The sequence below is a fragment of the Acetobacter fabarum genome (genome assembly GCF_011516925.1).
Classification (GTDB): Bacteria; Pseudomonadota; Alphaproteobacteria; order Acetobacterales; family Acetobacteraceae; genus Acetobacter; species Acetobacter fabarum.
Genome location: NZ_WOTG01000005.1, coordinates 56,632 through 111,821, shown reverse-complemented (window position 1 = coordinate 111,821; position 55,190 = coordinate 56,632). Strand labels below are relative to the sequence as shown.

The window sequence follows — 55,190 nt, the reverse complement described above, 5'->3', positions numbered from 1 at the left end:
GCAGAAGAGGCGCTTTTAGTCCTTTGGTGCCAACCGGCTTAGAAGATCATGCCATAAAGGCGGAAATCGGGCAGGACGCCCATCTGCTGCGCGCACACATGCCAGACCTACATCCACCTCGGCCGCAACATCGGCCCCGCGGGTTACAATCTGTTCCAGCCGGCAACTGGCCGCACGCAGGGATGTCAGCCGTGTTGTAACGGTCAGCACATCATCCAGCCGCAGGGGCATGCGGTAGGTCAGTCTGGCGTCACGCACCACAAACACAAGCCCGTAATCATGCAAAAGGCCCGAGGCAGGCATGCCGCAACTGCGAATGGCCTCGGTTCTCGCCCGCTCGGCAAACGCCAGATACCGGGCATGGTACACAATGCCCCCTGCATCCGTATCTTCATAATAAACGCGAAAATCTATGGAGTGGCTGCTCATGGAGCTTCCTCATCATCCGCCAGAAAATCCATCTGGGGTCCGGCAGTGTTTTCCGGTCGGGGCGGAGGCGTCAAGCCAAGATGCCGCCAGCCCCGCTCGCCCAGCACACGGCCCCGGCTTGTACGCAGGACCAGCCCTTCCTGAATAAGAAAAGGCTCGATCACATCTTCCAGCGTATCACGCGATTCGGCCAGAGCTGCAGCCAGTGTTTCCACCCCAACAGGGCCACCGTGATGGTACTCTGCTATGCGCCGCAGGTAACGCCGGTCCATGCCGTCCAACCCCAGACCGTCCACTTCCAGCCGGGTCAGGGCGGCATCGGCCACATCAACCTCAACCACCTGCCCCTCTGGCACGGAGAGAGAGGCAAAATCACGCACCCTGCGCAGCAGACGCCCTGCAATACGGGGTGTCCCCCGCGAGCGGCGGGCAATTTCCATAGCCCCACCGGCGGACAGGGCAAACCCCAGCTTGTCCGCCCCACGCGCCACAATGCGCGCCAGCTCCTCCGGCGTGTAAAACACCAGACGGAGCGGAATGCCAAAGCGGTCACGCAAAGGTGTCGCCAGCAACCCGGCACGGGTGGTGGCCGCGACCAATGTAAAGGGAGGCAGGTCAATCCGCACAGAGCGCGCTGCCGGGCCTTCGCCAATAATCAGGTCGAGCTGGAAATCCTCCATGGCAGGGTAGAGAATTTCCTCGATCGCGGGCTGAAGACGATGGATTTCGTCAATAAACAGCACATCCCGCGGTTGCAGGTTGGTCAGAATAGCCGCCAGATCACCCGCACGCTGGATAACGGGGCCGGATGTAGCACGGAACCCCACCCCCAGTTCGCGCGCCACAATCTGGGCCAGTGTGGTTTTGCCCAGACCCGGCGGGCCATGCAGCAGAACATGGTCCAGCGCCTCCCCCCGGTTGCGGGCGGCATGAATAAAAACGGACAGGTTTTCGCGGCTGGCCTGCTGCCCGGTAAAATCGGAAAGAGTTTGGGGCCGTAAGGCGGCCTCCCCCACATCCTCCCCCTGCCGGGTCGCGTCAATCTCGCGCTCGGGGGTAAATTCGGGGCTCATCGGGCAAGGTCTTTCAGGCTGTCACGCAGCACCGTGTCCAGCGTGGCTTCCGGCCCACTGGCGTCCATAATGCGGCGCACAACGGGGGCTGCCTCCATGCGCCGGAAGCCCAGACCTGCCAGTGCCATAAGAGCATCGGCCTCTATGCTGCCAACAGGGGTTGCCATGACCGGCACACTAAAACCGCCCTTGCTACCGGGCATTTTGCCTGCCTTGTCGCGCAGTTCGGTCAAGATCCGCTCGGCCAGCCGCGCACCCACACCCGGTGCGCGCATAAGAGTGGCCTTGTCTGCCGTGGTCAGGGCTGCCACCAGATCACTCGCCGAGAGAGCGGACAAAATACCCAGCGCCACCTTGGCCCCAACCCCCTGCACACCCGTAAGCAGGCGGAACCACTCACGCTCCGCACTTTCGGAAAAACCGTAAAGCAGGATCGCGTCCTCACGCACCACGGTTTCGATCAGAATCCGGGCCTTTTCAGGCGGGTTGGGCAGGGCTGCCAGAGTGCGGGTGGACGCGGCTACCAGATAGCCCACGCCATTCACATCCACCACGCAACTGCCCAGATCCACCTGAATGACAAGTCCGCATAAAAACGCAATCATGCCATGCGCACTCCAGCTGCAATGTGGCGGGCGCTGGCCCTGTGGTGGGCATGGCAGATGGCCACGGCCAGTGCATCGGACGCATCCGCCCGTATGACCTCCACCCCCGGCAGGAGCCTGCGCACCATCATTTCCACCTGTTTTTTATCTGCCGAGCCGGTGCCAACCACCGCTTTTTTAACCGCAAGCGCGCCGTATTCGGCCACGCTCAGCCCGGCAAGGGCGGGGGCCAGCAGGGCCACACCACGGGCATAACCCAGCTTGAGCGTAGCAGCCCCGTTGCGGTTGACGTAGGTTTCCTCCACCGCTGCTTCTGCGGGCTGGAGGCGCTCTATCAGCCAATGCAGATTATCGTGCAGGACTTTAAGCCTGTCTGGCACGCTCTCTGCACTATTGGTGGCGATTACGCCATTTTCCACATGCCGGAGCCTGTTGCCCTCAACATCAATCACGCCCCACCCTGTAAAGCGCAGGCCGGGATCAATGCCGAGCAGACGTACCACAATCAGGCCGACAGTTTTTCCGCCAGATCATCCGGCAGGTCAAAATTGGCATAAACGTTCTGGACGTCATCATTGTCTTCCAGAACATCAAGGAACTTGAACAGGCTCCGCGCCTTTTCCTCGTCCAGTGTCACGGTGTTTTCAGGCCGCCAGTCCAGCTTGCCGCTTTCGGCCTCACCAAACCGGGCTTCCAGCCCATCCTTGACCGCAAAGAAGGATTCGACCTCACACGTAATCTCATGCCCTGCATCGGTCGAAACCACGTTTTCGGCCCCGGCCTCAATAGCCGCTTCGAGCATGTCATCTTCCGAAGCAACGGATGCGGGGTAGGTAATCACGCCCAGCCTGCGGAACATGAAGGAGACGGAATTGGTTTCCCCCATGGAGCCGCCGCTTTTGGAAAACGCCGCGCGCACTTCCGATGCCGTGCGGTTGCGGTTGTCCGTCAGGGCTTCCACAATAACCGCCACACCTGCGGGGCCGTAGCCTTCGTAGCGCATTTCCACGTAGTCATCGCCACCAGCGCCACCCGATGCCTTTTTGATCGCACGCTCAATGGTGTCCTTGGGCATGTTCACATCACGCGCCGCAACAATCGCGGCGCGCAGGCGCGGGTTGGAGTTGGGGTCGGGCAGGCCGGAGCGTGTGGCTACGGTCAGCTCGCGGATAATCTTGCCAAACTGCTTGGCGCGCTTGGCATCCTGCGCACCCTTACGGTGCATAATGTTCTTGAACTGGGAATGACCAGCCATATTCCTTAACCTTACCTGTCCTGCCCCGGGTGGGCCGTGTTCAGCCGAGCTGCCCGTGGCAATGCTTGTATTTTTTGCCCGATCCGCATGGGCATGGCGCGTTGCGGGGGGTTTCTCCCCAGCTGGACGGATCATCCGGCATAATGGCGCTGCCCCCGATGGGCACGGCCATTTCCGGCGCGGCACCCGGCGTAAGCCCGGTACCCGGTTCCGAGGCATACCCTGCAACTTCGGGGTCAGCATGAATGGCCGCCGTGTCTGCAAAGGGGTCTTCCATCGGTGGAGGCGAGACCTCCACATGCGCCATCAGCGATGCTACGCGCTGGCGCATTTCCTCAAGCATGAAGGTAAAGAGCTGGAAGGCTTCATGCTTGTATTCGTTCAGCGGATCTTTCTGCCCGTATGCGCGCAGGCCAATGCCCTGACGGAGCTGGTCCAGCGCGTGCAGGTGCTCTTTCCAGACCGCGTCATACGTTGTCAGCAGAATCTGCTTTTCAATAAACCGCATCAGGTCAGGGCCAATATTGGCTGCCCGCGCGGCCTGGGACTGGGTAACCGCCTGGCTGATCCGGTCGGCCACGCCTTCGGCATCCATTCCGTCTTCACGCGCCCAGTCGGCAATTGGCAGGTCAAGGCCAAACGTCTTGTGGACCTGCTGGGTCAGCCCCTCAACATCCCATTGCTCGGCAAAGGATTTTTCGGGGATGTGGCGTGCAACCAGCATGTCGGTCACATCGTCCTGCGCATCGGCCACAATTGCGGATACGTCATCCTGCGCCATGAATTCGCGGCGCTGGGCATACACTTCCTTGCGCTGGTCGTTCATCACGTCATCATATTTGAGCGTGTTCTTGCGCATGTCGAAGTTGCGGGCTTCGACCTTTTTCTGCGCCCGTTCCAGCGCCTTGCTCAGCCATGGGTGAACAATGGCCTCGCCTTCCTGCATGCCCATCTTCTGGAACATGCTGCCCATACGGTCGGAGCCAAAAATCCGCATCAGGTCATCCTGAAGCGAAATAAAGAACTTGGAGTTCCCCGGGTCCCCCTGCCGGCCCGCACGGCCACGCAGCTGGTTGTCGATCCGGCGGCTTTCATGCCGTTCCGTGCCGATGACGTACAGCCCACCGGCCTCACGCACCGTTGCGTGGTCACGGATTACGCGGTCGCGGATTTCCTGCTCCGCAGCGGCGCGTTCGGGCGTGTCTTCCATATCGCCAAGCTGCTGGGCGATCAGCATTTCCACATTGCCGCCGAGTTTGATGTCCGTCCCGCGGCCAGCCATGTTGGTGGCAATGGTAATGGACCCCGGCGCGCCAGCCTGCGCCACAATCTTGGCCTCCATCTCATGGAAGCGGGCATTGAGCACGTGGTGGGGAATGTTCTCGCTCTTGAGCAGGGCAGACAGGGCCTCGCTCTTCTCAATCGAGGTGGTGCCGACCAGAATGGGCTGCTGGCGCTGGTGCACCTCGTTGATCAGCTTGACAACGGCGGCAAATTTTTCCGCCTCTGTCAGGTAAACCTCGTCGTCCTCATCCTTGCGGGCTACGGGGCGGTTGGTGGGAATGGCCACCACATCCAGATTATAGATTTCGGCAAATTCATCGGCTTCGGTCATGGCCGTGCCGGTCATGCCCGAAAGACGGGGATAAAGACGGAAGAAGTTCTGGAAGGTAATGGAGGCCAGCGTCTGGTTTTCCTGCTGGACTTCCACGTGTTCCTTGGCTTCGAGTGCTTGGTGCAGACCATCGGAATACCGGCGGCCTTCCATCATGCGGCCGGTAAACTCGTCAATAATCACAACCTTGCCGTCACGCACGATGTAATCCACATCCCGCGCAAACAGGGTATGTGCGCGCAGGGACTGCATGACATGGTGCACAACGGCCACGTGATGCAGGTCGTACAGCCCGCCCTCATCCAGCACGCCTTCTTCACGCAGCAGCAGTTCCACCGCATCCGATCCGGCATCGGTCAGGATGACCGTGCGGAACTTTTCGTCTTTTTCGTATGCGGTTTCGTCCTGCACCAGCCGGGCGACAACGCTATCCACCGAGCGATACAGGTCGGAACTGTCTTCCGCCGGGCCGGAGATAATGAGCGGGGTCCGCGCCTCGTCAATCAGGATCGAGTCCACCTCGTCCACAATGGCGTGGTGGAAGGGCCGCTGAACCATTTCGTTCAGCTGGTACTTCATGTTGTCGCGCAGGTAGTCGAACCCGAACTCGTTGTTCGTGCCGTAGGTAATATCTGCCGCGTAGGCCTGGCGGCGCTGCTCATCAGGCATGTTGGGCACGATAACGCCCGTGGTCAGCCCCAGAAATGTATAGAGCTGCCCCATTTCCGCCGCATCGCGCGAGGCAAGATAATCATTGACCGTGACCACATGCACACCCTTGCCGGAAAGGGCGCTCAGATACACAGCCAGCGTTGCCACCAGCGTTTTGCCTTCCCCCGTGCGCATTTCCGCAATGCGGCCGGAGTGCAGGACCATGCCGCCGATCAGCTGCACGTCAAAATGGCGCATGCCCAGCACGCGGCGCGAGGCCTCACGCGTGACGGCAAAGGCCTCAGGCAGCAGATCATCCAGCGTGGCACCTTTGGCCAGCCGGTCCCTGAACTCTATGGTTTTGGCTGCCAGGGCAGCATCATCCAGAGCCTGAATCTGAGGCTCCAGTGCGTTAATTTCCGACACACGGCGCTGGAATGCCTTGAGCGTCCGGTCATTGGCTGTGCCGAACAGGGCGCGGACGAAGCGTGAAAGCATGAACACCTTTCCAGAACAGTGCGGCCTTGCCCCCCACCCTCAATCATCCCGCAAAAATGATGCGGGACAGGGCGAAAGACACAGGCGTTTTGCGTGGCTTGCCCTGCAAAATAGGACCGGGCAGGGGTTCGGTCAACCAAGCTTACCGTCCAGCCCCCATATCCGAACGAAACAGGGGTTGCCGGGGCGGGTAGCCTCCTTCATACATATCGAACTGTTTTTTACCGACTTTAAGGTTTTGTCCTATGCGGTTTATTCCCTACGCGTTCGGGTTGGCAGCTACTGCCCTGCTCGGTTCCTCCATGCTGTGCGCTCCCTCCTTTGCGGCAGCACCAGCTCCGGCGGCCTCCACGGCACCTGCACAGCCCACAGACCCGAACACGGTTGTGGCCACCGTTAATGGTGAAAAAATCACCGTTGCCGATGTGCAGAACGCCATGGGCACCATGCCACCGCAGATGCGCCAGCTCCCCACCACCCTGATCTACCCCATGCTGGTCAACCAGCTGGCAGACCAGAAGGCCATCCTGATTGCAGCGCAGAAGGAAGGGCTGAACAAAAAGCCCGACACCCAGAAGCTGATGCAGACGGCAGCGGACAACGCACTCCAGAACGCATGGCTGTCCCAGCAGGTGATGCCTCACCTGTCTGATGAGTCCATCAAGCAGTATTATAACGAAAACTACGTGGGCAAGCCTGCCGAGCAGGAAGTTCACGCACGCCACATTCTGGTCAAGACCGAAGCCGAAGCCAACGACGTTATCAAGAAGCTGCAAGGTGGCGCGGACTTTGGTAAGCTGGCTGCCGAAGTCTCGACCGACAAGGGTAGTGCCGCCCAGAACGGTGGTGACCTTGGCTGGTTTAAAAAGGGCGACATGATCCCCGCCTTCTCCGATGCAGCCTTTGCCATGAAAAAGGGCGAAATCAGCACCAAACCCGTGCAGAGCCAGTATGGCTTCCACGTTATTCAGGTGCTGGACACACGCACGGACCCGACCCCCACGCTTGACGCCGTGCATGACAAGATCCGTCAGGCCCTGATCCAGAAATACGTGCGTCAGGCCGTGGAAAAAGCCACAGCCAGTGTCAAGATCGTGCGTTTTGACCCCACCACGGGCAAGCCGCTGGCCGATACGCCCGCAGCACCTAAAAAGTAAGATACTCCAACCGACAACAGCCCCGGCCCGCCCCAGAATGTTCTGTGGTGGACCGGGGCTGACATCTACCAAGGATACCGCCAGATGGCGCAGTCTCTCCCCGTTTCTCCCCTTGCCCAGCCAATGCCTGAGCTTGGCATTGTTCGTGGGGTAAGGCTTGGCGCCATTGCGGCAGGTATTCGCTACAAGGGCCGGACCGATCTGGTGCTGGCCGAATTTGCACCCGGCACCACGGTTGCCGGCGTGTTTACCAAATCCAAATGCCCCGGCGCGCCGGTGGACTGGTGCCGCGCCATTCTGCCCAGCGGGCAGGCCCGCGCACTGGTGGTCAACGCTGGTAACGCTAACGTGTTCACCGGCCGCGCCGGCCGCCAGACATGCGAGGCCACGGCACAGGCCGCCGCCCAAGTAACAGGCTGCTCGCCCGATGCCGTCTATCTGGCCTCCACCGGGGTTATTGGGGAAATCCTGCCCGCCGAGCGCATTACCACCGCCCTGCCCGCACTGCATGCCGCCCTGTCCGAAACGGGGTGGGAGGCTGCTGCACGCGGGATCATGACCACGGATACCTTCCCCAAGGCCGCCATCCGCAAAACACGGATCAACGGCACGGATGTGGTTATTCAGGGCATGGCCAAAGGCAGTGGCATGGTCGCGCCCGACATGGCCACCATGCTGTCCTTTGTTGCAACGGATGCGGCCCTGCCAGCCTCCGTGCTGCAAACCCTGCTGGGCACCGGGGTTAAAACCACCTTCAACTGCATTACGGTCGATTCCGATACGTCCACATCGGACATGGTTCTGCTGTTTGCCACCGGTGCGGCGGGCAATGCCCCTGTGGCCGACACGGTGGACGCCCTACACGACCCCGCTCTGGCCGATTTCAGAACCGCCCTGAACGACCTGCTGCGCGAACTGGCCCTGCTGGTCATCCGTGATGGGGAGGGTGCAACCAAGCTCATGACCATTACGGTCAGCGGAGCGGTATCGGACGAATCCGCCTGGCGTGTGGCCATGGCCATTGGCAACTCCCCACTGGTCAAGACCGCCATTGCGGGGGAAGACGCCAACTGGGGCCGTGTGGTCATGGCCGTTGGTAAATGTGGCGAACCTGCCGACCGGGACACGCTGAGCGTATCCATTGGCGGCGTCTGCATTGCCCGGGATGGCACCGTAACCGAAGGGTATGACGAAACACCCGTGGTCGCCCACATGAAGGGGCAGGAAATTGATATTGCAGTTGACCTGGGGCTTGGCCAGGGCACGGCCCGCACATGGAGCTGTGACCTGACACACGGTTATATCGACATCAACGGCTCGTACCGTAGCTGAGTGTTCCGTTTTTTACAGATGACCTGCCTTTTCGCGGCACATCAGGGAGCCTGACCATGGCCAGCATTACGCCTCCGCCCGGCTGGGGCGCAACACCGCAACCCCAACCTGCCGGGTCCGGAGCATGGAACACACCACAGCCGCAGCCCGATGTATGGGTTTATGCAGGGTTCTGGTGGCGTGTCTGGGCATTTTTGATTGATGCGGTCATCCTGAGCACGGCTGAAGGTATTCTCAGCCTGTTTTTTGGCCCCAAAATTAACGTGGACTGGGAAGAACTGCCCATCCCCGATACCTCCAGCCAGACGGTGGATGTCGTGAACATCGCCACAACATCGCTCCCGCATGCAAACCCCATTTCCGTGCTGATCCCGCACCTGCATGCGGGGTCGGAATGGCATACGTTCGGCATTGTGCTCAGTCTGCTGCCCATGGTGTACTGCGTCATGTTCGAAGCCTCCTCGTTCCGGGCAACGCCGGGCAAGCGGCTGTTCGGGCTGGAAGTGGTTACGCTGCAGGGGGAACAGATTTCGCATCCGCGTGCGCTGCTGCGGTTTGTTATCAAGGCATTTCTGTCCTTCCCCCTGCTTTACATCGGGGTGCTGATGGTCGCGTTCACCCAACGCAAGCAGGGGCTGCATGACATGATGGCGGGCACACTGGTCCTGCGGCACACAAAACCCGCCCAGATTGCCCCTTTTCCACCCCATAACTAAGCCCACCCGCCTGCCCGAATAACAGTTGAACCGGTTGCTGGTCTTGATACCGCCTGATTTGCCTCCTACCCTGCGGGCAATATCAGGCGCGTAGCGCAAAACCCCCAGACCGTTCAGCAAAGGACAGGGCAGGTCATGACCGCACAAAGCCGGGACCGGTTTTTCTTTTTCTCCTGGATTTTCAAAAGTTGCCTTATTCTCCTGCTCGGCTGGGGCCTGCTCCCCACCGCGCGTGCTCTGGCTGACAGCCCTGCCGCCGTGCAGGCAGGCGGGCTGAGCCAGCAGGATGCCCAGCAACTGCTGAACGTGCTGAACGACCCGCAAAAGCGCGCCGAATTTTCCAAAACGCTCTCTCTTATGGCCAAAGGGCTGCCCGCAGCCCCGGCCGGTGCTGCCTCCAAGGCTTCTGCCGCCTCCAGCGCCACACCTGCGGTCATAGACAATTCCGTGCACTCGGAACTTGATGATCTGGGCAACACGGCCACCGAGTACGTGGACAACTTTACCAGCCTGTTTACCGATCTGGGTTCTGTTGGCACATGGTTCCGCCATGAGGTGCAGAACCCGCAGTCCCGCCAGTCCCTGCTGGATTCCTTTGGCCGCGCCCTGCTGATTATTGCTCTGGCCCTTGTGGCCGAGCGGGCAACCAGCATTGGCCTGCGCCGGCCTCTGACCTCGGTCAAAAAAATGGCCGAAGCGCGCGAGGCCCGGCAGGCAGAAGCCCAGACCATAAACCGCGACACACCGACCGAAACCGCAGCCGTGGCCGATGCGGACAGCGCCACAGATGCAGACACGACCCAAACGCGCGAAAAAGACCAGCGCCGCGGGAACGAAGTGCTCCGCTACCTTGTACGCATTCCCTACAATGCCATGCACTTCCTGCTCAAACTGCTGCCAGTAGGGGTATGCCTGTTGCTTGGCTACCTTGGCGCGGAGTTCCTGACCTCCACCGATCAGGCCCGCACCGTGGCACTGACTCTGGTTAACGCCTACGCCATTGCCCGCGGCCTTTACCTGATTGTCGAGACCGTTCTGGTCCCGCGCTCGCCCGCCATCCGCCTGCTGCCCATGCCAGATGACACGGCCCGGCTGCTGACCCGGTGGTGGAACGTGCTGGTCGCGGCCCCGTCCATTGTGATCTGCCTGTCCATTCTGGGGCGGGAGTTTGATCTGGATACGCGCGGGGTGGAAGCCATGATGCGCGGTGTGGTGCTGATCGAACACCTGCTGATTGCCGCCTTTATCTGGCGTATCCGCCATATTGTGGCCCGCGCACTCCAGCCCTCTCCGGGGCTGCGCAAAAATGCCCTGTGGGCGTTTGCTGGCACGCTGGCCAAGCTGTGGTGGGTGCCGGTTATTTTTCTGGACATGGCGTTGTGGTTTGTCTGGGCGGCCCACCTGAAGGGGGGATACCAGTGGATACTGCATGGCACATTGCTGAACTTCCTGTGCCTGATTGTCTCCCGCGTTCTTGCTCTGCTGGTTTACGGGCTGCAGGACCGGCTGTTCCGCGTTGGGCCGGAATTGCAGGCCCAGTATCCTGACCTGCAGAAACGGGCGGATTTTTACTACCCGTTCGTGCGCAAGATCATCACCATTGCCATTATTCTGACCACCGCGATCTGCGTTGCACAAAGCTGGAGCATTCCCACCTTTGACTTCTTCCTCCACTCAGCCCTTGGGCTGCGTCTGGTCGGGGCTGCGGCCTGCCTGCTGATCGGCATGACCATTGCCGCTGTGGCATGGGAGACGGTGAACAGTATTCTGAACAAGCAGATCTCGCGCTATTCGGCCAGTGCGCAGGAGGCACGGGCCGCAAGGCTGCGTACCGTGCTCCCCATTATCCGCACGGTGCTGCTGGCCGTGATCATTATTTTTGTGGCCGTTACCACGCTCTCGCAAATCGGGATCAACGTCACACCGCTGCTTACGGGTGCGGGTATTCTGGGTGTTGGCCTGTCCTTTGGTTCGCAAAGCCTTGTCAAAGACGTGATCACCGGCTTTTTCATGCTGGCAGAGGACGCCATTCAGGTGGGGGACTGGGTTACAACGGGTGGCATTGCCGGTACGGTTGAACATCTTTCCATCCGCACCCTGCGCGTCCGGTCGTTTGACGGGGACCTGCATATTATCCCGTTCTCCTCCGTGACCTCCATTGCCAACACGGCGCGCGGCTTTAACCAGATTATTGTGCGCCAGACACTGGACCTGAGCGAAGACACGAGCAAGGTCGTCAAGATCATGCAGAAAACCATTGAAGACATGCGCAAGGAAGACACCTTCCGCCCCATGATCTTCTCTGATTATACCGATCTGGGTGTGGATAGCTCGGATGGGAACGGTGCTGTGCTGGTTGGCATCATCAAAACCGCACCGATGATGAAGTGGAAGGTCCAGCGCGAGTTCTACCGCCGTATTGCCCTGCGTATGGCGGCAGCTGGCGTCAAGTTCTACACCCCCACCAGCTACTCCACCACGCCCCCCAACGTGCCCCTGCATATGGCGCTCGACGCCATGCCCCCCATGCCGCAAGGTGGCCCAGCAGCCCCCGCCCCGGCCAGAACCGAGCAACAGCCCGCGCAGCAGCCTACGGCAAACACGCCACCGGCCGCACCGCCCAAAGCCGACGAATAAGAGGCCCATCCCATGTCCGAGCCTATTTTTGCGACCACCCTTGCGGGCACCATTCTCCAGACCTTGGAAACCCCTTTAGCGGAGGATGGCTTTGCCTTCCTTCAGGCGCAGGCCATGCAGACCGCGCTGGAGGCCGAGGGCCTGCAGGGGTGGGAGGATTTTGCCGCAAGCTGGAACGATCTGGGCGTGGACCGCTACATGGCCGATGGCGGGCGCTACCGGCGCAGGCGCTATGCCACGTTCTCGCTGACCCAGGGTGCGATAACGCGCAAACCACACCAGCCCCATTACCAGAGCCGGGATTACAATACCCTTAATGGGGGGGTGGAACGCTGGTTTAAACCCGTACTCCCCGCCCTTGGCGAGCACCCGGCACTCATGGCCATATTGCGGCTGGCCCTGCGCGTGGTAACGGACCTGACCCCAGCAGAGCGCAGGCCCAACGCATGGCACACGGAAATACACCAGTTCCGTATTGAGGCACGGCCCGATGCCGTTGGCCGCCCCACGCCTGAAGGACTGCACCGTGATGGCGTGGACTGGGTTTTTGTGGTGATGGTACGGCGGGAAAACGTGGCGCAGGGGGAAACATCCATCCACGATCTCGGCCACAAACAGGTTGGCAGCTTTACCCTGACCAACCCCATGGACACAGCCGTTGTAAACGACAACAGGGTTTACCACGGCGTAACCCCCGTACAGCCCGTGGACCCCAGCCGCCCGGCTTACCGCGATGTGCTGGTTGTAACCCTCCGCCACGAATAGGCGGAGCAGCGGCCCGGAGCAGGGCCGCTTTTAGTAACCTGCGTAGTAAATTGCATGCAGCCCAAGGGCTACAAAGCAGACTACAAAAACCATTGCCCCCGCCATCTGGGAAAATTCCTTGAACGTCATGCCCGGATTATGGGCTGGCGGGGCAACGGGGTGCTGGACCGGGGCAGGATTATCCGGCTTGGAGGCTGGCAGCACATGCACCGGCTCGGCCAGTGCCTCGTGCGTTTGCGTATGCACCGCGGCGTTGCTGGGTGCGGCAGGCTGGGATTCATCCGCCTGTTGCGGGGCCTGTACTACGGGTGCCTGCCCATCGTGCAGAGGAGCGGCCCCGTCAACACGGCTTTGTGTTTCCTGCTCACTCATGATGCTGTTCTCCACGTGGTTGTCATGCAGACCGGAAAAGATCCTGTTTTTTTGGTCCTGTCATGGGGGTTCGTCAAGCAGTTCAGGATATCTGCCCCACGGTGCCAGCACTGGACGGGACCTGACCAAACACGCCACATAGACCGGACCTGATTTTTTGCTACGGAAGCAGACATGAAACACATTCTTCTTTGTTCCGCCATGCTGGGGCTGGCAGCGGCTCCCGCAATGGCCGCCCCCCATACGGCTACCCCCGCACCCGCAGCCGCCACGGCAGAGGCCAGCTACCCCATGGCCACCTTTATGGGTGCCTGGACCGTGCGGGCCGAAGTGCCTGCCTTTACGGTTGCTGGCAACCGGGCCATGGGCCCCGCAGCCCGGCTTTTGGTCAATGTGCCCGAAGTCTATGCCGCCAATATTGGTGAAAGCCGGTTCAGCCTTGCCCAGAAATCCGGTTCATCCTGGTCTGGCACACAGCATGGCACCACCATGACCATGACCCTGATCTCCCCTAACGCAGGGCATATCCTGATCACCAATACCAACGGTCACAAGGTGGACGTTCCCCTGTACCGCAACGACCCCTGAGCCACTGACTGGCCTGCGGGCCAGACAGATCCCCCCTCCCGCTCGTTTTAACGCGCGGGAGGGGCGCGCATTATGCGTTTACTGCGCTTTCTGGCGTCCAGTCCTTTAGAAAAGCCTCCAGTGCGGCATCGGCCTTGCCAACCTTGACCTCCAGCCGCACGTAAAGATTCCCCGCGTCCTTGCCGCCATGAGCCTGCACACCCTTGCCGCGCAGGCGCAGCACGGTGCCGGTATCGGAGCCTGCGGGTACGTTCATTTTAACCGTGCCTGTGGGTGTTGGCACCATAATGGGGCCACCCAGCACTGCGGTTTTCAGGTCCACGGGCAGGGTTTCCTGCAGGTCCGAGCCTTCTCGCGTAAAGGTGGCATCGGGCAGTACGGTCACTGTAATCAGCGCATCCCCTGCGGGGCCACCCTGCACGCCGGGCATGCCCTTGCCACGCAGGCGCAGGACCTTGCCATCCTCCATACCGGGGGGAATACGCACATCCAGCGTTGCGCCATCTGGCAGGTTCACGCGTGACGTAGCGCCATTCACTGCATCCAGAAAACTGACATTCAGCGCAAAGGACCGGTCAGCCCCCTTGCGCGGGCCAGCACGGCGTGCGCGGGCACCTCCGCCAAACATGCCACCGAACAGGTCGCTCAGGTCTTCTTCCTGAAAACCACCCATGCCAGCGCCACCGGGGCGGAACCCGCCTGCACCGCCAAAACCACCCCCAAAGCCGCCGCCGCCAAAACCTCCGGCCCCAAAACCAGGGTGGCGTTCCTGCCCGGAGGCATCAATCTCGCCCCGGTCAAAGCGCGCGCGCTTGTCCGCATCGGACAAAAGGTCATTGGCCTGATTGAGCGCCTTGAACTCCTCCTCGGCCTTTTTGTCGCCGGGGTTCAGGTCTGGATGATATTTTTTGGCCAGCTTGCGGTACGCCTTGCGGATGTCATCCTGACTGGCTGTCTTGGCAATACCTAATACTGAATACGGATCGCGATCACTCATGCAGCCGTCCCTTCCCCCATCCTGTTACCATTGTCGGGCTGCATCCTGCGCCGCCCACAGCCAGCCACCGCCCCAAGGCGTGCATTCAGGCGGAGGGTGCAAAAAGCCTCCGCCAAGACTGTTGTCATTATAATTGTGTCTCCATACCACACTGCACGCCTGCCCAAAGTGTGTTGGTTGCGCGCACCGTTTTTGCAACTGTTATCCCTAATAATGGGAACGCGCCCCCAAGCGGTCAATGGAGGGAGAGCGAAAGCCACATGTGCGCCCAACAGATAAACTACACCACAAAAACGGAAACCGGGGCATGGCCTCTGTCCGGCTGAGCCTTTATTCTTTATAAAGTCGGGACCATAAGAGCGCTACGCCAGACAGCCGCAGGCTGTTGGTCGCTCATAACGGATTGATTGGAGACCCCCGCATGGCTGACAAACCGCGCTTTTTTGATGATCTTGCAGGTGTTGCCGGAGGTGCCGTGTCCGCACTGACCGGTGTGCGTGAAGAAATGAACGCCATTGTCCGCAGCCGTGTGGACGAAGTGCTGACCAGCCTGCAGGTTGTCCGCCGTGAAGAATTTGAAGTCATGCGCGAACTGGCCGCACAGGCCCGCATTGGCCAGGAAGAGGCCGAACGCCGCCTGGCCGCACTGGAAGCACGGGTGGAAGCGCTCGAACAGCACCTGACCAGCAGCCACAAGGGCGGCGCACACTAAAAGGCCGCACACGCCCTTTGTCCCGTTTTTGTTTTTGACCGCAGGCACGGGAGTCATGCCATGCCAGCCCTGACAACCGGCTCCACCACCCCACCCACCAACCCGCTGGACCTGATGGAACAGGTCATTGCCGGGCATGGGTGGACCTTTGACCGCTGCACCCCGACCGAAATGGCGGCCGAAGCCCCGGCCAGATGGTGCGACTACGGATTGTTTTTTTCGTGGTCGGCCGAGCTGGGCACCATTCTGTTTACCTGCGCCTTTGACCTGCGCGTAAGCCCGGACATGCGGCTGGCCCTGTACGAGCTGATCGGTCTTGCCAACGAGCAGGTATGGGTCGGCCATTTTAGCGTTGATACGGAAGACGGGGTGCTACTGTTCCGCCACGCCCTGCTCCTGCGTGGCACGGAAACCGCAACCGACATTTTTGAAGACATGATCGACATCGCCCTGACCGAGTGCGAGCGGTTTTATCCAGCCCTGCGCTTTTTCCTGACCGGTGGGCTGAGTGCGGCAGATGCGCTGGCTTCGGCCATGCTAGACTGCCATGGAGAGGCATGAACATGACTGAGCATTTTCCCCTTCCCTCCATCCTGCTTGTCGGGTGCGGCAAAATGGGTGGTGCCATGCTTGAAGGCTGGCTCAAGGCCGGGCTGGCCCCCTCCGTTATTATTGATCGCCACCTTGCAGACCTGCCAGCCCCCCACAAGGTGGTGCAGAGCATACAGGATGTTCCCGCCAGCTTTACGCCGGACGTGATTATTGTTGCGGTTAAACCGCAGAAGGCCAACCCCGTGCTGGCCGAACTGGCCCAGCGTTTTGGGCAGGCAACGCTGCTTTCGGTCATGGCGGGGCGTAGCATTGCCAGCCTGCACGACACCTATGTGCAGGCCAACCCGCAGGCCAACCCGGTTATTATCCGCTCCATGCCCAACACGCCCTGTGCGCTGGGGGCAGGTATGAGCGGGCTATACGCGCCCCCCAACGCCACAGCGGAACAGAAATCTTATTGCGATGCCCTGCTTTGTGCTGTGGGGGAAACCGTATGGGTGGCCGAGGAAGGGTTGATCGACTCCGTTGCTGCCATTTCCGGCAGTGGTCCGGCCTATGTGTTTTTAATGGCAGAACTGCTGGAAAAAGCCGGCGTGGAGCAGGGCTTGCCCGCCGATGTTGCCCGCAAGCTGGCCCGTGGCACCCTGTATGGCGCAGGCTGCATGCTGCATACTCTGCCGACCGATGCCGAAGAGCTGCGCCGCAACGTAACCAGCCCCGGCGGCACCACGGCTGAAGCCCTAAAGGTAATGATGGCCCCGCAGGCATGGCCTGCAACCACCTCCGCCGCCATTGCCGCTGCCGTACACCGCGCCAAAGAACTGGCCAGCTAGCCTGTACTGCTTTGCCAGCACCACTCCGCCAAGCCATTTACCGCTCATGCGACAGGTCTTTGATATGGATAATGACGACTTTGACACAGCCCTTGTCTCGGCTGCCCTAACACTGGCTCAGGACCGGGGCTGGAGTTCCGTAACCGTGCTGGCTGCGGCGCGTGAGGCAGGGCTGCCCCTGCCTGAAGCTCGGCGGCGCTTCCCTCTCAAGGCCAGTATCCTGCTCCGTCTTGGCCGCCTGGCCGATGATGTGGCTCTGGCGGACGACATGCTCTGTGGCGCTGTGCGCGAGCGGCTGTTTGACCTGCTTATGCGCAGGCTGGATGTGTTCCAGCAGTACCGCGGTGGATTACAGTCCGTTTTGCGCACCCTGCCCATGGACCCGGCCCTGACCCTGCTGCTCGGGGGCGCTACGGTGGAGAGCATGCGCTGGATGGCCGATGCCGCAGGCGTAAACGCCAATGGCGTGCTTGGCTTTGTACGCGTGAACATGCTGGTGGCCGTATGGACCCACACCCTGCGCGTCTGGGAAAAAGACGAAAGCCCCGACATGGGCAGCACCATGGCAGCTCTGGATCAGGCACTGGACAAGGCCGGGCGCTTTGGCCTGTTCCCCACCGGCGCAGATGCAGATACCCAGCCGGACGGACTGGCTGACCTGGACGATGTGGCTGACATGGATGCAGGCTTTACGCAGGGCACAATATCCGCCCCGCGGGACTAATTTTGCGACAACCGGCCTTTACGACCGAACCCTGTTTAGCTTAAAAGAGGCGCAGGCAGTTCAGGCCATTGGGGCGTAGCCAAGCGGTAAGGCAGCGGATTTTGATTCCGCCATGCGGAGGTTCGAATCCTCCCGCCCCAGCCAGAGCCTGTTTTCCCCCTCCGATAAATCACAGAGTTGCGGCTTCTCCCGGTCTTGTGGGAGGGTGTGGTGACCTTACTGTTCCACCATCATGGTCTCCACATCAGGTGGTGGCCATAACACAGCAGTTTTTGCCAATACGGTGTTTTGATTAGCCCTGCGGGTGTTCGTGCGCATTCATGGCCGAACAGAGTGCTTTTTAAGCCCGCCACTTTTTCTGTTCCCGGATACAACACAGCTTTTGCCATGCCTGATGCCCCTGCTCCCCCATCCCCCCTTTTGCGCCACCCCGGTCTGGTTGCTGTTATTGGCGCACGGGCCTTGTCCGCTTTTGCCGGGCAGGTGCAGGCCGTAGCTGTTGGCTGGCAGGTTTACGCGCTCACCCATAGTGCAGCGGCCTTGGGGTTTGTGGGGCTGGCACAGTTCCTGCCCATGGTGGCGTTTATCTTCCCGGCCGGGCATGCCGCAGACCAGCACAACCGCCAGCGTATTGTGGTCACCTGCCAGACCATAGAACTTCTGGCTGCGGCGTTCATGGCCTATGCCTCTTTTACGCACCAGTTGAACGCCACCATGATTTACGGGCTGGTTGCCATATTTGGCACCTGCAAGGCGTTTGAAATGCCGGCCCAGCAGACCTTCCTGCCCTCCATTGTGCCGCCAGCACTCTTCCCCCGTGCCACAGCGCTCTCTTCCTCCCTGTTTCAGGTCGCGAGCATTGCCGGGCCGTCTCTGGGGGGGCTTTTGTACGGTCTGGGTGCGGGGGTGTGCTATTCGCTCTGCGCGATCAGCTTTGCCATAGCGGCGCTGGCGACCTGGTCCATGGTCATAACAAGTCCGGCCCGGCCACGGCAGCGGGCTACTCTGGCCGCGGTTTTTGGCGGCATTGCCTTTTTGCGGCGCAAACCCACCATGCTGGGTGCGATCTCGCTTGATCTGTTTGCCGTGCTCCTGGGGGGGGCCACGGCCATGCTGCCCATTTTTGCCACGGATATTCTACATGCCGGGCCGTGGGGGCTTGGATTGCTACGGGCAGCCCCTGCCATTGGTGCCTTGCTTGTTGCTGCGGTGCTGGCCCGCCACCCGCTGGGCAGGCATGCCGGGCGGTGGATGTTTGCCTCCGTAGCCGTTTTTGGCGTGGCGACCATTCTGTTCGGTTTTTCCCACTCCATAGCCGTATCCGTGCTTATGCTGGCCATTCTGGGCGGGGCGGATGTGGTGAGCGTTATGGTCCGTGGCGCACTGGTCCAGCTTGGCACACCGGACGAAATGCGCGGCCGCGTATCGGCCGTGAACATGCTTTTTATCGGGTCATCCAACCAGTTGGGTGAATTTGAAAGCGGGATGCTGGCGGCTGTTATGGGCCCGGTTGCCGCCGTTGTGCTGGGAGGTGTTGGCACACTGGTTGTAACAGGCATATGGATGGGCCTGTTCCCCGGCCTGCGCAAGCTGGACAGGCTGGAAGATATTACAACCGATACAGTATAAACCCCGAACAATAAAAAAAAGCCGCACCAAATGACCGGTGCGGCTCCTTGCATGACCGGCCCCTAAAGGCCGGTATGGCTTTGGTGTTCAGACAGCTTTTTTAAGATTGGGGCTGGCTTTAAACCGTACCGTTTTACCAGCCTTAACCTTGACCGGCTCGCCCGTGCGGGGGTTAAGCGCCTTGCGGGCCTTGGTTTTACGGACTGTAAACGTGCCAAAGGACGGCAGGGTAAACCCACCCTCACGCTTGAGTTCGACAACAATAGCATCAATAAGGTCATTCGCAGCCTGATTGGCGGCAACCCCTGTGCAGTTGATCGAATCCTGAATCACTGCTGCAATAAAGGCCTTGCTCATAGAGTTACTGGCTCCCTTTCAGACAGAATTTTGTACATGACAATTATTGAACGGATATGCCTAAAAGGCTTTAACGGCTTGTAGTCACATTTCTTAAAAATTACCAACATAAAAAATATATCTTTTTTCGATTCCTCCCGATGGGAACAGCAGAAACAGAATCTGTGTCTTTACAGACACACACCTCCCACCTGCTCACAGGCACGATGTGCTGGCTATGCAGACCGCAAAACCCGCACTATTCCCTCCAACTGTTACAAAACTCCCTTATGCTATTACATAATTCCTAACCATAAATAGCATGACAATTTGCAGAACATATTCAATGACTCAGATCATTTCTTGTGCGGATAAAAGCAACACCTCTGACCTGATACAACGACCAGAGAGCCACAGCATTTGCATATGACGACTTATTTTTGAAAATACCTTTTTTGAATAATGGATTTTTTAAACTACCCACGCATAGGTTCCGTGGCATGGCCGGTTATGCAAGCATATGATTACGTCTTTTTTTTCGGCCACACACCAGACTTCCCGTTCTTTCTGGGGATCCCAGATTTTGTAAATTATGGAGTCCGTCACAGTTAATTTAATATTAACGGGAGCAATTCAGTCTGGTTTTATTACACACTGCCTGTGCGTTTATTGCCCTTGTTTGATCATAATACAGGTATAATCTGCTCCGTAAGCCAAATACAGAACGGATATGGTTCTGTTATTGTGGCAAACAGAGTTCATGAGGTGCAACCATGCGTTTTTCCCTCCTTTTACTGTCGGCTCTTGGTCTGGCAACACCGGCTCTGGCGACAGAACTCCCTGTCACTGCGGAATTTGCCGCACAGCCTGCATTCGCACCCGCATACCATGCCATGAGCACCCTGCCCCCGTGGGTTGCGGAGCTAAAGGCGACCTCGGTCCCGGTTGAAAAAACAAGCATTGATGGCAAGCCCTACCTGCTGGGGCACCTGTGCAAACCCCATGACTGTGCAGCCTACCAGATGGAGGTGGTATTTACTCCAGATGGCCATAAGGCATGGGGGTTCCTGTCCGTTGTCACCAATGGTGCCTTGTACCAGATGCCACTGGGTGAACCATCTGCCCCCATTCTGGCAGCACTCAGGGCCGCCTATGCGACCAACAACCCCGAACATCCCGGCTGCAATAGCCCTGCCGCTGGAAAAACAGACCAGCCAACCCCATAAAGCAGGGTATGACTTTTTTTCAGGATGACCTTTTCCCGCGCCGGACTGTGGCACCACAAGCTGTGGTGCCACCAGAGTTGTGGGAAAAACTGGCGCGCTCCACGTTCAGGCAGCGTTTTCATCTCAATGCGCAGGATATGGCGTATCTGCGGGAAAAAGGTTTGCCGCTGGTGCTCGAGCATGGGCAGGACTTCATCGCCCGTCGCCTGGCACCCGCTGCACCGCTCAAAGATGGACGGCAGACACCGTGGAAGGGGCACCCGGTTTTTGTAGCCCAGCATGCCACGGGAACATGCTGCCGCTCATGTCTGGCCAAATGGCATGCGCTGCCATCCGGCCGCCAGCTGAATGAAGCGGAACAGGACTATATTCTCAGCGTGCTGGCCCACTGGCTGGCTGGGGAGCTGGCGCGGCCAGACACACCACAACCAGCCCGCAAAACCCGTAAACCTGTCCGCCCTCCGGCTCAGGGAGTAGAGGGCTGACGGTCCATTAACAGGGATGTCACCGCTTTTTTGAAAGGGGAGAACCTGTCTGCCATACGCAGGCACCCTTCACGGATCTGGCGGAAGGGTGGGCCGTCATGGGTGTAGAGCGAGGCAATCCCGTTTGTGCCCGCAAATAGTAGCGCCGTTGCCTTGCGGTGCTGGCACTCAAATGCGCGCAGGGCCGCGGGGTTGCCTGCATCCCCATTATTCGCAACGGCTGCCAGCACCTGCCGGGCCAGTATGTCCTGCCCCTTCAGGCCCAGATTAAACCCGTGTGCCGTAATCGGGTGCATGCCAACCGCAGCATCGCCCACCAGTGCCAGCCTACGGGCCGTAAACCTGTGCGCGTAAACGCCTTTGAGCGGGTACACGTGCCGGGTGCTGACAAGCCGCATGGCCCCAAGCCTGTTGCCCACACGGCGCATGATTTCGGCATTAAATGCCTCACGCGGCATATGGGCTAGTGCCTCAATCTCCTGCGGGGGCAGGGTCAGCACAAGGGAGGAGGCCATGCCGTTAACGGGCAGCAGGGCGATTGTCTGCCCCTCATCAAACCACTGGAGCGCAACATTATGGTGGGGGGATTCGTGCGCCATGCGGCAGACCATCATGGACTTGCCAAAATCATGCACAATTGCGCCAATGCCCGCGCGCTGCCGGGTGGGGGAAAAACGCCCGTCCGCCCCGACAACCAGCTTTGCATTCACCTGCCCGCCCGTATGGTGGACCGCCGCGTAATCCTGCCCCTGCCGGATGGTCTGCACCGCCGTGCCGGGCTGGAGGGTAATGTTGGGCATATGCTGTGCCGCAGCAAACAGGCCGCGACGGATCTGGTTGTTGGAAACCAGCCAGCCCAGCGCATCCACCCCTTCGCCCCGCGTGTCAAACGTGAGCGGGTGCCGGAAACTGCCAGTTTCAATCCGTGCTTCCTTGAGCGGGCAAACAACCGCCTGCGGAATGTGGGCCCACGCGCCGGTCTGTTCAAGCAGACGGACAGAGTGGTGGGTCAGGGCAATTTCACGCCCGTCAAAGCCGGGTTCGGACCATGTATCAAGCGGAGCGCGCTCCAGAACGGTTACCGAAAGACCACCACGCGCCATAAGAAGAGCCGTGGCCAGCCCGACCGGACCACCACCAATAACGGCAACGTCTGTCTGCTGTATGTCGGACATGGGTTAGTCCTTGTCTGCGCCAAAGGTTACGGGCTGGCCGTGCCAGCGCGCAGTAAACAGGGCGGGGTCGGCCCGCTTGGGTGTAGGCTGTGCGCCGTCCGGCGTACCCACAAACAAAAAGCCCGCCAGCCGGCTTAACCCCAGCTCGGCCGCCAGAACGGCGTCCTCCACCAGTGCACCGGAAACCCATACGCCACCAAAGCCCGTTGCATACAGGGCGTTAAGAATGTTCATGGCCCCGGCGGCCACGCACATTTCCTGCTCCCAGAGCGGAATTTTATGCTCGGGCTGCAGGTGCATGCCCAGGGCCATAATCATGGGCATGGTGGCAAAACGGGTGCGACGTTTTTCAATTTTGGCAGCGGGGGCTTCTGGCTCCACGCGCGCCATGCTGGCCACAATGCGCTCGGCCAGAGCGGGGCGGTCCTGCCCCTCGATCACAACATAACGCCATGGCTGAAGGCGACCATGGTCAGGTGCGCGCATGGCCGTGCCCAGAATAACCATCAACTGCTCGGGCGAAGGAGCCGGGTCCTGCAGCCGGTCGGTAGAGGCGCGGGAGAGAAGCATGTCCATAGGCGTCATGGTCTGGTGCCTTTGTTGCAAAAGGGGGCGTTAAGCCGTGTTATTGTGGGAACGCCGGAAGCGGGCCACCCCCCATGAGGTGCAGATGAAAATGCGGGACTTCCTGCCCCGAATTGGTGCCTGCGTTGGTAATCAGCCGGTAGCCGTTTTCTTCCAGCCCCAGAGTGTGGGCAATCTGCCCGGCTGCGCGCATGACCCCGGCAATTTCTTCCGCCGGAGCGGTCTTGCTGAAATCCATGAAGGAGACATACGGCTTTTTGGGAATAATCAGCACATGCACGGGGGCTTTGGGGGCAATGTCCTCAAAGGCCAGCACCCAGTCGTTTTCAAAAACAGGTTTGCAGGGGATTTCACCACGCAGGATCTTCGCAAAAATGTTCTGCTGGTCGTAAGGGCCTTTGCCGGTCACAGCCATGGTCGGTCAGTCCTGTTTTGTTGCGTCTGATGCGGTTGCGCCGGATGGGTGCAGGGATACTTTGGGGCGTGAGGCTTTTTCGGCAATGCCGCTTGTGCCTTCACGCCGGGCCAGTTCGGCCCAGACCTCATCTGGCGTAATGCCTGCATTCACCCACATGACAATCAGGTGGTACAGCACATCGGCACTTTCCCCCACCAGCAGACTGGTGCGGCCTGCCACGGCTTCGATCAGGCATTCCACCGCTTCCTCACCAAACTTCTGCGCGATCTTGTAGGTACCGCGTGAGAGCAGGCGGGCCGAATGGCTTACTGCGGGGTCCGCGTTCTTGCGGCTTTGCACAACGTCATACAGCCGGTTGAGCACGGAAGCATCTGCCCCATCGGACAGAGGGGGAAGTTCCTGAGTTTCTGCCACCTTGGTTTTTTTAGCCTTGACGGTTTTTGTCTCGGCTTTGGCAGTGGCTTTTGACGGAGCTTTTTTGATCATGACGTCTGACTGACCTGAAAAGGAGCGGGGGAAGGGCGAACCGGCAGTCCGGCCTGGGTCAAAGCCTGTTTGACCTGAGAGACGGTAAACTGCCCAAAATGGAAAACACTGGCGGCCAGCAACCCTGTTGCCCCGGCCCGGGCACCTTCCACAAAATGGTCGAGCGTGCCAACACCACCAGAGGCCACAATAGGCAGGCGCACAGCCTGTGTTGCCGCGCGCAGCAGGTCCAGATCAAACCCGCTGCCCGTGCCATCACGGTCCATGGATGTCAGCAGGATTTCACCCGCGCCGCGCTCGGCAGCCTGTTTGCACCAGTCTATGGCGTTAATGCCCGTTGGGGTGCGGCCACCATGGGTAAAAACCTCCCACGTGCCCGGTGCGGTCTGGCGGGCATCCACCGCAACCACAACACACTGGCTGCCAAACTTGCGCGCGGCCTCGCTAATCAGTTCGGGGCGGGTCACGGCGGCGGAGTTCATGGCGCATTTGTCGGCCCCGGCCAGCAGCAGGCGGCGCATGTCATCCGTGGTGCGCACCCCCCCGCCCACGGTCAGGGGCAGGAAGATTTTTTCTGCAGTACGGCTCACCACGTCCAGAATGGTATCCCGGTTTTCGTGGCTGGCGGTAATGTCCAGAAAAGTCAGTTCATCGGCCCCGGCGGCATCGTACACCGCGGCCTGCTCGACCGGGTCGCCTGCATCACGCAGGGCAACAAAGTTGACGCCCTTGACCACCCGGCCATTTTTTACGTCCAGACAGGGAATAACGCGTAGCTTCAGCATCCGCTCAGCACTCGCAGGGCTTGTGAAGGTGATACGCGGCCATCATACAGCGCGCGGCCAACAATAACACCTTCTATGCCCGGTGTGGTGTTGGCCGCCACGCGCAGGGCTGCAAGGTGGTCAAGGCTGCCCACCCCCCCGCTGGCAATAACGGGAATGGATACGGTGTTGGCCAGCGCTACGGTCTGCTCAATATCCAGCCCTTCGAGCATGCCGTCCCGGCTGATTTCGGTAAAGATGATTGCGCCAACCCCTGCATCCTGCATCCGCAGGGCAAGGTCGGTTGCCTGCATGTCCGACACTTCTGCCCAGCCCTCGGTCGCCACCAGACCGGAGCGCGCGTCAATCCCGGCCACAATACGGCCGGGGAAGGCACGGCAGGCCTCGCGCACCAGAGCGGGGTTCTTGACCGCGACCGAACCCAGAATAACGCGGGTAATCCCCGCCTCCAGCCATGCGGCAATGGCGGCCATATCCCGCAGGCCACCGCCAAGCTGGACCGGCACATGGGCGGCATCCAGAATGGAGCGTACAGCCTGTGTGTTGGCCGATGCCCCGGCAAATGCGCCGTTCAGGTCCACCACATGCAGCCATTCAAACCCTGCATCCTGCCATGCGGTGGCCTGTGCGCTGGGGTTGTCGGAATAAACGGTTGCGTCGTCCATTTCCCCACGGCGCAGGCGCACACACGCGCCATCCTTCAGGTCAATGGCGGGGTAGAGGGTCAGCGGGCGGGAGGGCGTGGATGTGGTCATGGCGTGTGGCTGGCTTCTTGTTCGTTACGGGTCTTGGTGGACTGTAAAGGCAGGGTATCATCGAGGCATTTGGTAAGGAACAGCCCCGATACAAGCTCATCCCCCACCCGGGCATAAAACGGGTGTTTGCCCCATATGTGGAACCCGGTCTTTTCAAATAGAGCAATGGCTGCGGTCTGTGTCTGCAACACATCCACATTCAGCACCCGGAAGCCCATGTTGCGTGCGGCGTTTTCCACCTCCTGCAACAAGGCGGCCCCCAGCCCCTGCCTGCGCGCGTACGGTGCAACAAACAGGTGGGCAAGGGTAATGCACATGGCCTGTAATTCGTTATTGCGGGGGGCGCGAATAAGCTGGGCCCCGCCAACAATAACCCCATCCAGCCGGATGGCGAACAGCATGCGCTCGGGCACCAGCAGCAGACCGCGGAAATAACGTTCAAGCACCTGCCGGCCCTGTGGCTGCAACCAGCCAAACCCGCCGCCATCCAGAATGGCGGCATCCACGGACTCGCACAAAGCCTGAAGGTCATCTTCCTCCAGCGACAGAATGCGCTGGACGCGGGTTACGCGGGACATCAGAACGTCGCTTCCGGTTGCCATGCTAAAAAGTTCGCAAGAATCTTCAGCCCCACAGTCTGGCTTTTTTCCACGTGAAACTGTGTGCCTGCCACGTTATTGCGGCAGACAATGGCTGGCACGCTGCCGCCGTAATCCGCACTGGCCAGCAGCACGTCATCCGTGGTGTTGCGCAGGGCGTAGGAGTGGACAAAATAGCCGTGCGGGGCTGGGCCCAGCCCTTGGGTCAGCGGGTGGGACTGGTGGAGTTCCAGCTCATTCCAGCCCATTTGCGGCAGGCGCAGACCGGGGGCTTCCATGGGGGCGATTTCCCCCGCGATCCAGCCAAAACCTTCGGTTACACCATGCTCAAGCCCGCGTTCGGCCATAAGCTGCATGCCAACGCAGATTCCCAAAAACGGCGTGCCTTTTGCTACAGCCTGCAAAATGGCGTCCTTTAAACCCGCAATGGCCTCCAGCCCCTGTGCGCAGTCCGCAAATGCGCCCTGACCGGGCAGGATAATACGGTCCGCGCGCCGGACCTCGCCCGGTTCGTTGGTAATGATCACCGAGGCGTTAAGGCCGGAAAGCTCGGCAGCACGCTGGGCAGCCCGGGCGGCAGAGGCCAGATTGCCCCCTTCGTAATCGACAACAGCAATGGAGAGAGGCTGGGCCATAAAACCCTCCTGGTTCTGATCGTGCGGAAAACCGTGCCACTCCCCCGCACCGGGGCAAAAAACACGGCTGGTTGTCTGTTGGGGCGGGACCATGCTCTGGCCAGAACATGGCGGAATCACACCCGCCGCCGGTTGGTTTACAGGACGCCTTTGGTCGACGGAATGGCCCCAAGAGCGCGCGGGTCCGGCTCTACTGCCATACGGAGTGCGCGGGCAAGAGCCTTGAACGCTGCCTCGGCAATATGGTGGCAGTTTTTACCGGCCCGCTGGTTCAGGTGCAGGGTGAGCATGGCGGACATGGCAAACGCCCGAAAAAACTCTTCCACCAGTTCCGTATCCAGCTCGCCAATGCGGTCCCGGTCAAAGGTGGCCTCAAACGTCAGGAACGGACGGCCAGAAAGATCGACCACTGCCTCGCACAACGCTTCGTCCAGCGGAACAAGGGCCGAGCCAAACCGGCGCACGCCGCGCTTGTCGCCCAGTGCCTGCCGCATGGCCTGCCCCAGAGCAATGCCCGTATCCTCCACCGTATGGTGGCCATCTATATGCAGGTCACCCTTGACCGTTATATCCAGATCAAACAGGCCATGCTTGGCCAGGGCGGTCAGCATGTGGTCAAAAAAGCCGATACCGGTTTCAACCCGAGCCTTGCCAGTCCCGTCCAGAGTCAGGGCAATGGCAATATCGGTTTCGCTGGTAACGCGGTGAACTGTGGCGTGGCGCGATGTTGTCATGGTCCCAGCTTATAGCCCAAGACCGGGCACAATGCCATTCCGCCGACTGGGCGGTATTTCAGGCTTCGGGCACATGCTCTTCCAGCTCCTTCAACCACAGGGTTGCGTTGCCATCGGATGGGGCGCGCCAGTCCCCACGGGGGGAGAGGCTCCCCCCCGCCATGACCTTGGGACCATTGGGCATGGCCGAGCGCTTGAACTGGCTGGTGGTAAAAAATCGGAACATAAAGACCTTCAGCCATTTGCGAATAACCGGCAGGCCGTAGCTTTTGTGGTCATGCGGCATAAAGCCCGGCGGCCAGGCGCCTTGCCCGGCATCACGCCAGACCTGTTCGGCCATAAAGGCAATGCGCGCGGGACCAAAACCGTGGCGCAGCACGTAATAGAGCGTGAAGTCATGCAGGGCATATGGCCCGATTGTGTCTTCCGTGCTCTGGCTTGCACCCGCCGTTGCGGGGATCAGCTCGGGGGAAATCTCGGTTGCCAGCACGGTGCGCAGCACGGCGCAGACATCCGCCGGGAAATGCCCCGAGGCAATGCACCAGCGGATAAGGTGCTGGATAAGGGTTTTGGGCAAGCCTGCATTCACGTTGTAATGCGCCATCTGGTCCCCCACGCCGTAGGTACACCACCCCAGCGCCAGCTCCGACAGATCACCCGTGCCAATAACAATACCGTTGTGCTGGTTGGCCAGACGGAACAGAAAATCCGTGCGCAGCCCGGCCTGCACATTTTCAAACGTAATGTCATGCACAGGCTCCCCTCTGGCAAAGGGGTGGTCCATGGTCTGGAGCATAAGGGTTGCGGCAGGCCGGATGTCCAGCGTTGCCTGCGTAATGCCCAGATGCTCCATCAAGGCATGCGCGCTGGCCAGTGTCTGCTCCGTGGTGCCAAAGCCGGGCATGGTGTAGCCCCGTATGGCCGTGCGGGGCCAACCCAGTTCGTCCGCCGTGCGTACCGCCACCAGCAGGGCGTGGGTGGAATCCAACCCGCCAGATACACCAATAACCATACCCGCAGCCCGGCAGCTTTTAAGCCGCTGCTTGAGAGCCGAAACCTGAATGGTAAAAGCTTCAAAACAATCCTGCTCCAGCCGCGCGGGGTCCGCTGGCACAAAGGGAAAGCGCGAGAGCGGGCGCAGCAGACCCAGGTCAGAGACCGGAGGAGCCAGCGTAAACCCTATGGAACGCCAGAGTGCTTGGGGCGGGCCAGCCATGGCAGCGCAGTCGGCAAAGGAGCCAACCTGTGCGCGCTCATGGCGGAGCAATGTAAGGTCAATATCCGCCACAACGGCCTGTGCGCCTGTGGGAAAACGCTCACTTTCGGCCAGCAGCACACCATTTTCAAAAATGGCGGTCTGGCCATCCCATGCCAGATCCGTGGTGGATTCGCCCTCGCCCGCCGCGGCATACAGGTAGGCCGCCACACACCGCGCAGACTGGGAGAGGCAGAGCAAACTGCGGGTACGGGCCTTGCCCACGGTAATATCGCTTGCAGACAGGTTGGCCAGCACGGTGGCCCCGGCCATGGCCTGCGCTGTGGAGGGTGGATTGGGGACCCACATATCCTCACAGATTTCCACACCAAGGCAAAAACCCGGCACATCCTGGGCGGTAAACAGCAGGTCCACACCAAAGGGAACATCCTGCCCACCAAGGCGCATACTCTGCCCCCGCACGGCAGCCCCCGGAGCAAAGTGCCGTTTTTCGTAGAACTCGCGGTAATTGGGCAGGTAACTTTTGGGCACCACACCAAGAATACGGCCCCGGTGCAGCACCACAGCGCAATTATACAGGCTGTTCCTGTGGGCCAGAGGAGCCCCAACCACCAGCACGGGCAGCAGATCCACCGTTGCCTGCGCCAGCTCCACCAGTGCGTTTTCCACCCCACGCTGGAGCGTGCTGTGCTGGAGCAGGTCCTCGATGGAATAGCCGCTCAGCCCGAGTTCTGGGAAAACGCACAAGCCAGCCCCCTGCTGGGCGCAAGTGCGGGCCGTGGCCAGAATCTGGTCCCTGTTGGCGTAAGGGTCTGCAAGGGTGACGGGCGCCGTGCAGGCCGCCACGCGCACAAATCCCTGATGGTACAGAGATCGGAATAAGGACGTGGTCACGGCTTTCCTTCCTTGCTGCGAGGAGCACTGTCCTGTCTAGCAGGCAGGCAAACCGACCGCCAAGGGCTGGCAAAGCGCTGCTCCATGACAGATGCGTGCAGTTGCATGAAAAAAAAGCGCCTTTTTTGCATTTTCCCTCTTGCACAATTGAGCGCTCCCCCATAAAAGGAGGCCATCCAATGCGGGCGTAGCTCAGGGGTAGAGCACAACCTTGCCAAGGTTGGGGTCGTGGGTTCGAATCCCATCGCCCGCTCCAGATTTTCCTGAAAAATTCTGGAGCTTGGATGAATACCAAAAATGTTCATCCTACCGCATTGTTTACCTCCCTTATGATATTCATAAATACTGCGATCATCCACCGTGTTGAGTGTGGCTGATAGCATTGCCTTTATCTACGATGAGCACTTCTTGTGCAGTCATTCGGCCAATCCCCCTAGATTGCCTGAAGTAGCCACACTTGCGGGCGCATAGTGTCTTCCCCAGACACGTTATGGCTGTGCATGGGCCGCCCTAAAAGAACGGCGCTTACCGTAGTCCAGCCAGTTTGCCCTTTCATTTTGCACGGCTTTTTTCTGCTTAGTTCGCCTTACTAAAAAACATGGCCATACGGAGGGCGCGTGACCTCAGACAGGCAGGAGTTCTTCCTTGATAAGAACCCGCCTCCATGCTTCCGCACAATGCAGCAAACACATAACCAAGGCTGAGCCTGGTGGCACATCATATGCTCAACGCACGGATGGCTATTTGGGGCATAGAACCACAAAAACAGACAGATTTTTGGAAAAACGAGGGGGAAGCTCCAGCCTTGGCTGAGAACACGCCGACAACAGAACTAAGCTTGCGCCGAGTCAGCTTGAAAAAACAGTTTCAAATGATTCCGAAGAGACACCGGCAGGCTGGACTACTTTTCCAGCCTGACATCTGAACCACCAAAATTTAGGAAAATTTGGTGGGTGCACAAGGACTCGAACCTTGGACCCGCTGATTAAGAGTCAGCTGCTCTACCAACTGAGCTATGCACCCTTACAGCCCATTGGGCTGAAGTGGGGGTCTTTTACCACCCCTTTTTGATAAGCACAAGCCTGAAAATTCAGGATTTTAACAAAGCCAGCACAGTATCCAGCTGATCGAGGCTTTTATAATGGATTTCCAGAGAGCCCCCTTTGCGTCCATCAAAGTTAACGGCCACTTTGAGCCCCAACCGGCTGGCAAGATCACGCTCAAGGGCTGCAATTTCCGGGTTCTGGATCTTTTTTTCCTTCACCACCGGCTTACCGGCCTGCTGCTCCAATGCCTTCTGCACCAATGCTTCAGTCTGGCGAACTGACAACCCACGGGCAATCACTTCGGCCGCAGCAGCCACAGGGTTGGGGTGCGCCAGCAATGCCCGGGCATGACCGGCAGACAGCGTGCCTTTTTTAAGCTCCGCCCGAACGGCATCAGGCAGCTTGAGCAGGCGCAACGTGTTGGCAACATGGGGGCGGGACTTGCCAATGGCTCTGGCAAGGTCTTCCTGCGTCAGGCTGTAATCGTCCATCAGGCGGTTAAAGCCTTCGGCTTCTTCCACCGGATTCAGGTCCGTACGCTGGAGGTTTTCCACCAGTGCCGCGGCCATGGCATCGGCTTCGCTCAGGTCACGCACATGCACGGGCACTTCGTGGCACTGGGCCAACTGAGCGGCCCGCCACCGGCGCTCACCGGCAATAATCTGGTACTGGCCTTTTTTGCCCGGGTCCGGGCGTACCAGAATAGGCTGCAAAATACCCCGCTCGCGAATGGAGTCTGCCAGTTCCTCAAGGGCGGCCGGTTCCATAATCTGCCGAGGCTGGAATGGCCCGGCAACAAGGGCTTCAACCGGAAGAACGCTCACAGCACCACCCTTGTATTCAGATTCATTCCCTTTTGAACTCATGCCTGCCCCGGCGGCATCCCCCAGTAATGCGGCAAGTCCCCGGCCCAGTTTTGGGCGGGCAGCAGCTTTGCTCCGTGGTGGCGCGCTCATGCCGTTCTCCTCATGATTTCGGCGGCAAGCGCCTGATAGGCCGTGGCTCCGGTTGCGCGGGGGTCGTAGGTCATGACAGGCAGACCGTGGCTCTGCGCTTCGGAAATGCGGATATTCCTCGGGATAAGGGTTTCAAGCACATCATCGCCAAAAAAGCTGCGTGCGTCTGCTGCGACCAGTTCGGACAGATTATTCCGTTTGTCATACATGGTCAGCACAATACCTGCGACCTTAAGGCCGGGGTTCAGGTTTTTGGTCACATGCCCAATGGTTTTGACCAGATGCCCCAAGCCTTCGAGCGCAAAAAATTCGCACTGCAAGGGGGCCAGCACGCCGTGGGCTGCAACCAGAGCATTCAGGGTCAGCAGACCAAGGCTTGGGGGGCAGTCTATGATAATATAGTCCACCTGCTGGGCCAGTGGCTCCAGTGCCTCGCGCAGCCTGTATTCGCGGCCTTGCGTTTCAACCAGTTCGATTTCTGCCCCGACCAGTTCCGTGTTGGCTGCGATAACTGACAGGTTATCAATCTCGGTTGGCTGCAAAAGATCCTGCGCAGATTTTTCGTGCATGAGTAGGGCATAAGCGCCACCTTTTCTGGCATCATAGCTGACACCAACACCGGTAGAGGCATTGCCCTGCGGGTCCAGATCCAGAAGCACAACGCGAGCGCCATCGGCTGCCAAAGCTGCAGCCAGATTGATGGCGGTGGTTGTTTTGCCCACGCCACCTTTCTGGTTTGCTACTGCAAGAATGCAGCAGTCTTTTCGATTTTTTTTAGCCTTCTGCACGATTAAAATTACTCACTTCCAGAATAACACCATCGGGGCTTGTTTTGCTGGGCCATGACCGGACATCAAACCGCCAGGTCCTGGCTGCCTCCTCAATTTCCTGCTCGGCCTGCCGTCCCTTCAGAAACAGGCCAACGCCACCGGGCTCCAGTAATGGACGCGCCCATGTTAACAATTTGTCCAGCGGGGCCAGCGCACGCGCCGTAACCACTGGTGCGGGAGCAACCTCAGCACTGTCCAGCCGGCAGGGCAGGACAGTAAGGGGGGCACCCGTTATTCTGGCGGCTTCACGCAAAAACGCGGATTTACGCTGATCGGATTCGATCAGCACCCCCGGAATATTGGCCGCTATACCCAGCACAATACCGGGAAAACCACCACCTGACCCCATATCCACAAATCGCTCGCGCCCTTTTACCAAAGGTACAAGCTGGAGACTATCCAGAATATGCCGCTCCCACAGGTTATCCATATCCTTGGGGGAGACAAGGTTGATCCGTTCATTCCACTTTTTGAGCACAGCCATATAGGCGTGCAGACGTTCTTCTGTTTCACGTGAAACAGTCTCGTACTCAGCCAACATGCACCTGCTCCTGCCCTTTGCGCAAATAGGCCAGAATTGCCATAAGCGCAGACGGTGTCATTCCGGGAATACGCTGTGCAGCACTAAAACTTTCCGGCTTTGCCTGCTCCAGCCTTTCCTTCATTTCCGTGCTCAGCCCACCAATGCTGGCAAAATCCAGCTTCGGCGGAAAACGGATTTCCGTTTCAGCTTCCAGTTGCTTGATTTCCCTGTTCTGGCGGGTCAGGTACCCACTATAGCGCGCCTGCGTGGTCACATACTGGCGCACCCGTTCCGGCACCTGCAAAAACCATGGAGCAATCTGCTCTACAATCGATGGATCGGCCCCATAGCCCAGAACCTCCAGCAAGCTCCTGCGTCGGCCATCCTGCGCAACCTTCATGCCCACACTGGCAAGCTGCTGTGGCTGCCAGCCTTCGGCTTCGGCCTGCGCCGTTACGGCATTGATCTGCCCCAGTTCGTGCGCAAAAGCGGCCTGCCGCTGGGCACCAACACACCCCCACTCCACGCCTAGCTGAGTCAGGCGGATGTCGGCATTATCTGCCCGCAGGGTCAGCCTGTATTCGGCCCGGGATGTGAACATACGGTAGGGTTCGCTCACCCCCTGCGTTGTCAGGTCATCCACCATAACGCCAATATAGGCCTTGCCACGGTCCAGGCTCACGCCTGCCTGCCCACCGGCACAACGGGCGGCATTAACCCCGGCCAGCAGGCCCTGTGCCCCGGCCTCCTCATACCCGGTTGTTCCGTTAATCTGCCCTGCCAGAAACAGGCCGGGGCATTGGCGTAGCTCAAGCGATGTTGTGAGCTCACGCGGGTCAACATAATCATACTCCACTGCGTATCCGTACTGCGCGATCACCGCATGTTCCAGACCGGGAATGGAGTGAATCATGGCATCCTGCACATGGGCAGGCAGGCTGGTGGAAATACCGTTGGGGTAAACCAGATTGCCCCCTTCATGCTCGGGCAGAGCTTCGGGTTCGAGAAAAATCTGGTGGCTTGTCTTATCCGCAAACCGCACGACTTTATCTTCAATAGATGGGCAGTATCTTGGCCCACGGCCCGAAATGCCTCCCCCATAGACGGCAGACAGATGCAGATGTTCACGAATGATCTCGTGCGTTTTCTGTGTGGTCGCGGTAATGCCGCACACCATTTGCGGGTTGGTAATAGCCTGCGTCATGCGGCTGAAAGGTTCGGGAATAACGTCCCCTTTGTCTTCAGCCAGAGCGGACCAGTCTATGCTGCTGCGTTCAAGCCTTGCCGGTGTGCCAGTTTTCAGGCGCCCCATGCGCAGGTTCATGCCCCGCAGGCGCTGTGCAAGAGCTTTTGCCGGCTGCTCCCCTATCCGCCCTGCTGGCTGGGACTGATGCCCGATATGGATAACCCCATCCAGAAACGTACCGGTTGTAAGCACAACCGCACCGGCCTGCCATTGCCTGCCATCTTCGCACACAACACCACAGACGCGTCCATCGTTCTGGCACAGCAGGTCTGCTACAGCGCCTTCCACAATATCCAACCCCGGCGTCTGGGCGAGCAGGTCCTGTATGGCCTGACGGTACAGCATACGGTCCGCCTGCGCACGCGGCCCCTGCACGGCTGGCCCCTTGGAGCGATTAAGCAGTTTGAAATGAATACCAGCCCGGTCTGCCGCGCGGCCCATAAGCCCATCCAGTGCGTCAATTTCCCGCACCAGATGGCCCTTGCCTATGCCCCCGATTGCCGGGTTGCAGGACATGGCACCAACTGTGTGTTTGTTATGCGTTAGCAGGAGCGTTCTGGCTCCACACCGGGCGGCTGCGGCGGCTGCCTCGCACCCGGCGTGACCACCGCCAACCACAATCACATCGTAAGACCCCATCATCACCACGCCTGCACCATGCCCTTATTTGCCAATACAGAACTGCCCAAAAATGGCATCCAGCAGTTCCTCAACCCCTACATGTCCTGTTAACCGCCCCAGAGCCCGCATGGCCAGCCTGAGTTCCTCACCCCGCACTTCGGGCCATTCCTGCCGGAGTGCTTCTTCCAGACTGGCACAGGCATCCTGCACGCCTGCGCTATGGCGGGCCCGGGTTAACAACGGCATCCCTGTGGACGATGCGGTTAGCGCCAGTACCTTCTGTTCCAGAATCTGGCGTAGCGCATCCAGCCCCTCGCCTGTTTTCAGGCTGACAGGAATAACACCAACGCCCTCTACCTCTGCCGGAAGGTCGGCCAAGTCAAGCTTGTTCCCAACCACAAGCGCACCGGGGAATACACTTTGTGGCACGTCGGGGGCTGCAAACATCTGCACAACACAGTCGGCCTGTTTCACGTGAAACAAAGCACGACGCACACCTTCGGCCTCTATTTCATCCTCGGTTTCACGCAGGCCAGCAGTATCAACAAACGTGACCTTGATCCCCGCCAGACTACCCACAATTTCCAGCGCGTCCCGCGTGGTCCCTGCAATGGGGGAAACAATGGCGGCATCCCGTTCTGCCAGCCAGTTTAACAAACTGGACTTACCTGCATTGGGTGGGCCTGTAATGGCAAAAACCACCCCACGCCGAATACGCTCCCCACGCTGCCCATCAGCAATGTGTTGCTGCATCTGCTCGATAAGCTGCCGGATTCCTGATCGGATTTCCTCCTCCACTTCGGGGGGGATATCTTCGTCAGGGAAGTCTATCAGGGCTTCCTGAAAAGCCAGAAGCTTTTTCAGCCGTTCTGACCATCCCTCATAAACACGGCTCAGCGCACCATCGGCCTGCGCCAGTGCCTGCCTGCGCTGGCTTTCGGTTTCCGCGGCCACCAGATCGGCTATGCCCTCGGCCTCTACCAGATCCATCCGGCCATTGGTAAAAGCCCTGCGCGTAAATTCACCCGGCTCCGCAGGACGTGCCCCTGCATCCACCAGAGCATGGGCCACAGCCTGAATTATGGCAGGCCCCGCATGCAGGTGCAGTTCAAACCCATCCTCTCCCGTATAGCTTTTGGGACCGGGAAACCACAGGACAAGGGCTTCGTCCAACAGGGTGTCCTGCACATCCGCCTGCCGCCATATGCGGCGTAAAACCGCCTTGCGTGGTGGAGGCAACACACCACAGAGCTTTACCAGAAGATCCGCACTCCCTTTGCCGCTCACACGCATAACGGCAATAGCCGCGCGCTCTACACCTGTAGACACAGCAAAAATAGTGTCTTCCCCCTGATATCCCACCGTACTGTGTTCCTTACTGTTTTGTTCAAGACAACACCGTGTTTTTAGTGCAGTTTTGTCCGCAAACGTAGATTTAAAAAATGATAAAAAGCGGCCTATATGGAACGTGCTGGCAGCAGCACCACACCGTGCCTGCTTTTGCCCCGCCCACTCTGTTGTTATTCAGAAAGTGCCAGACCCATGCCTCAGCTTTCCCTCCACTCTCCCCTGGGACCACTTACCCTGTCTGAAGAAGATGGAAAAATCATTTCCCTGGATTGGGGCTGGGGACGGGACCAGACCGAAACACCACTCCTCTGCCAGGCACGGGACTGGCTCGACCAGTGGTTTGATGACCCGTCGGCCCTAGGCGCCTTCCCCTTTCCTCTCGAACCCTATGGCACACCATACCAGAAAAAAATCTGGGCCGTTTTGCAGACCATACCCACAGGGACGACCACAACCTATGGCGAACTGGCACAAAAGGCTGGCGGCAGCCCCCAGTCTGTAGGGCAGGCTGTTGGGCGCAACCCTATTCCCATTCTTATCCCGTGCCACCGCGTGCTGGCACGCAATGGGCTTGGTGGATATTCGGGCGATGGTGGCGTGGATGACAAGGTCTGGCTACTTGAACTTGAAGGGGTAGAACTCCCTCAACGGGCCTGAACAGCCCCACAGGTTGCCAATGCTCCCGCGTAGCAACCTGTGGCTCTGGCCTTAGCGCTTATCGCAGTTTTGCGTTAAGTTGTTGTAAAAATAACCACTTTTACAATTGAACATCACAGTTCCATCGCTCCCTTCCACATTCTGGCTGGGCGGGGGCATGCTTTGTGTCGCCGGATATTGCCCATAATCCGGGCTGGCATAATAGGATGGCGGCGCGTAGTAGCTCTGCCCCGTTGCCTGCTGTGGTGGCGTTCCCTCTGGCACGGGTTGTGGAGGAACCTGCTCTGGCGGTGCATATGATCCGCTATATGTTTCTACATCAGCCGTGCGACCATAAGCATATGGCATGGACCATCCCCAGCCCCAACCCGCCCAGTAAGGACTCCAGTAGGGGTTGCCCCAATATGGGTTCCAACCACCATAACCACCATAAGAATAGGGGTATCCCCACCCCCAGCCGCCACCGTAATAGCCACCCCAGCCACCGCCCCAGCCGGGGCCTCTGTCCCATCCACCAGGACCACGCCAACCGCCGCCCCAGCCGCCATGGCCACCCCCATGCCAGCCACCACCCGGTCCACCGAAATGACCACCACCGGGGCCACCGCCAAAGTGCCCCCCATGCTGCGCATAGGCATGACCGAAAGAAAGATGAACCCCCGCCAGCAGCAAAGCCAGAAGACCTATTTTTACCGTATGTGTCTGCTTCATTCCTACGCCCCCACTCTTGTCTGCTGATCAGGAGACAAAAAAATCATGTTCTAATAATGGGCATGATCTGGAAGGCTTTCCAGCACAGGATTCCATCTTTTTCAGTATGCCAGAAGAGCCTCTCCTGCACGATTTACCTTGCATATATTGAATACCTGATATACGTTTTAAACAACGGAGGAAGCGCGGTGTCTTTATACACCGTTCCGCTTTTGCCCCCTAACAAACCCAAATTAGGAGGCCGGACAACATGGCATGGAAAAAAGCAACATTCGTCTCGCTCTGGCTCGCAGCCCTGAGCCTTGCTATCTGCTCCACGTTTATTTTTATGACATGCGGACTTAAATTTTCTGTCTTCCATGCTGGTTTGGCCGTGCACTGGCAGGATTTTACAGATAATTCCGCCCTGTCGCGGTTCTTGTGGCAATCCCTGCCGGAGTCCGAGCAATGGTCTGACTATGCGCTCTCACTCCCCGGTCTGGTCGCCAGTGCGGCTTTTGTGTCCAGCATTGTGCTCGGTTCTTTTGCCGCATTGCAGTTTGAGGAGCTGAACAAAGGTATTCAGGCTGACCGACAGGCCGATATGCGCCGGTGGGAAAACCTTCTGGTCGGGCAGATGCAGGATGCACATCATCCCTCCCTGTTTGCAGCCAATACCCTTGTGGACAGCCATTACACAGCAGTCGCCAAACGGGCCTGAACCGAACTTCTGCCACATAAAAACCCCTCACGCTTCTGAGTGGCGTGAGGGGTTTTTTGTTGAATACAACAATAATTTTTATAAATGATGGGACAATGGAATACGCTGTCTGAATATTATATGCGTTGGATTTTGCAGGTGTTGCATACTTTTGGCATGCAAAAACAGAGTGCCTAAAAGCACCCTGCAAGGAAAACTGATTTTTCCAGAAAAGCCATGGTCGGAGTGAGAGGATTCGAACCTCCGGCCCCTGCGTCCCGAACACAGTGCTCTACCAGGCTGAGCTACACTCCGTTATGGCTGAATGCGCTATACATCTCTCTTGCTTTATAAGCAAGAGAGGAAATGCATGAGCCCTCTGGTTTACAGGGCAGACATAGGCAGATCATGCACCTGATCAGATACAACAGAACACGCCAGAGCGGCCGATATATCCGGCACGACCTGAATCAGCGCGCGCGCTTCTGCCGAGGCAAACCCCTGGCTAACTGCTGTATCCAGCATGGCGACCATGGCATCGCCCCAGCCGTCCACATTAACCAGCAGAATAGGCTTTTTGTGCTGGCCAAGCTGCTTCCAGGTCAGAATTTCCATTGTCTCATCAAACGTGCCAAATCCGCCCGGAAGAATCCAGAATGCATCGGCCTGCGCAAACATGATCTGTTTGCGGGCATGCATGGAGTCCGTCACAATCAGCTCGGAAACCTGATCATGCATCCGTTCACGGGTTTTCAAAAACTCGGGGATAACCCCCGTTACCGCCCCGCCGGATTTAATAACGGCATCGGCCACCACGCCCATGAGCCCGTTGGCACCACCGCCATAAATCAGTCGAATGTTTTTTTCGGCCAATGTTTTACCAGCCAGTTCCGCCGTCTGGCGATAAACAGGTTTATCCCCCATGCGGGAGCCACAAAACACCGCAACTGAACGCACAGTTAAGGACATATTACGCCTTCTCCCCGATATTGTATTTTTATAAATTTTAGCAATTCAAACATATGGGCAAAAAATAATCCATGTTTTTGCCATAGGTTTTTAAACCTTGATGTCAGGTTACAAGGATTTACATAAAACGCAAATCTGTGTCTTTTGCAGGAAAGTCAAAGCCATTACCCTGCACAAAAAGAGCAGGGTAATGGTAGTATTCTGCATGATATAATATGCGAAATACTCTTATATTATATCATATTTTTCAAAATGGCCTAACAACAACCATAATCACGATAACCATCATCAGCACGGTTGGTACTTCATTAGCCAGTCTGTAAAACTTTTCCGAATGCTGGTTATTATCCTGTGCAAACCCACGGTACCAACGACCACACAGGCCCTGAAAACCGAACATAAGCAGCACACACAGCAATTTTAAATGCCACCAACCAGCTCCCCAGTCCACCGAGCCGGGTGTTAAAACCAGCAAGACACCAAAGAGCAGACTGGAGCACATGGCCGGCACCATAATGGCCTTGATCAACCGGCGCTCCATGGTTTTAAACCGCGTGCTTTCCGCAGTCCCGGCCTTGACCTGACAGTGATACACAAACAGCCGGGGCAAATAAAACAACCCCGCCATCCATGCCATGACAGACATGATGTGAAACGCGACAAACCACCTGACCCATGGAAGAAGCACGTCAAAAACCATTATGATGCAACCTTGATCAGTTCGGAAAGAATATGCGGGAAATCAGATAATTTCTCTATTCTTTCGACCCCTTTCCAATCCGGAAGCGCTTTTTCCGGTGCACGAAGCATAACGCAGGCCATACCTGCATCAACTGCTGCCTTAGCACCGGGGTCACTATCTTCAAGCACCACGCATTCGCACGGCAGAACACCTTCTGCCTCGGCTGCTTTCAGATACACATCGGGTCTGGGCTTGGGCACGCCCATATCCCGCGCAGAATGAATACGCCCATCAAAATAAGGGGAAAGGCTGGTTTTTTCAAACTTTACATCCATTTCCTCGCAGGAGGAATTGGACGCAACACGCACGGGAACACCCAGCTTTTGCACCGCATCAAGCATGGCGTGCACACCGCTAACTGGTTCCACGCCTTCCTTCATGGCGGCAACAAAGCGCTGCTGCATTGTTGGCTCCCACTCAGCGCCAAGCGTTTTGCCTGCATTGCGCTCGATCATGGGCTGAATGGTCGCCAGGGACATGCCAGAAAATGTCTGCACAGCCAGAGCATCGGGCACGTTCCATCCGGCCTCCCGCGCCGCCTGCGCACACAGGCGGCAACAGGTTTCCTCGCTATCAACCAGCACACCATCACAGTCAAAAATGACCAGTTTAAGCGGCCCGCGAAAAACCTGAGAGAGAGCCAGAGTCATCAGGGCGTTTCCCGCACGGTTTGAACAAGATCAGCAACATGCTCCACAGGCGTTTGCGGCAGAACACCGTGACCGAGGTTAAACACATGGGCACGCCCCCGCCCGGCTTCACGCACCTGCAGGGCTTCACGCCGCATGGCTTCCCCCCCGGCCAGCACGGCAACCGGGTCCAGATTACCCTGTAGGCCCAAAGTGTCTGGCACCATATTGCGCACGGTTGCCATATCGGCCCCGGTATCGAGTGCGAGAACATCCACACCCGTTTCACGCGCATATTCTGCGGCCATCACACCAGCAAGGCGGGGGAACCCAACAACTTTGACGTGCGGGTAACGGGCCTTGATGGTCTGCACGATCTGCCGGCTAGGCTGGATAACGTGACGGCGAAATTCCGAAGGAGGCAAAAGCCCGGCCCATGAATCAAACAGCATAACGGCTTCTGCCCCGGCTTCAATCTGGGCGCAAAGATAGGTTGCTGTTGTTTCGGTCAGCAGGGCCATAAGCCGGTCAAAAAGTGCAGGTTCAGAAAAAGCCATGTTCCGCGTTACAGAAAACTCGCGCGAGCCACGGCCTTCAACCATATAACAGGCCACGGTAAATGGAGCGCCCGTAAAGCCGAGCAACGTGGTTGCACCAGGTTTGGCAACCCCAATGCTTTCTGGTCCATCCACGGCTTTGCGCAGGCGGGACAGGGTTTCCAGCACAGGGGCGGTTGCCTCTGCAATGCGGGCGGGGTCCAGTGCGTTAAGGTCCTGTTCGGAGCGGATAGCGCCAAGAACCGGGCCTGTGCCTTCCACAAATTCAAGGGACTGACCCATAGCCCATGGCAGGATCAGAATATCCGAGAACAGGATGGCCCCATCCATGCCAAAGCGGCGGATAGGCTGCAAGGTCAGCTCCGTTGCAATATCAGGGGTCATGCAACGGGTTAGAAAATCCGCCTGTGCCCGCATGGCGCGGAATTCAGGCAGAAACCTGCCAGCCTGGCGCATCAACCACATCGGAGGGGGCCACAGTGCCTCCCCGTTCAGAGTTCTGAGCAGACGTTTGGCGGCGGGAATGTGTGTTTGCGTTGTCATGAGCAGAAGTCCTGCACGTCTTTGTCCGCGCTGTCCACGCCCCTCTTCCTATAAAAAAAGAAAGAAAAAGATTTGATGAGATATGAGGGTACTGTTGATAACGGGGTACCCGGCATTCCAAAAATGTACCCCATCTTTCCCACACTGTGTACAGATTGAAGACCCTTGCAAAATAAAGGCTTTTTGGAGTTATCCAGAAAACATCCAACCACCCCTGTGTACAACTCACCGGTTCACGAGAGTTGCAGGTTGTGCCCGGTACTCGGTACGGCCATGTTCTGAACTCCGTACAATCCACATGTACCCCGGTACTAAGGGAAGTACTCACAGCCCCATTTTTCACCAGTACCTGAAAGAGACTCGCTTCCGTGACTGATTTAGTACTAACGCCGACTCTAATACAGAACAGAGCGGACAAACTGCTTTTGGCCAGTGGTTCTGCTGCCAGGCGGCGTATTCTGGAAAATGCCGGACTGGCCTTTGATGTTGAAGTTTCTGATGTGGATGAGGCGCATATCAAGCACGAAGGCTTACAGCAGAACTGGTCTGCCGATACGGTAGCCCTTCGCCTTGCTGAAGCAAAAGCGCTCTCGATTCAAAAAACCGATCGGCTTGTGATCGGGGCGGATCAGATGCTGAGCTGTGATGGCACATGGTATGACAAGCCGGAGGGACTGGCAGGAGCCCGCCAGCAGTTGCTTGAGCTGAGGGGAAAAACACACACCTTACATACTGCGGTCGTGCTGTGCCGGAATGGGCATATTCTCTGGCGGCATGTTGCCTGCCCAAAGTTGAGCATGCGTACCTTTTCACACGCATTTGTGGAACAGTATCTGGCACAGGAGGGAGAGGCCTGCCTCGGCTGTGTTGGTTCTTACCGGCTGGAAGGTCCGGGCATACAGTTGTTTGCTGCAATAGAAGGAGATGCTTTTGCCATTCAGGGTTTGCCGCTCCTCCCCCTTGTTGCGGCACTGCGTGAGATGAAAGTACTCCCAGATTAAAAATTAGGGCTTGTCAGCATTTTAAGTAGGTTGTAAGAGGCTCAACACACACCGCAGGACTGTTGCAAAACAGGACAGGGCAGTGTGTGACAGAACAGTGGGGCCATAGCTCAGTTGGGAGAGCGCTTGAATGGCATTCAAGAGGTCGGCGGTTCGATTCCGCTTGGCTCCACCAGTTCTTTAAAATCCTCAAAATAGCATAATCCTCCAGCCGCCGCGTTCAAGCGGTTCTGCTGCTTTGTATGCGTTTTGAGTGCAATGCCTTTTTTCAGACATATCCGGGTGCCACTGTTCCGCACAGGCAGGGTGTATCGCCTTGTAGCTTGGTATTCATGAAGACGAAGGCTGAATGATGAAAAGAGCATTGCTGGCAACAACACTGGTTATGGGCCTTGCAGCTTTTTCCGGGTCTGCGGTGCGGGCGGAAGAAGCCGCTCCTCCAGTCGGGGCTCCTCCTCCGCCGCCGGAATGTGGTGGCATGCACCACGGGCCGGGTGGGCACATTCTTAGGCTGGACGGGATCAAACTGACCGCCGAGCAGAAAAAGAAGATCAAGGCTGTGCTCGATGCCAACCGGCCGGAAGACCCCAAGGCAGGTATGGAGCAGGCGCATGCCCTGCAGGAACGGATCCGCACCGTGCTGACAACACCAGGCCCGGTTGATCAGGCCAAATTGCAGGATCTGGAACAGCAGATCAGCGCGTTGCATACGCAGCATGCCCTGCATAAGCTCCAGGTTGAAGCCCAGATTCATGATATTCTGACCAGCCAGCAGCTCAAGCAGATTGCCGAACAGCCTGACCATCCGCCCGGTCATCACCCCGAATGTGGTGGCAAAATGCCGCCGCCGCCTCCCAAGCCTGCCCAGAGTGGCAAGGCAGAGTAAGCCAGATTCAGGGGCTGCCGGTTTGTCCGGCAGCCTTTTTGGTAAGATACGCTGCCCGAGCAGGAGATGCCCGGTTTTAGGTGGTGGACAAAAGCGGAGTGACGGGAGAAAAAAAGACCCATTCTTTCTCCGGTAATTCACGAGATGACATCTTCTCCCACGGCCCCGTTATCCTCTTTTCCATTCAGGCTTATTTTCCTTCTGGGGCTGGTCACGGCCATTGGGCCATTAGCGACAGATATGTATCTGCCCGCTTTTCCATCGGTTGAGCACGATCTGGGAGGTGGGGCCGGGTCTGCACAGTTTACGCTGGGGGCGTGGTTTTTGGGGCTGGCGCTGGGCCAGTTCTCCCAGGGCCCTCTGTCTGATCGGTTCGGGCGCAAGGGGCCACTGATTGTGGGGCTGGGTGTGTATGCTCTTGCTTCTGCCGGGTGTGCGCTGGTCAGCAATTACCATCTGTTCTGCGTGTTGCGTTTTATTGGTGCGTTTGGTGGGTCTGCCTGCGCGGTTATTCCGCGTGCGATTGTGCGGGATGTGGCAACAGGCAAAAAAGGCGCACATATTATGGCGCAACTGACACTGGTTTTTGGTGTCATGCCTGTTCTTGCTCCGGGGCTGGGGAGCCTTGTTTTAAAAATTGGTGACTGGCGTTGGATGTTCTGGATTGGAACACTCTATGCGGTTGCGGCCATTATGGGTGTGCTGCTTATGCTGCCCGATACGCTGGCGGTCGAGAGGCGTATCCGTTTCCGCCCAGTGGAAATTTTATGGCGCTATCAGGGTATTTTGCGTGAGCCTGTCTTTTTTTCCAATGCCCTGATCACAACATTTTCCACTTTTGTCATGTTCGCCTATCTGGGGAGTGCCCCTGTTCTGTTTGAGCAGAGGTTGCATTTTTCGCCCGGGGCGTTCGGGCTTTTCTTTGGTGCCAATGCGGCAGCTTTTATTCTGGGCACCCAGATCAACGGGCGTTTGATACATCGTGTATCCATGCCTGCCCTGTTGGATGGGGCTATTCTGTGGGCCTTTGTGCTGGGGTGCGCCTTTGTGGCTCTGGCCTTGGCGGGTGTGGTCGGGGTTGGTCACCCATGGCTGACCTGTGTCTTTATTGTGGGACTAACCGGAGCTTTGGGGTTTATTGGCCCAAATGGCACGGTCATGTCCTTTTCCCGCCATGGGCATCATGCGGGGAGTGCGTCTGCCCTACTGGGGACCATGCAGTACAGCTTTGGCTCGCTGAGCAGTGTGCTGGTTGGCCTGCTGCCCGGAGGGGGCGCCATACCAACCGCCATAGGCATGATGACCGGCGTTATGGGTATGGCCATAGGGGATCTTCTGCGGCGCAGAACATCCCACCTGTATGATGCAGAGCATTAACGCGGCGCGTTATTTGGATTTTTGCACCTGCCCGTTGTCCGGCCTGCCGTAAACAGCCTGCGCCTGAGGCGTAATGGTATGGCCATCTTCCGTAAGCATTGGGCCAGCAGAGCCACCTCCATCATACATGGGGGGCAGAACTTCGTAGTGGTCTTCGGGTTTGGGGGGCGTATCCGGTTTTTTTATGCCTGCGGCCCGCTGGGCTGCATCCAGCTTTTCCTGCCGTTCGACATCTCTTTGTGCGGCCCGTGCCTCTGCCGGTGCGGCCTCGGGTAAAAAACGGCCGGGGCGTTCGGGGGGGAGATCAATATCATCCCCCTCGATCAGATGGTGGCAACCTGCCAGCAATGGCGCGAGCAGGAGCAGCCTCCTAAAACAAGCACTGTTTTTTTTTCCCAGAAGCATGGGCAAATCCGAGGCAGAGGGAAAAAAACGTCAGTCAGCCTTCAATACGGCGGGCTTCATCGGGCAGCATAACGGGAATGCCATCAAGGATAGGAAAGGCCAGTCCGGCTTTTTCGCTGATCAGTTCATTGGTCTGCGCGTTAAAAACCAGTGGGCCTTTGGTCACGGGGCAGACCAGAATGGACAGAAGGCGCGGATCAAGCGGTGCTGTATCGGACATAAAACGGTTCCCACATATATTGTCAGGAAGGAGGGCCTTCCTGTTCCGGACCGGACAGGTCTAGCAGCGTTTGCAGGACCCGCACACGGTCTGTCAGATTTTCTGCATCCAGCAATGCCTGTTTTTCCGCCGGAGGGAAAGGACAGATCATGGGTAAAGTCACCAGAAGCAGGCTGTCGTCCATCTGTTCTATCAGGGACCAGCGGGCATTCAGCCCTTTTTTTTGAAAATAACTCTTCAGCGAGCTCAAAAGCTGGGGCCGATCAAACGGTTCGGACGGAATTTCGTTCAGATCCCCCGCAAAGGAGGATACGTCAATACGCGCAACCCGGTACCCACGGCGCAGCCCTGTCTCACGCAGCAGGCGGAAGCGGAGCAGGCCGGTCAGGGTCATGGCATAGGTGCCATCGGCCCGTTCGGTCATGGATGTCAGGCGACCAAGGCAGCCGGTGGTATAAAGGGGCGGTGCTTCGTTCCCTTCGTCCTCATCTTCCTGCCAGCGGGGCTGGATCAGGCCGATCAGCCTGTGTGATGCCAGGGCATCTTCCACCAGTGCAATGTAGCGGGGTTCAAACACATTGAGTGGCAGCTTGCCCCGGGGCAGGAGCAGCACGCCACTAAGCGGGAAAAGCCCCACTTCTGGCGGAATATCCGCCAGTGTCATGTCCCCCAGCCGTGGAATACGGCGGGGAACATCATCATCTACAAACAGGGGTGTTGTGCGGGGCAAGGTGCTGATCAGGAGAATAGGAGGGAGGACAGGCGGCGGCGGGACAGAACCGTGGCGGGGTCATCGTTCCCCCATGCTTCAAAAAAGCGCAGGAGCTGCTGACGGGCGGCGCCATCCTTCCAGCCCCGGTCGGCCCTGATGATGTGGAGCAGTTCGTTTGCGGCATCCTCCCGCTTGCCTGCGGCGTTCAGGGCCGTGGCCAGTTCACAGCGGGCTTCGTAGTCTTCGGGGTTGGCGTCCAGCCGTGCCCGAATACCTTCCATGGCTTCGGCTGCCTGACGGCCTTCCTTTTTCAGCTCAAGGGCCGCACGGGCCCCGGCAACTTCCGGTGCATCCGTAATTTTTGCAGGCACATCGGCCAGAGCTGCGGCTGCGGCCTCTTCATCATCAAGGGCCAGCATGGCGCGGATCAGCCCGCCCCAGGCTTTGGCGTTTTCAGGCTCTTCGCCAATAACAGCGGAATACATGGCTGCGGCTGCGGCATGCTGGCCTGTTTCCATGGCCACATCGGCTTCGTGCAGCTGCTCGGTTGCGGGCAGAGTGCCGCCCCCGCTGGCTTTGAGCAGGTTTTCTACAAACTTTTTTACTTCGCTTTCAGGCAGGGCACCCTGGAACACGTCCAGAATCTGCCCTTTCCAGAAGGCTGCCACAAGCGGGATGGACTGGAGCGGCAAGCCAGCCTGTGCAAGCTGGCCAGCAAGGGCGCGGTTGGCTTCAATATCAATTTTAACCAGCCGGACCTTGCCTTTGGCAGCGGTAACAACTTTTTCCAAAATGGGGGTCAACTGCTTGCACGGGCCACACCATTCCGCCCAGAAGTCCACCAGAACGGGCACGTTCCGGCTGGCGTCCATAACGTCGTGCATAAAGCTGGCCTGTGTACCGTCGGTAATTACAGCAGCAGCACCCGAGCCACCTAAACTGTTATCCGAGCTCGGGGCTGGCTGACCGATCAGATGCTCCATCTGGTTTTGTTCCTCAAATTTCTGTCACGCAGGCAAAATGGTACCTGTCATGCTTTTGGCCACAGTACATCACTTGTGTCTGTAAATGGTCAATCATGCCCGCAAGCGCAATGGTCAGAATGGCCGGTCAGGGCATTTTGCATGGCGGCTCCCTCTGGTGTGTTTCATGGATTGCATAGGGACGGATTAAAGCGCCATAATAGAGGACAAAACAGGAACGACGGTAAAGAGCTCTTCATGACAAAATCAGGTCTTCGAGGTCAGCACAGCATTCGGGTGCGTGGGGCGCGTGTCCATAACCTGAAGAATGTTGATATTGATATCCCCCGTGACCGGCTGACCGTCGTGACCGGGCTTTCGGGGTCGGGCAAATCTTCTTTGGCGTTCGATACCATTTACGCGGAGGGCCAGCGCCGGTACGTGGAGAGCCTGTCCGCCTATGCGCGCCAGTTCCTGGAGCTTATGGGCAAACCCGATGTGGACTCCATAGAGGGCCTGTCCCCCGCGATTTCCATCGAGCAGAAAACAACATCCAAAAATCCGCGCTCTACCGTGGGGACGGTCACGGAAATATATGACTATATGCGTCTGCTCTGGGCGCGGGCAGGTGTGCCGTATTCCCCCGCCACCGGCCTGCCTATTGAGGCGCAGACCGTAACCCAGATGGTGGACCGTATTCTGGCCATGCCCGAAGGCACGCGGCTTATGCTGCTGTCCCCCGTTATTCGGGACCGCAAGGGCGAATACCGTAAGGAACTGGCCGAACTCCAGCGCAAGGGTTTTACCCGTGTGCGGGTGGATGGCACGTTGTACGAAATTGCAGAAGCCCCGAGCATGAACCGCAAACTCCGCCACACGGTGGAAGTGGTTGTGGACCGCGTGGTGGTAAAACCCGGCGTGCAAACCCGTCTGGCGGATAGTCTGGAAACCGCGCTGACCCTGAGTGATGGCATTGTCTATGCCGAGGAAGTGCTCAAGGATGAAGAACGCGAACCGGAAAAACTGGTTTTTTCATCGCATTTTTCCTGCCCTGTCAGCGGGTTTACTCTGGAAGAGATAGAACCGCGCCTGTTCTCCTTCAATGCGCCGCAGGGGGCCTGCCCGGCCTGTGATGGTCTGGGGGTGGAAACATACTTCAACCCGGTTCTGGTTGTGCCCGATATCGCACTCTCCCTTAAAAAAGGTGCTATTGCACCATGGAAAGATGCAAAATCTCCCCTTCTGGAGCAGACACTGCAAAGTCTGGCAAAGCATTTTGGCGTCAGCATGGATACCCCATGGCGCGACCTGCCCGAGCAGGCCCAGAACGGTATTCTTTACGGTGTGGAAGACGATATAAGCTTTACTTATCAGGATGGTAAAAAAAGCTATGTTGTCGAACGGCCGTTTGAAGGGGTTCTGACAAGCCTGCAAAAAAGACTGGCCAATACGGAGAGTGCGTGGGTCAAGGAAGAACTTTCCCGTTATCAGTCAGAAAAAGCCTGCCATGTCTGCCATGGTGCACGCCTGCGGCCGGAGGCCCTGTCTGTTCGTGTGGCGGACAAAACAATTGCGCAGGCCTGCGACCTCTCCATTGGGCATGCGCTGGGCTGGTTTGACACTGTTTTGCCAACCCTTACCCCTCAGCGGGCAGAAATTGCCCGGCGTATCCTGCGTGAGATTCTGGAACGTCTGAAATTCCTTGATGATGTGGGGCTGGATTACCTGACCCTCTCGCGCGGGTCAGCCACCCTTTCTGGGGGGGAGAGCCAGCGTATCCGTCTGGCAAGCCAGATTGGATCGGGGCTTACAGGGGTGCTTTATGTGCTGGATGAGCCGTCCATCGGGCTGCATCAGCGCGATAACGCACGCCTGCTGGGTACTCTCGAGCGGTTGAAAAACCTTGGGAATACACTCATTGTTGTCGAACATGATGAGGACGCCATAAGAAGCGCTGACTGGCTGGTAGATATGGGGCCCGCAGCCGGGGTTAATGGCGGTCAGGTTGTTGCACAGGGTACGCCGGAGCAGGTTGCCAAAAACCCCGATAGCCTGACAGGCGCTTACCTGTCTGGTCGCAAAAGAATTGAGGTGCCGCAACAGCGCAGGCCCGTGAACAAAAAACGGATGCTTACGGTGGAAGGGGCAACAGGGCATAATCTTAAAGATGTCACCGCGCATTTTCCGCTTGGTACATTTACATGTGTAACCGGTGTTTCGGGGAGCGGTAAATCAACCCTGGTGATTGATACACTTTACAAGGCGCTCTCGCGCCAGCTTATGGGGGCTGCCACCTCGCCCGAGCCGTATAAAAAAATCAAGGGCATGGAACTGCTGGACAAAATTATTGATATTGACCAGTCCCCCATTGGCCGCACTCCCCGCTCCAACCCCGCAACCTATACCGACCTGTTCACCCCCATCCGGGACTGGTTTGCCGAACTGCCAGAAAGCAAGGCCCGAGGGTACAAGGCGGGGCGTTTTTCCTTTAATGTCAAAGGGGGACGGTGCGAGGCCTGCCAGGGTGATGGCGTGCTTAAAATAGAAATGCACTTCCTCCCCGATGTGTTTGTTACCTGCGATGCCTGTAAAGGTGCGCGCTATAACCGCGAAACACTGGATATCCGCTTCAGGGGTAAAACCATAGCGGATGTGCTGGCCATGAGTGTGGATGAAGCCTATCCGCTCTTTTCCGCCCAGAACCGGATCCGCGACCGACTGGCCATTTTGCAAAAGGTTGGTCTGGGCTATGTGGCACTTGGCCAGCAGGCAACGACCCTATCGGGGGGGGAAGCACAGCGCATCAAACTTTCCAAGGAGCTGGCGCGCAGGGCTACGGGCAGAACCGTCTATATTCTGGATGAACCCACAACCGGGTTACATACAGAAGACGTTAGAAAACTTCTGGAAGTTTTGCATGCACTGGTCGATCAGGGGAACACGGTTATCGTGATCGAGCATAATCTGGAAGTTATCAAGACTGCGGACTGGCTTATAGATGTAGGGCCAGAAGGGGGCGATGGTGGTGGCACCATTGTTGCCGAAGGCACGCCCGAAACCATTGCTGCATGCAAAAAAAGCTATACGGGTCAGTTTCTTGCCCCTCTTCTGGTGCAGTCATAATGAAAAAAGCATGGTTATACGGTCTGTTTTTAGGGGCGTTGGCAGTATCACCCCTGCCAGCGCAGGCCCAGTGCCTGAACCTTGCCAGAAGTGTTCTGTTTGAAAAACTGACATGGACCGAAATTGCACAGGATATATCCTGTGGTTTTACAACCATTATTGTGCCTGTGGGGGGTACGGAGCAGAGTGGACCGTACATAGCCGTTGGCAAACACAACAGCCGTGTGCAGTTTCAGGCTGAAAAAATAGCCCACCAGTCGGGCAGAACACTGGTGGCTCCTGTGGTGGCTTATGTGCCAGAAGGGGGTACGGCTCCGCGTACATCGCATATGCGCTTCCCCGGTACCATTACATTACCACCCGATGTGTTTGACAGAATGCTGGCTTCCATTGCCGAAAGTTTTCGGGTGCAGGGGTTTAAGCTGGTTGTTCTGATCGGTGATCACGGTGGTTACCAGAAAGATATGGAAAAACTGGCCGCACAGCTGAATGTGCGGTGGCAGGCCACGGGTGCGCGGGTGCTGTATGTGCGGGATTATTACAATGTGATCCCCCACCAGTATAGCGAATGGCTCCGGCAGAATGGCTACAGGCTGGATGTGGGCCAGCATGCGGATATAAGCGATACATCGCTCATGCTCGCGGTTGATCCATCCATGGTCCGGGAGGAGGCCTTGCGGCACGCACCCAACCCGTCTGCGGCGCAGGGGATTTATGGTGGAGACCCACGGCGGGCCACGTCCACACTGGGGCAGCCCGGCTTGTCCATGCAGGTGGACGCGGCCGTTAAAGCCATTGATGATGCGCGCAGCAAATAAATATATAAAATAATTTTTCTATAATAATAAATGAAAGATTTTAACCACCCCCGAATAGACGTTATTTACGCCGCATGATAAATGCGGAGCCGTATCAGGAGTTAAAGTGATAACAGGCACAGAAGGGTCTGGGTTATGGGTTTTAAACAGTATCTGGTTGCGGCGGTTGCCATTGTTGGCATAAATGCTGGCAGTGCGCCCGGTTGGGCGCAGGATGTTGGCACTCCGTCCGAGAGCGGGAGCAGCACGGCGGCTCCTCTGGTGCAGACCATTCCTGGCATGCCCCCAGTCCCCAACCCTGCCAACCTGTATAGCGAGACCGGGGTAGGCCACATTGCGCCGGAAGTGGCGCAGGACCCCGAGCGGGTTTACGTGCCCAACCTGCGCTCGAATGATGTGTCTGTCATCGACCCGACCACCAACAAGGTGGTGGACCATTTTCCTGTGGGTAAAAGCCCCCAGCATGTTGTGCCGTCATGGGACCTGCGCACCCTGTGGGTGACCAATAATGCGGAAGGCACCGTGCATGGCAGCCTGACCCCCATTGACCCGCGCACGGCCCGCCCCGGCCCGTCCATTGCGGTGGATGATCCCTACAACATGTATTTTACGCCCGATGGCAAATCCGCCATTGTGGTGGCCGAAGCCCGCAAACGTCTGGATTTCCGCGACCCGCATAGCATGCAGTTGCAGCAGTCCATTGATGTGCCCGAGTGCAAGGGCGTCAACCACGCCGATTTTTCCATAGATGGGCGCTACGCCATTTTCACCTGCGAATTTGGTGGCCATCTGGTCAAGGTGGATATGGTTGAGAAAAAGGTTCTGGGTTACCTCAAGCTGTCCAGTGGTGGCATGCCGCAGGATGTTCTGGTCTCCCCCAATGGCAAAACCTTTTATGTTGCCGACATGATGGCCGATGGCGTGTTTCTGGTGGATGGGGATACATTCCGCGAGACAGGCTTTATCCGCACGGGGCTGGGTGCGCATGGGCTGTACCCCAGCCGTGATGGCACAAAAATGTATGTTGCCAACCGTGGTTCCCACCTGATTCATGGCCACCCCCACAGCAAGGGGGGCGGGGTTTCGGTTATTGATTTTGCTACAAACAAGGTTGTGGCAACATGGCTTATCCCCGGTGGTGGCAGCCCGGATATGGGCAATGTCAGCGCGGATGGTAAAGCCCTGTGGCTGTCTGGCCGCTTTGATGATGTCGTTTACCGGATTAACACCGATGATGGTAGCATGATCAGTATTCCGGTTGGGCAGGAGCCGCATGGCCTTACCGTATGGCCGCAGCCGGGCCGCTACTCCATTGGTCACACGGGTATCCTGCGCTAAAAACCACCGGGTTTTCTGGACGGATCAAAAGCCTTTCCTCATAATGGAGGAAAGGCTTTTTTGTTTTATGGGGGTAAACGTGGTGGATAGGCAGAACAATCAGGCTTTGCAAAAACTCTCTCCCGATCGTTCTCTTTCCGTAGAGCAGGAGCAGCTGTGCCAGCAGGTTGTCAGGTTCTGTCAGGACCACGTTGGGCAGGGGAATGCTGTTTTTGTTATTGAAGGTGATGCAGGAACAGGAAAAAGTATTGTTATCAATAAAATTTTTAACGAAATACAAAAACTGTCCCGAAAAAAATCAGCTGCAAACCCGTTAACGGGGACAAAAAATTATCTCTTGGTCAATCATCCAGAGATGATGAAACTTTACAGGAACATCTCGGAACATTCGCTTTATGTGAAAAAGAAAGACTATGAGCGCCCGACAACTTTCATCAACACCATGCACAAAACCGGGCAGATGGCGGATGTGGTTCTGGTGGACGAGGCGCACCTTCTTTTAACAAAATCCGATAAATACAACAGGTTTGCACAGGATAATCATCTTGAAGAGATTCTGAAATGTGCAAGGGTTGTTGTACTGGTTTTTGATGACAAGCAGGTTCTCAAGTTCAAAAGCCATTGGACAAGGAATATGCTGGAAACAGTTCTGGCCCAAAAGCAGGTGCAGACCTGTCGGCTTAAAAACCAGTTCCGTATGCACGCTGGTGCACAGACATGTGCATGGATAGATGCATTTTGCAAAAAGACCATTCTGCCGGTTCCCCATGATCCGTCTTTTGACCTCAGGGTTTTTGAGGATGCGCAGGATATGTACGATCTGGTGCGCCAGAAAAACACCGAGTTCGGCCTCTCCCGCATGGTGGCAACGTATGACTACCCCTACCGGCTGGATGGTCAGGAGCATTTTGTAACCGAAGGGCGTTTTCGCCTTAAATGGGATATTGCCAAACCCGAAGCCCGCCTGCCATGGGCCGAACGTGCCGATACAATAGATGAGGTCGGCTCCGTTTACACCGTTCAGGGGTTCGACCTGAATTACGTTGGTCTGCTGCTTGGCCCATCCGTAAGGTGCGATAGCGCGGCTGATACCCTGATACTTGACCCGACCCGGTATGAGGATGGCGCAGCTTTTGCCGGGCGTAGTGGTATTGCCCAGCCCAGGCAGACCATGGAGCGGATCATGCTCAATGCGATCAATGTGTTGATGACGCGCGCGGTCAGGGGGCTTTATATTTATGCTCACGACCCCGCGTTAAGGGCACGTCTTGTTCAGCTCCGGGCCGGGTAAGGGGGCAAAGGGCCAGGGCTGAATGTCGTGCACGGCATGGCTGCCTTGTGTGGATGTCGGGCGGGAACGGCCCAAAACAGCCCTTTCTGGCCCTGTTCCGGGGGCTGGTGGCACTAAAATTTTCATACAGAACTTGTTCTGTCCTCATTCTGGTGCCAACTGAAAGGTAATCATACAGGTTTACCCTACAGATCGGACATTTCCGCCATGTTTATCGAAACCGAAGGCACCCCCAACCCCGCAACGCTCAAGTTCCTGCCCGGTCAGGCCGTGGTAGGGGATGCGGGCACCATAGACTTTATTGATGCCGACGCCGTGGTTGGCCGCTCGGTTCTGGCCGATGCGCTGTTTGCCCTGCCCGGTGTTGCCCGCGTGTTTTTGGGGAATGACTTTGTCTCCGTCACCAAGTCCGACAGCGCGGACTGGGAGGAACTGCGCCCGCTGGTGCTGTCCACCCTGATGGATCATTTTGTGGCGGGCCTGCCGGTTGTTGCCGAAGGCGTTGCTGTTCTTGAAGACGACATTGCCCCAGAAGATGCGGAGATTGTTGTCCAGATCAAGGAACTGCTGGATACGCGCGTACGCCCTGCCGTTGCGGGCGATGGTGGGGATATTGTTTTTCGCGGGTATCGCAACGGGGTTGTGCGCCTGACCATGCAGGGTGCGTGCTCCGGCTGCCCCTCCTCCCGCGCAACGCTCAAGCATGGGGTGGAAAACATGCTCAAGCATTACGTGCCAGAGGTTGTCTCGGTCGAACAGGTGGACTGAGCAGCCCCTGCAACGGTGGCTCTTTTCGGCGCGGGATGCTTGCCTTAAAAGAGGGAAGTCACGCGCCGGAGCAAGCTGGCGCAGCAGGAGGCAGGACAGAACATGTTGGACGCAAGTGGGTTAGAACTGCTGTTTACAAAGGCGCGAACCCCCCTGCGCTGGACGACCCGCCCTGTGGAGGAGGCTTTGTTGCGCCAGATATATGATCTGGTGCGCATGGGGCCGACCTCGGGCAATTGCTGCCCTGCCCGCATTGTTTTTATTACAGGCTCCAATGGGCGCGAAAAACTGCGCCCTGCCCTGTCCGCAGGGAACGTCAACCGCGTTATGGGGGCACCGGTTATTGCTGTGCTTGCCCATGACCCGCTGTTTTTTGAACAGCTCCCCAAGCTGAGCCCGGGGGAAGAACTGCGCTCCTGGTTTGCCGCCGATGTCGGTTTGTCTGAGGAAACTGCTTTTCGTAATGGCACCTTGCAGGGCGGGTATATGATCATGGCGGCCCGCGCCCTTGGGCTGGATGTTCTGCCCGTTTCAGGGTTTGACCAGTCCGTGGTGGAAGACGCTTTTCTGGCCGAATGGGGCTGGCGCGCCAACTTCCTGCTCTGTCTGGGGTATGGGGACTTTGCTGGCCAGCCCGAGCGGGCCCCCCGGCTTGAGTTCGATCAGGCCTGCCGGATTGTAGAGTAGTGGTGCAGCGTATTCTGGTGCTCGACGGGAGCCCCGCAGGCGACCATGCCTGTGGCACGGCGGCCTGTGTTACC

57 protein-coding genes, 5 tRNA genes and 1 pseudogene (1 of these 63 running past the window's edge) are annotated in these 55,190 nt (G+C 58.0%); 28 read left to right on the top strand and 35 right to left on the bottom strand.

All coding sequences use genetic code 11. The features are described 5' to 3' along the window. Positions 1-15: 15 nt before the first annotated feature. Genes ybgC through secA form a run of 6 tightly spaced genes read right to left on the bottom strand, consistent with a single transcriptional unit; the run spans position 16 to position 6,126 of the window. Positions 16-429: a tol-pal system-associated acyl-CoA thioesterase gene (gene ybgC, locus GOB83_RS08410; protein WP_086646554.1), complete on the bottom strand. Its 414-nt coding sequence runs from the start codon at positions 427-429 to the stop codon at positions 16-18. Next, positions 426-1,502, bottom strand: a complete 1,077-nt coding sequence (gene ruvB, locus GOB83_RS08405; RefSeq protein ID WP_086646553.1) for a Holliday junction branch migration DNA helicase RuvB — start codon at positions 1,500-1,502, stop codon at positions 426-428. The genes ybgC and ruvB overlap by 4 nt, the downstream gene beginning before the upstream one ends. Then, positions 1,499-2,107, bottom strand: coding sequence for a Holliday junction branch migration protein RuvA (gene ruvA / locus GOB83_RS08400; RefSeq protein WP_086646552.1), 609 nt, complete (start codon positions 2,105-2,107; stop codon positions 1,499-1,501). Before ruvA ends, ruvB begins: the two co-directional genes overlap by 4 nt. Further along, entirely contained in the window at positions 2,104-2,610 is a 507-nt protein-coding gene (gene ruvC, locus GOB83_RS08395) for a crossover junction endodeoxyribonuclease RuvC (RefSeq protein ID WP_086646551.1), read from the bottom strand. Before ruvC ends, ruvA begins: the two co-directional genes overlap by 4 nt. A gap of 2 nt (positions 2,611-2,612) precedes the next feature. Then, positions 2,613-3,362 (bottom strand): YebC/PmpR family DNA-binding transcriptional regulator, encoded by a 750-nt coding sequence (locus GOB83_RS08390; RefSeq protein ID WP_086646550.1) that lies wholly within the window; start codon positions 3,360-3,362, stop codon positions 2,613-2,615. Positions 3,363-3,402: 40 nt separating this feature from the next. After that, complete coding sequence (gene secA, locus GOB83_RS08385; RefSeq protein ID WP_086646549.1) at positions 3,403-6,126, bottom strand: preprotein translocase subunit SecA; 2,724 nt, start codon at positions 6,124-6,126, stop codon at positions 3,403-3,405. A gap of 245 nt (positions 6,127-6,371) precedes the next feature. Here secA and GOB83_RS08380 point away from each other — a divergent pair, with 245 nt between their 5' ends. From GOB83_RS08380 to GOB83_RS08360, 5 genes are all read left to right on the top strand, one after another. Further along, on the top strand, positions 6,372-7,283 hold the full coding sequence (locus GOB83_RS08380; protein ID WP_165925749.1) for a peptidylprolyl isomerase: 912 nt from the start codon (positions 6,372-6,374) through the stop codon (positions 7,281-7,283). Between the two features lie 84 nt (positions 7,284-7,367). Beyond that, complete coding sequence (gene argJ, locus GOB83_RS08375; RefSeq protein WP_095349476.1) at positions 7,368-8,615, top strand: bifunctional glutamate N-acetyltransferase/amino-acid acetyltransferase ArgJ; 1,248 nt, start codon at positions 7,368-7,370, stop codon at positions 8,613-8,615. A 56-nt stretch (positions 8,616-8,671) separates the two neighbouring features. Then, the gene (locus tag GOB83_RS08370; RefSeq protein ID WP_086646546.1) at positions 8,672-9,331 is read left to right on the top strand and encodes an RDD family protein; all 660 of its coding nucleotides are present in this window, start codon (positions 8,672-8,674) and stop codon (positions 9,329-9,331) included. 135 nt (positions 9,332-9,466) lie between these two features. Then, complete coding sequence (locus GOB83_RS08365) at positions 9,467-11,968, top strand: mechanosensitive ion channel domain-containing protein (RefSeq protein ID WP_165925748.1); 2,502 nt, start codon at positions 9,467-9,469, stop codon at positions 11,966-11,968. A gap of 12 nt (positions 11,969-11,980) precedes the next feature. Continuing rightward, positions 11,981-12,733: a 2OG-Fe dioxygenase family protein gene (locus GOB83_RS08360; RefSeq protein WP_086646544.1), complete on the top strand. Its 753-nt coding sequence runs from the start codon at positions 11,981-11,983 to the stop codon at positions 12,731-12,733. Between the two features lie 30 nt (positions 12,734-12,763). Here the strand turns inward: GOB83_RS08360 and GOB83_RS08355 are convergent, their stop codons facing one another. Then, positions 12,764-13,105: a hypothetical protein gene (locus tag GOB83_RS08355; protein ID WP_143221893.1), complete on the bottom strand. Its 342-nt coding sequence runs from the start codon at positions 13,103-13,105 to the stop codon at positions 12,764-12,766. Between the two features lie 174 nt (positions 13,106-13,279). Between GOB83_RS08355 and GOB83_RS08350 the strand changes: the two genes are divergently transcribed. Further along, on the top strand, positions 13,280-13,693 hold the full coding sequence (locus tag GOB83_RS08350; protein WP_165925747.1) for a hypothetical protein: 414 nt from the start codon (positions 13,280-13,282) through the stop codon (positions 13,691-13,693). A 70-nt stretch (positions 13,694-13,763) separates the two neighbouring features. Here the strand turns inward: GOB83_RS08350 and GOB83_RS08345 are convergent, their stop codons facing one another. After that, positions 13,764-14,690 carry a DnaJ C-terminal domain-containing protein gene (locus GOB83_RS08345; protein ID WP_165925746.1) on the bottom strand — a complete coding sequence of 309 codons (927 nt, stop codon included), beginning with the start codon at positions 14,688-14,690 and terminating at the stop codon, positions 13,764-13,766. After that, positions 14,687-14,818 (bottom strand): hypothetical protein, encoded by a 132-nt coding sequence (locus GOB83_RS15095; RefSeq protein ID WP_257125302.1) that lies wholly within the window; start codon positions 14,816-14,818, stop codon positions 14,687-14,689. The genes GOB83_RS08345 and GOB83_RS15095 overlap by 4 nt, the downstream gene beginning before the upstream one ends. Positions 14,819-15,111: 293 nt before the next feature. On the opposite strand from GOB83_RS15095, the gene GOB83_RS08340 reads away from it, so the two are divergent. From GOB83_RS08340 to GOB83_RS08315, 6 genes are all read left to right on the top strand, one after another. Continuing rightward, the gene (locus GOB83_RS08340; RefSeq protein ID WP_086646540.1) at positions 15,112-15,402 is read left to right on the top strand and encodes an accessory factor UbiK family protein; all 291 of its coding nucleotides are present in this window, start codon (positions 15,112-15,114) and stop codon (positions 15,400-15,402) included. A gap of 60 nt (positions 15,403-15,462) precedes the next feature. Continuing rightward, on the top strand, positions 15,463-15,963 hold the full coding sequence (locus GOB83_RS08335; protein ID WP_086646539.1) for a type III secretion system chaperone family protein: 501 nt from the start codon (positions 15,463-15,465) through the stop codon (positions 15,961-15,963). 2 nt (positions 15,964-15,965) lie between these two features. Next, a complete protein-coding gene (proC, locus tag GOB83_RS08330) occupies positions 15,966-16,787 on the top strand; it encodes a pyrroline-5-carboxylate reductase (RefSeq protein WP_095349523.1) in 822 nt (273 codons plus the stop codon). Positions 16,788-16,851: 64 nt separating this feature from the next. Then, positions 16,852-17,511 carry a TetR family transcriptional regulator gene (locus tag GOB83_RS08325; RefSeq protein WP_165925745.1) on the top strand — a complete coding sequence of 220 codons (660 nt, stop codon included), beginning with the start codon at positions 16,852-16,854 and terminating at the stop codon, positions 17,509-17,511. Between the two features lie 69 nt (positions 17,512-17,580). After that, positions 17,581-17,655: transfer RNA gene (locus GOB83_RS08320), tRNA-Gln, on the top strand. Between the two features lie 243 nt (positions 17,656-17,898). Next, entirely contained in the window at positions 17,899-19,140 is a 1,242-nt protein-coding gene (locus GOB83_RS08315) for an MFS transporter (RefSeq protein ID WP_086646537.1), read from the top strand. Between the two features lie 87 nt (positions 19,141-19,227). Here GOB83_RS08315 and GOB83_RS08310 read toward each other — a convergent pair whose 3' ends face one another. After that, positions 19,228-19,497: an HU family DNA-binding protein gene (locus tag GOB83_RS08310; RefSeq protein ID WP_025826862.1), complete on the bottom strand. Its 270-nt coding sequence runs from the start codon at positions 19,495-19,497 to the stop codon at positions 19,228-19,230. A 752-nt stretch (positions 19,498-20,249) separates the two neighbouring features. On the opposite strand from GOB83_RS08310, the gene GOB83_RS08305 reads away from it, so the two are divergent. Both GOB83_RS08305 and GOB83_RS08300 read left to right on the top strand, forming a co-directional pair. Further along, complete coding sequence (locus tag GOB83_RS08305; protein ID WP_165925744.1) at positions 20,250-20,702, top strand: Ivy family c-type lysozyme inhibitor; 453 nt, start codon at positions 20,250-20,252, stop codon at positions 20,700-20,702. An 8-nt stretch (positions 20,703-20,710) separates the two neighbouring features. Then, the gene (locus tag GOB83_RS08300) at positions 20,711-21,187 is read left to right on the top strand and encodes a DUF4186 domain-containing protein (protein ID WP_165925743.1); all 477 of its coding nucleotides are present in this window, start codon (positions 20,711-20,713) and stop codon (positions 21,185-21,187) included. Here the strand turns inward: GOB83_RS08300 and ubiM are convergent. The 9 genes and pseudogenes from ubiM to GOB83_RS08255 all read right to left on the bottom strand — a co-directional run bounded on the left by ubiM (position 21,169) and on the right by GOB83_RS08255 (position 29,469). Then, positions 21,169-22,362, bottom strand: a complete 1,194-nt coding sequence (gene ubiM / locus GOB83_RS08295; protein WP_165925742.1) for a 5-demethoxyubiquinol-8 5-hydroxylase UbiM — start codon at positions 22,360-22,362, stop codon at positions 21,169-21,171. The genes GOB83_RS08300 and ubiM overlap by 19 nt on opposite strands. A gap of 3 nt (positions 22,363-22,365) precedes the next feature. Beyond that, the gene (locus tag GOB83_RS08290) at positions 22,366-22,947 is read right to left on the bottom strand and encodes a nitroreductase family protein (RefSeq protein WP_165925741.1); all 582 of its coding nucleotides are present in this window, start codon (positions 22,945-22,947) and stop codon (positions 22,366-22,368) included. A gap of 40 nt (positions 22,948-22,987) precedes the next feature. Continuing rightward, positions 22,988-23,362, bottom strand: a complete 375-nt coding sequence (locus GOB83_RS08285; protein ID WP_086646532.1) for a histidine triad nucleotide-binding protein — start codon at positions 23,360-23,362, stop codon at positions 22,988-22,990. Positions 23,363-23,368: 6 nt separating this feature from the next. Then, positions 23,369-23,851: a phosphoribosyl-ATP diphosphatase gene (locus GOB83_RS08280; protein ID WP_165925740.1), complete on the bottom strand. Its 483-nt coding sequence runs from the start codon at positions 23,849-23,851 to the stop codon at positions 23,369-23,371. Beyond that, positions 23,848-24,636 carry an imidazole glycerol phosphate synthase subunit HisF gene (gene hisF / locus GOB83_RS08275; protein WP_086646530.1) on the bottom strand — a complete coding sequence of 263 codons (789 nt, stop codon included), beginning with the start codon at positions 24,634-24,636 and terminating at the stop codon, positions 23,848-23,850. Before hisF ends, GOB83_RS08280 begins: the two co-directional genes overlap by 4 nt. After that, positions 24,630-25,969: pseudogene (gene hisA, locus GOB83_RS15275) on the bottom strand (1-(5-phosphoribosyl)-5-[(5-phosphoribosylamino)methylideneamino]imidazole-4-carboxamide isomerase). The gene hisF and the pseudogene hisA overlap by 7 nt, the downstream one beginning before the upstream one ends. Next, positions 25,969-26,625 carry an imidazole glycerol phosphate synthase subunit HisH gene (hisH, locus tag GOB83_RS08265; protein WP_095349525.1) on the bottom strand — a complete coding sequence of 219 codons (657 nt, stop codon included), beginning with the start codon at positions 26,623-26,625 and terminating at the stop codon, positions 25,969-25,971. Before hisH ends, hisA begins: the two are co-directional and overlap by 1 nt. Positions 26,626-26,762: 137 nt before the next feature. Further along, positions 26,763-27,359 (bottom strand): imidazoleglycerol-phosphate dehydratase HisB, encoded by a 597-nt coding sequence (gene hisB / locus GOB83_RS08260; protein WP_086646529.1) that lies wholly within the window; start codon positions 27,357-27,359, stop codon positions 26,763-26,765. Between the two features lie 58 nt (positions 27,360-27,417). Further along, a complete protein-coding gene (locus GOB83_RS08255; protein ID WP_165925739.1) occupies positions 27,418-29,469 on the bottom strand; it encodes an NAD(+) synthase in 2,052 nt (683 codons plus the stop codon). A gap of 181 nt (positions 29,470-29,650) precedes the next feature. Here GOB83_RS08255 and GOB83_RS08250 point away from each other — a divergent pair. Next, a tRNA-Gly gene (locus GOB83_RS08250) sits at positions 29,651-29,725 on the top strand. 691 nt (positions 29,726-30,416) lie between these two features. Here GOB83_RS08250 and GOB83_RS08245 read toward each other — a convergent pair. From GOB83_RS08245 to mnmE, 6 genes are all read right to left on the bottom strand, one after another. Beyond that, positions 30,417-30,492 (bottom strand) — tRNA-Lys (locus GOB83_RS08245). A 67-nt stretch (positions 30,493-30,559) separates the two neighbouring features. Next, complete coding sequence (locus GOB83_RS08240; RefSeq protein WP_165925738.1) at positions 30,560-31,471, bottom strand: ParB/RepB/Spo0J family partition protein; 912 nt, start codon at positions 31,469-31,471, stop codon at positions 30,560-30,562. Further along, positions 31,468-32,259, bottom strand: coding sequence for a ParA family protein (locus GOB83_RS08235; RefSeq protein ID WP_086646516.1), 792 nt, complete (start codon positions 32,257-32,259; stop codon positions 31,468-31,470). The genes GOB83_RS08240 and GOB83_RS08235 overlap by 4 nt, the downstream gene beginning before the upstream one ends. After that, the gene (gene rsmG, locus GOB83_RS08230) at positions 32,246-32,842 is read right to left on the bottom strand and encodes a 16S rRNA (guanine(527)-N(7))-methyltransferase RsmG (protein ID WP_165925737.1); all 597 of its coding nucleotides are present in this window, start codon (positions 32,840-32,842) and stop codon (positions 32,246-32,248) included. Before rsmG ends, GOB83_RS08235 begins: the two co-directional genes overlap by 14 nt. Continuing rightward, on the bottom strand, positions 32,832-34,712 hold the full coding sequence (gene mnmG, locus GOB83_RS08225) for a tRNA uridine-5-carboxymethylaminomethyl(34) synthesis enzyme MnmG (protein ID WP_165925736.1): 1,881 nt from the start codon (positions 34,710-34,712) through the stop codon (positions 32,832-32,834). Before mnmG ends, rsmG begins: the two co-directional genes overlap by 11 nt. A gap of 21 nt (positions 34,713-34,733) precedes the next feature. After that, positions 34,734-36,053, bottom strand: a complete 1,320-nt coding sequence (gene mnmE, locus GOB83_RS08220; protein WP_165925735.1) for a tRNA uridine-5-carboxymethylaminomethyl(34) synthesis GTPase MnmE — start codon at positions 36,051-36,053, stop codon at positions 34,734-34,736. Positions 36,054-36,233: 180 nt separating this feature from the next. Here mnmE and GOB83_RS08215 point away from each other — a divergent pair, with 180 nt between their 5' ends. Then, positions 36,234-36,698 carry a methylated-DNA--[protein]-cysteine S-methyltransferase gene (locus GOB83_RS08215; RefSeq protein ID WP_086646512.1) on the top strand — a complete coding sequence of 155 codons (465 nt, stop codon included), beginning with the start codon at positions 36,234-36,236 and terminating at the stop codon, positions 36,696-36,698. A 314-nt stretch (positions 36,699-37,012) separates the two neighbouring features. Here the strand turns inward: GOB83_RS08215 and GOB83_RS14765 are convergent, their stop codons facing one another. Continuing rightward, positions 37,013-37,336, bottom strand: coding sequence for a hypothetical protein (locus GOB83_RS14765; RefSeq protein WP_206752412.1), 324 nt, complete (start codon positions 37,334-37,336; stop codon positions 37,013-37,015). 323 nt (positions 37,337-37,659) lie between these two features. Between GOB83_RS14765 and GOB83_RS08205 the strand changes: the two genes are divergently transcribed. Next, a complete protein-coding gene (locus GOB83_RS08205; protein ID WP_086646510.1) occupies positions 37,660-38,109 on the top strand; it encodes a hypothetical protein in 450 nt (149 codons plus the stop codon). A gap of 217 nt (positions 38,110-38,326) precedes the next feature. Here GOB83_RS08205 and GOB83_RS08200 read toward each other — a convergent pair. The 5 genes from GOB83_RS08200 to hemE form a co-directional block, all read right to left on the bottom strand. After that, positions 38,327-38,403 (bottom strand) — tRNA-Pro (locus GOB83_RS08200). Between the two features lie 69 nt (positions 38,404-38,472). Next, a complete protein-coding gene (locus GOB83_RS08195; protein ID WP_165925733.1) occupies positions 38,473-39,057 on the bottom strand; it encodes an LOG family protein in 585 nt (194 codons plus the stop codon). Positions 39,058-39,304: 247 nt separating this feature from the next. Continuing rightward, a complete protein-coding gene (hemJ, locus tag GOB83_RS08190; protein ID WP_086646508.1) occupies positions 39,305-39,757 on the bottom strand; it encodes a protoporphyrinogen oxidase HemJ in 453 nt (150 codons plus the stop codon). Then, complete coding sequence (locus GOB83_RS08185; protein WP_165925732.1) at positions 39,757-40,449, bottom strand: HAD family hydrolase; 693 nt, start codon at positions 40,447-40,449, stop codon at positions 39,757-39,759. The genes hemJ and GOB83_RS08185 overlap by 1 nt, the downstream gene beginning before the upstream one ends. Then, positions 40,449-41,528, bottom strand: a complete 1,080-nt coding sequence (gene hemE / locus GOB83_RS08180; RefSeq protein ID WP_095349494.1) for a uroporphyrinogen decarboxylase — start codon at positions 41,526-41,528, stop codon at positions 40,449-40,451. Before hemE ends, GOB83_RS08185 begins: the two co-directional genes overlap by 1 nt. Before the next feature lie 368 nt (positions 41,529-41,896). On the opposite strand from hemE, the gene GOB83_RS08175 reads away from it, so the two are divergent. The 4 genes from GOB83_RS08175 to GOB83_RS08160 all read left to right on the top strand — a co-directional run bounded on the left by GOB83_RS08175 (position 41,897) and on the right by GOB83_RS08160 (position 44,792). Beyond that, positions 41,897-42,529 (top strand): Maf family protein, encoded by a 633-nt coding sequence (locus tag GOB83_RS08175; protein WP_165925731.1) that lies wholly within the window; start codon positions 41,897-41,899, stop codon positions 42,527-42,529. Between the two features lie 99 nt (positions 42,530-42,628). Further along, positions 42,629-42,704, top strand: a tRNA-Ala gene (locus GOB83_RS08170). Positions 42,705-42,878: 174 nt separating this feature from the next. After that, positions 42,879-43,415, top strand: coding sequence for a Spy/CpxP family protein refolding chaperone (locus GOB83_RS08165; protein ID WP_233129171.1), 537 nt, complete (start codon positions 42,879-42,881; stop codon positions 43,413-43,415). A gap of 144 nt (positions 43,416-43,559) precedes the next feature. Next, on the top strand, positions 43,560-44,792 hold the full coding sequence (locus GOB83_RS08160) for a multidrug effflux MFS transporter (protein WP_165925730.1): 1,233 nt from the start codon (positions 43,560-43,562) through the stop codon (positions 44,790-44,792). A gap of 9 nt (positions 44,793-44,801) precedes the next feature. On the opposite strand, the gene GOB83_RS08155 is transcribed toward GOB83_RS08160, so the two are convergent. From GOB83_RS08155 to GOB83_RS08140, 4 genes are all read right to left on the bottom strand, one after another. After that, complete coding sequence (locus GOB83_RS08155) at positions 44,802-45,197, bottom strand: hypothetical protein (protein ID WP_086646928.1); 396 nt, start codon at positions 45,195-45,197, stop codon at positions 44,802-44,804. 34 nt (positions 45,198-45,231) lie between these two features. Beyond that, positions 45,232-45,417, bottom strand: a complete 186-nt coding sequence (locus tag GOB83_RS08150) for a Trm112 family protein (RefSeq protein WP_059024588.1) — start codon at positions 45,415-45,417, stop codon at positions 45,232-45,234. 22 nt (positions 45,418-45,439) lie between these two features. Next, a complete protein-coding gene (locus tag GOB83_RS08145; protein ID WP_086646953.1) occupies positions 45,440-46,081 on the bottom strand; it encodes an LON peptidase substrate-binding domain-containing protein in 642 nt (213 codons plus the stop codon). A gap of 74 nt (positions 46,082-46,155) precedes the next feature. Continuing rightward, positions 46,156-47,112, bottom strand: a complete 957-nt coding sequence (locus tag GOB83_RS08140; protein WP_165925729.1) for a tetratricopeptide repeat protein — start codon at positions 47,110-47,112, stop codon at positions 46,156-46,158. Between the two features lie 237 nt (positions 47,113-47,349). Between GOB83_RS08140 and uvrA the strand changes: the two genes are divergently transcribed. The 7 genes from uvrA to tsaB all read left to right on the top strand — a co-directional run. Then, a complete protein-coding gene (gene uvrA / locus GOB83_RS08135; protein WP_165925728.1) occupies positions 47,350-50,214 on the top strand; it encodes an excinuclease ABC subunit UvrA in 2,865 nt (954 codons plus the stop codon). Continuing rightward, positions 50,214-51,032 (top strand): creatininase family protein, encoded by an 819-nt coding sequence (locus tag GOB83_RS08130; protein WP_242005789.1) that lies wholly within the window; start codon positions 50,214-50,216, stop codon positions 51,030-51,032. Before uvrA ends, GOB83_RS08130 begins: the two co-directional genes overlap by 1 nt. 135 nt (positions 51,033-51,167) lie before the next feature. After that, positions 51,168-52,370, top strand: coding sequence for a YVTN family beta-propeller repeat protein (locus GOB83_RS08125; protein WP_165925726.1), 1,203 nt, complete (start codon positions 51,168-51,170; stop codon positions 52,368-52,370). A gap of 67 nt (positions 52,371-52,437) precedes the next feature. Beyond that, complete coding sequence (locus tag GOB83_RS08120) at positions 52,438-53,661, top strand: DUF2075 domain-containing protein (protein ID WP_165925725.1); 1,224 nt, start codon at positions 52,438-52,440, stop codon at positions 53,659-53,661. Between the two features lie 207 nt (positions 53,662-53,868). Further along, positions 53,869-54,429 carry a NifU family protein gene (locus GOB83_RS08115; RefSeq protein ID WP_086646923.1) on the top strand — a complete coding sequence of 187 codons (561 nt, stop codon included), beginning with the start codon at positions 53,869-53,871 and terminating at the stop codon, positions 54,427-54,429. 102 nt (positions 54,430-54,531) lie between these two features. Further along, on the top strand, positions 54,532-55,116 hold the full coding sequence (locus tag GOB83_RS08110) for a malonic semialdehyde reductase (RefSeq protein WP_086646922.1): 585 nt from the start codon (positions 54,532-54,534) through the stop codon (positions 55,114-55,116). After that, positions 55,116-55,190, top strand: the start of a protein-coding gene (gene tsaB / locus GOB83_RS08105) for a tRNA (adenosine(37)-N6)-threonylcarbamoyltransferase complex dimerization subunit type 1 TsaB (protein ID WP_095349498.1). 618 nt of this gene lie beyond the right edge of the window; only the first 75 of its 693 coding nucleotides appear in the window; its start codon is at positions 55,116-55,118; the stop codon falls past the right edge of the window. Before GOB83_RS08110 ends, tsaB begins: the two co-directional genes overlap by 1 nt.

Bases quoted from the DNA above. Each gene is read 5' to 3' on its own strand.
- ybgC (WP_086646554.1), bottom strand. From the start codon at position 429: ATGAGCAGCCACTCCATAGATTTTCGCGTTTATTATGAAGATACGGAT.
- ruvB (WP_086646553.1), bottom strand. From the start codon at position 1,502: ATGAGCCCCGAATTTACCCCCGAGCGCGAGATTGACGCGACCCGGCAG.
- ruvA (WP_086646552.1), bottom strand. From the start codon at position 2,107: ATGATTGCGTTTTTATGCGGACTTGTCATTCAGGTGGATCTGGGCAGT.
- GOB83_RS08390 (WP_086646550.1), bottom strand. From the start codon at position 3,362: ATGGCTGGTCATTCCCAGTTCAAGAACATTATGCACCGTAAGGGTGCG.
- secA (WP_086646549.1), bottom strand. From the start codon at position 6,126: ATGCTTTCACGCTTCGTCCGCGCCCTGTTCGGCACAGCCAATGACCGG.
- GOB83_RS08380 (WP_165925749.1), top strand. From the start codon at position 6,372: ATGCGGTTTATTCCCTACGCGTTCGGGTTGGCAGCTACTGCCCTGCTC.
- argJ (WP_095349476.1), top strand. From the start codon at position 7,368: ATGGCGCAGTCTCTCCCCGTTTCTCCCCTTGCCCAGCCAATGCCTGAG.
- GOB83_RS08370 (WP_086646546.1), top strand. From the start codon at position 8,672: ATGGCCAGCATTACGCCTCCGCCCGGCTGGGGCGCAACACCGCAACCC.
- GOB83_RS08365 (WP_165925748.1), top strand. From the start codon at position 9,467: ATGACCGCACAAAGCCGGGACCGGTTTTTCTTTTTCTCCTGGATTTTC.
- GOB83_RS08360 (WP_086646544.1), top strand. From the start codon at position 11,981: ATGTCCGAGCCTATTTTTGCGACCACCCTTGCGGGCACCATTCTCCAG.
- GOB83_RS08355 (WP_143221893.1), bottom strand. From the start codon at position 13,105: ATGAGTGAGCAGGAAACACAAAGCCGTGTTGACGGGGCCGCTCCTCTG.
- GOB83_RS08350 (WP_165925747.1), top strand. From the start codon at position 13,280: ATGAAACACATTCTTCTTTGTTCCGCCATGCTGGGGCTGGCAGCGGCT.
- GOB83_RS08345 (WP_165925746.1), bottom strand. From the start codon at position 14,690: ATGAGTGATCGCGATCCGTATTCAGTATTAGGTATTGCCAAGACAGCC.
- GOB83_RS15095 (WP_257125302.1), bottom strand. From the start codon at position 14,818: ATGACAACAGTCTTGGCGGAGGCTTTTTGCACCCTCCGCCTGAATGCA.
- GOB83_RS08340 (WP_086646540.1), top strand. From the start codon at position 15,112: ATGGCTGACAAACCGCGCTTTTTTGATGATCTTGCAGGTGTTGCCGGA.
- GOB83_RS08335 (WP_086646539.1), top strand. From the start codon at position 15,463: ATGCCAGCCCTGACAACCGGCTCCACCACCCCACCCACCAACCCGCTG.
- proC (WP_095349523.1), top strand. From the start codon at position 15,966: ATGACTGAGCATTTTCCCCTTCCCTCCATCCTGCTTGTCGGGTGCGGC.
- GOB83_RS08325 (WP_165925745.1), top strand. From the start codon at position 16,852: ATGGATAATGACGACTTTGACACAGCCCTTGTCTCGGCTGCCCTAACA.
- GOB83_RS08315 (WP_086646537.1), top strand. From the start codon at position 17,899: ATGCCTGATGCCCCTGCTCCCCCATCCCCCCTTTTGCGCCACCCCGGT.
- GOB83_RS08310 (WP_025826862.1), bottom strand. From the start codon at position 19,497: ATGAGCAAGGCCTTTATTGCAGCAGTGATTCAGGATTCGATCAACTGC.
- GOB83_RS08305 (WP_165925744.1), top strand. From the start codon at position 20,250: ATGCGTTTTTCCCTCCTTTTACTGTCGGCTCTTGGTCTGGCAACACCG.
- GOB83_RS08300 (WP_165925743.1), top strand. From the start codon at position 20,711: ATGACTTTTTTTCAGGATGACCTTTTCCCGCGCCGGACTGTGGCACCA.
- ubiM (WP_165925742.1), bottom strand. From the start codon at position 22,362: ATGTCCGACATACAGCAGACAGACGTTGCCGTTATTGGTGGTGGTCCG.
- GOB83_RS08290 (WP_165925741.1), bottom strand. From the start codon at position 22,947: ATGACGCCTATGGACATGCTTCTCTCCCGCGCCTCTACCGACCGGCTG.
- GOB83_RS08285 (WP_086646532.1), bottom strand. From the start codon at position 23,362: ATGGCTGTGACCGGCAAAGGCCCTTACGACCAGCAGAACATTTTTGCG.
- GOB83_RS08280 (WP_165925740.1), bottom strand. From the start codon at position 23,851: ATGATCAAAAAAGCTCCGTCAAAAGCCACTGCCAAAGCCGAGACAAAA.
- hisF (WP_086646530.1), bottom strand. From the start codon at position 24,636: ATGCTGAAGCTACGCGTTATTCCCTGTCTGGACGTAAAAAATGGCCGG.
- hisH (WP_095349525.1), bottom strand. From the start codon at position 26,625: ATGGCCCAGCCTCTCTCCATTGCTGTTGTCGATTACGAAGGGGGCAAT.
- hisB (WP_086646529.1), bottom strand. From the start codon at position 27,359: ATGACAACATCGCGCCACGCCACAGTTCACCGCGTTACCAGCGAAACC.
- GOB83_RS08240 (WP_165925738.1), bottom strand. From the start codon at position 31,471: ATGAGCGCGCCACCACGGAGCAAAGCTGCTGCCCGCCCAAAACTGGGC.
- rsmG (WP_165925737.1), bottom strand. From the start codon at position 32,842: ATGTTGGCTGAGTACGAGACTGTTTCACGTGAAACAGAAGAACGTCTG.
- mnmG (WP_165925736.1), bottom strand. From the start codon at position 34,712: ATGATGGGGTCTTACGATGTGATTGTGGTTGGCGGTGGTCACGCCGGG.
- GOB83_RS08215 (WP_086646512.1), top strand. From the start codon at position 36,234: ATGCCTCAGCTTTCCCTCCACTCTCCCCTGGGACCACTTACCCTGTCT.
- GOB83_RS14765 (WP_206752412.1), bottom strand. From the start codon at position 37,336: ATGCCTATGCGCAGCATGGGGGGCACTTTGGCGGTGGCCCCGGTGGTG.
- GOB83_RS08205 (WP_086646510.1), top strand. From the start codon at position 37,660: ATGGCATGGAAAAAAGCAACATTCGTCTCGCTCTGGCTCGCAGCCCTG.
- GOB83_RS08195 (WP_165925733.1), bottom strand. From the start codon at position 39,057: ATGTCCTTAACTGTGCGTTCAGTTGCGGTGTTTTGTGGCTCCCGCATG.
- hemJ (WP_086646508.1), bottom strand. From the start codon at position 39,757: ATGGTTTTTGACGTGCTTCTTCCATGGGTCAGGTGGTTTGTCGCGTTT.
- GOB83_RS08185 (WP_165925732.1), bottom strand. From the start codon at position 40,449: ATGACTCTGGCTCTCTCTCAGGTTTTTCGCGGGCCGCTTAAACTGGTC.
- hemE (WP_095349494.1), bottom strand. From the start codon at position 41,528: ATGACAACGCAAACACACATTCCCGCCGCCAAACGTCTGCTCAGAACT.
- GOB83_RS08165 (WP_233129171.1), top strand. From the start codon at position 42,879: ATGATGAAAAGAGCATTGCTGGCAACAACACTGGTTATGGGCCTTGCA.
- GOB83_RS08160 (WP_165925730.1), top strand. From the start codon at position 43,560: ATGACATCTTCTCCCACGGCCCCGTTATCCTCTTTTCCATTCAGGCTT.
- GOB83_RS08155 (WP_086646928.1), bottom strand. From the start codon at position 45,197: ATGCTTCTGGGAAAAAAAAACAGTGCTTGTTTTAGGAGGCTGCTCCTG.
- GOB83_RS08150 (WP_059024588.1), bottom strand. From the start codon at position 45,417: ATGTCCGATACAGCACCGCTTGATCCGCGCCTTCTGTCCATTCTGGTC.
- GOB83_RS08145 (WP_086646953.1), bottom strand. From the start codon at position 46,081: ATGACACTGGCGGATATTCCGCCAGAAGTGGGGCTTTTCCCGCTTAGT.
- GOB83_RS08140 (WP_165925729.1), bottom strand. From the start codon at position 47,112: ATGGAGCATCTGATCGGTCAGCCAGCCCCGAGCTCGGATAACAGTTTA.
- uvrA (WP_165925728.1), top strand. From the start codon at position 47,350: ATGACAAAATCAGGTCTTCGAGGTCAGCACAGCATTCGGGTGCGTGGG.
- GOB83_RS08130 (WP_242005789.1), top strand. From the start codon at position 50,214: ATGAAAAAAGCATGGTTATACGGTCTGTTTTTAGGGGCGTTGGCAGTA.
- GOB83_RS08125 (WP_165925726.1), top strand. From the start codon at position 51,168: ATGGGTTTTAAACAGTATCTGGTTGCGGCGGTTGCCATTGTTGGCATA.
- GOB83_RS08120 (WP_165925725.1), top strand. From the start codon at position 52,438: ATGGGGGTAAACGTGGTGGATAGGCAGAACAATCAGGCTTTGCAAAAA.
- GOB83_RS08115 (WP_086646923.1), top strand. From the start codon at position 53,869: ATGTTTATCGAAACCGAAGGCACCCCCAACCCCGCAACGCTCAAGTTC.
- GOB83_RS08110 (WP_086646922.1), top strand. From the start codon at position 54,532: ATGTTGGACGCAAGTGGGTTAGAACTGCTGTTTACAAAGGCGCGAACC.